The following is a 56292-nucleotide window of genomic DNA, read 5'->3' as shown; positions in this document are numbered from 1 at the left end:
AGGCAGCTCGACCCTTCTCTTTTAGGTAATAAAGAAACTGAGTCAGATCGTCTTCCTTTACTTTTTTCAGGTCGAAAACATGTTTGGATTCCAGGAAGTCAACGTAGAGAAGAAGATCTCTGCGATAAGAGTCTATCGAATTCTTAGCAAGTCCTTTCTCTGTTTGCAGGTAGGTCATAAACTGATTCAACCATGTTTCCATTGCGGTTCTCCTTTATTGGCAGATTAGAATTTGTTAGATGTCTCGCATTCTTTATCTGCATAAGTGCAACATTTTCTAATAGAAGTATTCCACTTCCCTCTTTTATTTTCCTGCATGACCTTCGGATTTTCTCATTCTCCGTACCAATAGAATAATTTGAGCCTTTCAATCGCTCCATATTCTGTTCTGGGATACAGGTGATCTTCCACTTTCATCACCTTCACCGCCCTTCCTTCTGGCTTCCTATAAGGATTGCTTGGTTTTATTACATCCGAGAAAAAGGATATTACACTAAAAAAGATAAACGTCGTTACGACAAAGATGATAATCAGTCTGACTCCTTCAAATAATCTTCGAAAAGATATAAACATAACCCACCGCCCAATTCCTTTCGGACAAGATTGATTCATTTTTATTCCTATTATGGGCGAATTATACATATTAGAAACAAAAAAAGAATCGCTAGGCGATTCCCTTCACATTTCTATTCCGCTTCACCTTGGCAGCGATGACATACCCCATGGAAAGTTAAGCGGTGATCTGTAATTCTAAAGTTAAAGTCTCTTTCTACAATTTCTTCAACCTCATCGAGCAGATCATCTTCAATTTCATCCACTGTACCGCATTGTACGCATATAAGATGGTGATGGTGGTGTGCCTGGTTCTCTGCTCGGAACTCGTATCTCGCTACACCATCTCCAAAATTTATTTTATGAATGACTTTAAGCTCGCTCAATAATTCCAATGTTCGATAGACGGTAGCGAGGCCAATTTCAGGGGCCTTCTCCTTAACAAGCAAATACACATCTTCTGCACTAAGATGATCTTCCTCATTCTCCAATAAAACTTTGACCGTGGCTTCCCGCTGGGGTGTCAGTTTATATCCATGTGAATGCAATTGTTGTTTAATCCGGTCTATTCTTTCTTCCACGTCTATTCCTCCCCACAACTTGAACGCCATTGTCTATTTGTCGTCCTATCCGGCCACAAGTACTCGGTTATCACTTCATCCATTATAGAAGAGGCACGTAAAAGAAGTCAAATATGAAATTTGCTCATGGGCAAGACTCTATCATTTCATAACATGGCTGACAATTTGCTTCATGATCTGGGGAGAAACAAAAGCTTCGAACATGGAACTCACACTCAGTAGAACTCCCATGAATACAATCAACGCCGAGTATCGGAGGAAATGTTGGTAAATAGGCTCCCCTCTCCTTAAAAATCGAGAACGTATCAGCCGAAGAGAAAAGGAGATGCCAGCCGTGCCTACAATAATAATGGCTGGAATCGCGATAAGGTTTTGCGGAAGAACGGACAAACCCGCGAGTACGAGGCCGTTCCAGCTCCATTGGTTCACGAGAAACCCTACGGTAAAGCCGATTACTAATCCTTTGAGAAACACCATAACCAGAATCACTGGAAGCCCAATAATAGATAACCCTAGAATCCACATGAACCCAATGTATTTCAGATGGTCCCCTATGGAATGTTGGAAAGCTATTCGAGGATTCGTATCCGCTCCCTGATGCATTACTTGAAAAAACTCCCCAAGATATCCTGACAGCTCTTGCTTTTGTGTGAGGGACAAGGAGTTTACAATAACAGAGCCAAAGCTTACCCCCATGGTAAAGAGGACAATAATGAATAGGTAGAGAGAAAGGTTTTCCCTAAGATGCAATTGTATAGTTTGTCCAAATTTACTTTGCCGCATCCTATACCTCCCAAAAATCCGCTGTATCTGTTGGTTTATATATTCACTGTATGCGAACGGACAAACAGATATGAATAAACTTAGGAAAGGATTTTTCCGTAGCGGCCTCCTCCGCCAACTTCAAGCACCATTTCTCCTGAACGGTTTTTTAGAATCAGGTTCGCGACTTTTTCTCCTACGACCGATGCCAATTCCTCCTGTTTGGCAACATGCAGGATATTCATTTCCGTCTTGAAGTGGAAAAGCAGCTCCTCCATCTTCTTCGGTCCTAAGCCAGGAATAAATTCCAATGGCACCTGATGAATATAAGCTGGCCGATGAGGGGGATGGACGGGTGTTACACGATCCGCAATTTCGATCAGGCGATTATATACCCCAGTTATGAGTTGAAGATGTCCGCAATAGGGACATCTTCCTTCTGCATGCTCCCGAACCAGCTCTTCACATCTGGCGCACCTCGTCATATGATACTTCCCTAACTTAGGATGCAACCCATAATTGGCAGTGACTTTTCTGCCATCCTCTCGCAACAAAGCCATGAATAATTCCTTGAAGGAGCACTCCTGCATTTGCATTTTTTGGTACTCCCGTGCGATTTTGGGTAAGGAATGAGCATCTGAATTTGTAACGAAAGTCTTATTAGCCAATTCAGATAAACAATCTGCCATTTCCGAATCAGAGCTTAATCCTAGTTCCACTGCTGGAATGCGAGAAGTATCCAACAGCTCCTCCATCGATGAACTACAGTTACCGTATATACTTTTGAAAGGAGTGAAGATATGGGCAGGAATCATGAATCCCTCCCCTAGGGAAACCCGATCTTGCAGCTCTTGTGCCGTTGTATAGGCGCGTTGCGTGCTAAGTTGAATATTTTTAACTCGTTTAGCTAGCCAAGAGGAAAATTCCTTCATGTCTCTGACCGTAGGAAAATAAACGAGGAAGTGGGCGGTTCCACGAGTTTCAAATCGCAGTTCCACCTCACTTCCTAAAATAATCGTGGTGTCTTTATATCTCAGACCTCCTCTTGGCAACTCTTGGACAAGGCCGGCCTGAATCAAATCGGCCATCTCCTCTAGCACCTCTGGGGAGTGCATATCAATAATGCCAACCATATCTAAGCCCTTCCGATCAGCCGCTTCTTCAAGGATCCTAGAAAAGGTCAAAGTCTTGGATGCGGTAATTTTGACAGCCTTCCCCTTATAGGTACGGCCAATATGGATATGGAGGTCTGAAAAGTATTCTCTCATCCCACTTACCTCTTTAATAAAGTATTTTCCCAGTAGTATATGGCAAATATCGTTTTTGCATCAATAATATCGCCACTTTGAATATACTCAAATGCTTGCTCCAGTGTGACTTCCACGAGATCTACAAACTCATCTTGATCTGGCTGTGCATCCCCAGACTCAAGGCCACTAGCCTCATAAATATGAATGATTTCGTTGGCAAATCCTGGCGATGTGTAAAAAGAGCTAACAAACTTCATTTCCTCTGCCCTATAGCCCGTTTCCTCGATAAGTTCTCGCTCCGCACAAACTAATGGCTCTTCTCCCTTTTCTAGCTTTCCTGCAGGTATCTCTAAGATCGTTTTCTCTAAAGGCTTGCGAAATTGCCTAACCATAATCATTCGATTCTCGGGCGTAATCGCGATCACGGCGACAGCTCCTGGATGCCGGACGATCTCGCGTTTTGCCAGCTTTCCGTTAGGCAGCTCCACTTCGTCTACTTGAAGAGTAATCACTTTCCCCTCAAAAATCACATCGCTTTTTACTGTTTTTTCATTAAATTTGCTCATGGTAGATCCTCCTTCAGTTCTAGCTTGTCCTTTCAGTTCATATGCTCATAGAAACCTTGGCGCTGTCATTAATAAAACTCATATCCCCATGTAATAGGAGGAGTCATTTATGAAGATTTATTACCATTCTAATACAATTCGCCTTTCAGGGAAAGTTTGGGAAATTCGTGAGAAACTTAAGGAATGGTCGAAGCTTTCCATAACACTCCAAGAGCTTCTGAATCAGAAAGGACACTAGCTTCTGCGCGTTGAATAAACATGGCAAAATCAGCAGCCAACCCTACCGACTCATAAAACAACGGGTCGTCCTGGAAGGACCTCCCCATCGTAGTAATAGCATAAGGATATTGACTTAAGCACGCCTCTAATCGGTGAATTTTTTCCCTGTTTCCGCGGATCCATCGATGCAAAGAGGCTGAAGTATCGCTCTTCGAGGCAACATCCTCTAGGATCGGTACGTATACAGGAGCCAGCGTATGTTGAAGTACCGTCAAGGTATGGTGACTAATCCCCTGATGCCTTTTGCGTAAGTCCGCTTCTCCCACTCGTGGTATCGACACTGGTAATCCTTTTAAGGTATGGGTTGCATGGAGAATCTCTACTTGTTCCATTCCTGAGAATCCAAGAGGAGTGCCTGTTCCAACTATTCCTGGCCCCATTAAAACCAAGGTGATATCCGCTCGAAGTATATGTTTTGCTGCTAGAAGTCCCGTATAAATATTCACGGCCTCCAAGTCTCCACCAAAAGAATGACCAATGGTAATCGTTCCATCCAGCCAGCCATTTTCATTTAGTCGTTCCACGTGCTTACTAAATGCCATCGGAAGAGAGGCCTTATCTGTCATAATATAAGCGATGCGTAGGGACGGGTCTATTTTCTTAATATATGTAACCACAATAGGCAGCATACTATGTAGACCACCTACTAGAACAGGCATCCCTTCTATTGATTGATGTTGAAGAAACTTTTCGTGATAGGGACTCCCTTGTTCTTCACAAGAACCGGTTGCGAGTTGGTGGGGAGTATATCTTAATTTCATAATATGGTGACTAACCTTGATCGAACTATTTATTTCACTATCTAGGTTATGCATAATAAAGTGATATCCTCCGGTGCCTAACCCTAATGCTACTGCCGTCGTATTTACCACAACACGATGCCCAATTGCTGATACCCCTGTTATCAACGGATAATTGATGGCTTTTTCACGTTTGCCATTAATATCTACGTAAACTTCTTGAATCTCATCTTTACTTCGAATAATATCTGTAACTATTCCATGAGCAGTTTGTATCATAAGACTCCTCCGTCATAAGCCCATATAAATTAGGGAACATTTAATTTAATACTTCTTACATGGAGGTTATGATGACATGGACCAACACATTCACACTAATTTCACATCCACTACGGAAGCAGAACGGGCAAAGGAATATTTAGTAAGCGCGGGATTCAATCAAGTGACCATCGACGGCACCCAAATGAAAGTAATGACGAATGAGGAGAACTGGATTGCCGCCTATGAAATTTTAAACGGCCTAGGAGGGAGCTTTCAGGAAGGTGAATCAATGCCTCCAGGCTTTATGGAGCACTATCAGTTGGAGGGGGACGGTGAGGAAGGGGATCCTGGGCAGGAAGTGGACATGGTAGATGCAGACAGATATATAGATATCAATTTAGGCTACGGCGATTTTGAAATTATTGAACCGTACACTTTACATGATTACAATAAATTGACGCAGGATTAGGTGATCTAAGATTGCGGCATTTCTGGAATATAAGGGCCTCATTACTGCTGTTTGAGGCCCTCATTTTCCCTTATCCCTCTATAGCTGTCTGTACTAGCGCAACAACTAATTCTGCTGCTTTATTTAACTCTTCAATCGGCATTCTCTCGTTGGTGGTGTGAATTTCCTCGTAACCAATGGCCATGTTTACAGTCGGGATGCCAAATCCAGCTACCACATTCGCGTCACTTCCGCCGCCACTAGATAACAAACGAGGGCTACGTCCTACTCTCTTGACCGCCTCCATCGCTTTCTGTGTCACAAGGTGTTCTTCTCCAAATTTAAATCCTGGGTACATCACCTGAACATCTACATCGATTTCCGTGTTGAATTCTTCTGCAGCATCAGCGAAGGCTTTTTTCATCTTTTCTACTTGGGCCTCCATTTTTTCTGGGACGATGCTGCGTGCCTCAGCTAATACATCTACTCTTGGGCAGACGATGTTCGTCGCTTGCCCCCCTTGAATGATCCCGATATTCGCTGTTGTTTCCTCATCAATTCGACCCAATGGCATTCTCATAATCGCTCGGCTAGCTACTTGAATAGCACTGATTCCGCTTTCAGGATTTACCCCTGCATGAGCAGCCTTCCCATGAACAACTGCCTTAATCTTCGCTTGAGTTGGTGCTGCAATAATAATATCTCCCACTTTACCATTGCTGTCCAAGGCAAACCCGTAGTCCGCTTTCAGGAGGGATGAGTCTAACGCTTTTGCTCCAACTAAACCTGACTCTTCCCCAACTGTTATTAATAATTGGATAGTCCCGTGAGTTGTATTCTGCTCTTTCAAGGCACGCAACCCTTCTAGTATCGCTGCAATTCCGGCTTTGTCATCACTCCCGAGAATGGTTGTACCGTCAGATACGACATACCCGTCCTTCACACTTGGCTTAATTCCTTTCCCAGGTGTAACGGTATCCATATGACAAGTGAAGTAGATGGTTGGTCCTTCTACATTCCCTGGCAATGTCGCGACGAGGTTCCCAGCCCCATGACCTGTAATGGATGTAGTATCATCCTCAATAACTTCCAAACCAAGAGCTGTAAGTTTATCTTTAAGTACATCACAAATTTCTCTTTCGTATTTGGTTTCGCTATCAATTTGTACAAGTTCCATGAACTCTTGAAGTAATCTCTCAGGGTTAATCATTATGTATCCTCCTTAGATTATAGAAAAAGCATGTTCTATACTATCCCATTATTATAGCTTTCTACTTCTTGAATTTCCATTACTCGCCATTCCGATGATGCTCATCCTTTCCCGGCTGACAGAGCTCTAACAATACCCCATTTGTTGATTTAGGATGTAAGAAAGCGACTAAATTGCCGTGAGCACCAGGCTTTGGCACTTCGTGAATTAATCGGATTCCCTTTTCTTTAAGGTCTTGTAAACGCTCAACCGAATTATCTACCTGTAACGCAATATGATGAATCCCTTCTCCTTTTTTATCAATAAATTGGGCAATGGGGCTATCCGGGCTTGTCGCTTCTAACAGTTCTAGACGAGTCTCTCCGATTTCTAAGAAGGCCACGCGAACCTTTTCACTTTCCACCGTTTCATACCCAAGCAGCTTTAAGCCGAGCAATTCAGTATAAAATGGAACAGATTCCTCAAGACTTCTAACTGCAATACCAATATGCTCGATCTGCTTTGGCGGTTTAACAGACATAATTACAGCCCCTCTACTATGTTAATTTATATATTTGTTCTAGACTTTCAAGAAAAGTCCTGCTGTTTTCTCTGCCTACTTTTGTTTACAGGCCCCATGTAAACGTACTATAATAGTATTCTAGGATTGGTAATTAAACTAAAAAATAGGTGTTGCTCGCATGCCCAAATCACGTGGGATCCCTGATTTCCTTTTACTTTTCATGACATTAGCCTTAGTCGGATTCGGCATACTCATGGTCTTTAGCGCTAGTTATATACTTGCTTATAACGATCCCAATTATAGCGACAGTCTCTACTTTGTTAAGAAACAAGTCACTTGGGCTGTCCTTGGATCCATCATGATGCTAGTGACCATGAACATCCCTTATACGTTCTATAAAAAAAATTTTCCTATCATCGTTATCCTTTCTTTTTGTTTGCTCTTTCTCGTTTACACCCCACTTGGTGTGGTGATTAACGGGGCACGCAGCTGGGTGAGATTAGGTTCCTTTTCCTTTCAACCAGCGGAATTTGCTAAGCTCGGATTAATTATCTACTTAGCCGGTCTGATTGCAAAAAAAGGGGACAAGTTCCGTACATGGAAGAAAGGTCTCTTCCCGGCCCTTATCGTCAGTGGTACTTTTTTTATTGCGATTGCAGAGCATGACTTTGGTGGTGGCTTTATCCTTTTTGCCAGTGCTTTAGCTGTTATATTTGCAGGGGGCGCGCATTTGAAGCAATTAGCAACCCTCTGTATTCCAGTTGCCGTGGCAGCCCTGCTGTTGGTCATCACAACTCCGTATCGTCTGACTAGGATCACGACCTTCCTAGATCCTTGGAATGACGGCATGAACGGCCTAGGAACCGGATTCCAGCTGATTCAGTCTTTGTACGCGATTGCGCATGGATCTTATTACGGTGTAGGGTTCGGCAAGAGTATTCAAAAATACTTATATTTACCTTATCCCCAAACTGATTTTATCTTTGCCGTAATAGCTGAAGAATTTGGTTTGGTTGGATGCCTTGTGTTTATCTTATTTTTTGTTTTATTCTTATGGCGAATTATTCATATCACATTGAAGTGTCAAGATACTTTTGCTCAGCTTGTTGGAATTGGTGTCGTCAGTATGATTTCGATTCAGACCTTTATTAATATTGGTGGAGTTACCGGGATCATCCCGATTACAGGTGTGACGCTCCCCTTTATTAGTTACGGGGGAACCTCCCTATTAATCTGTATGATTAGTATGGGTATCATTCTGAGCATTTCTAGGGAAATCTCGAAGAAATCAGTAGACAATAAGCCTTCAGCGAAAGGGCTTAGTATAGGAGGTTAATATGATTCCAAAGAAGTATATAAAGATGGTCGTCTATTTAATTATTGTGACCATGTTGCTATCCACCCTCATTATGGGTGTAGGATTTTTTTATTAAAGCTTACGTCTAAGCGTAACGGGTTCCGTTTAGGGCGCAAGCAAGGGCATTACAACTATAATCACATCAAAATTCGCAGTTAAAATCACAAAAACAGGACTTCTCCCAACTGTTATGTTGGAAGAAGTCCTGTTTTAATTTAATCTGCATTATTGCTAACGAATCCCGATAGTGAAAAGCTTGTATTCTGACAGACTCCAATAGAAGCTCTTCTTAGTAAATCTTCGTACCTGGTCCATAGGCTTCTAGTTTCGTCTTCACACTCTGCAGAAATCTTCCACACACCAGTCCATCAAGAATGCGATGGTCCAATGACAAGCATAGATTGACCATATCACGAATCGCGATCATACTCTCATCGATAACGGCAGGTCTCTTTACTATGGATTCCATACTCAAAATGGCCGCTTGAGGCTGATTAATGATAGGAGCAGACAGGACAGATCCGAATGAGCCAGTATTATTGCAAGTAAAGGTACCCCCTGCCATATCCTCTATGGTTAGCTTACCCGCTCGAGTCTTCCGGGCTAATTCATCTATAGCCTTAGCGAGGCCATAAATACTTTTCTGGTCCGCGTCGCGAAGAACTGGAACGTAAAGAGCATCGTCAGTCGCCACAGCTATAGAAATGTTAATGGCCTTCTTGATTATGATTTTATCTCCACCCCACGCAGCGTTCATAATGGGGAACTCTTTTATCGATTCTACCACGGCCTTTATAAAGAAAGGCAAAAAAGTAAGGTTAAAGCCTTCTCTCTTCTTAAAGTCATCCTTGACTTCATTTCGCCATTTCACCAGATTCGTGACATCACATTCTATCATGGTCCATGCATGTGGAGCATCGTGTTTGCTTTGAACCATGCGGGTGGCAATCGTGCGACGGACACCGGTTAAAGGTAGAACCTCGTCACCTTCTCTGAGCATAGCATCAGATGCTTTCTTCGTGATGACAGCAGATTCAACCTGAGGGGATAAAGCCGGTTCGTTAGCAATCGACTTAACGTCAAGGTCTTGTTGGCCTCCTCCTTGATCAATGACCGCTTGCACGTCCTTTCGTGTGATTCTACCTCCAGCTCCCGTTCCTTGAATTCTGCCTAAATCTATATGATGATCCTGAGCTAGCTTCAGAACCGCTGGAGAATACCGTTGCTTCATCGATTCCTCAGAACCAACTCTTGCTGTAGTATGGGGATCAGTCTTCACTTTCTCATCTGTTTTCTCTATAGCTTCTTCTCCGTTTGTGGAAATATAGCATATCAGTGTACCTACCGCTACCGTATCCCCTTCCGGAATGACAATCTGTGTAATAATGCCGCTTAACGTGGACGGGACTTCCGCGTTTACCTTATCGGTATTCACTTCGCAAAGAGCCTCATATTTATTTACCCTATCCCCTACTTTGACTAGCCACTTTGAGATAGTGCCTTCAGTCACACTCTCACCAAGCTGGGGCATTAACACTTGTTCCGCCATACGAACCTCCTTGTGAACGTTAGAATTGAGCCAATTCCTTCATAGCAAGGTACACTTTATCGGGATTTAACATGAAGAATTTTTCCATGGGGGGACTATATGGCATAGCCGGTACATCGGGACCACATAGGCGCTTGATCGGGGCATCCAATTCGAATAAGCATTCTTCAGCAATCACGGCGGATACCTCAGCTCCTACACCTCCCTCTTTGTTATCCTCGTGGATAATAAGCACTTTCCCCGTTTTCCTCGCAGCCTGCACAATGGATTCCTTATCTAACGGATAAAGTGTACGCAAGTCTAAAATATGAGCACTAAACCCATCTGCTTCTAATTTTTCTGCAGCTTGAAGGGCGAAATGAAGCGTTAATCCGTAAGAAATGACCGTAATGTCCTCTCCTTCTCGTTTTACGTCCGCAGTTCCGATGGGAAGCGTATAATCTGTATCTGGTACTTCTCCCTTAATAAGGCGATAGCAACGCTTATGTTCAAAGAAGAGAACGGGGTCTTCATCGCGGATAGCAGCCTTTAGTAACCCCTTTGCATCATAGGGAGTAGAAGGGGCCACGACTTTAAGACCCGGTGTGTTGCAAAACATGGCTTCTACACTTTGCGAGTGATAGAGCGCACCATGTACACCCCCTCCATAAGGTGCACGAATGACTAATGGACAGTTCCAGTCCGAGTTTGAACGATATCGCATTTTCGCTGCTTCACTTACAATTTGATTTACAGCAGGCATGATGAAATCGGCAAACTGAATCTCCGCTACAGGCTTCAATCCGTAGGCAGCTGCACCAATAGCTACCCCTACGATGGCTGACTCAGCCAAAGGTGTATCGATCACACGCTGCTCCCCAAACTCTTCATAGAGTCCTTGTGTAGCACGAAATACCCCTCCCCTAACTCCAACATCTTCCCCCAAAATGAACACTTTTTTATCCCGTTGCATTTCTTCACGCAGGGCCTGCGTCACGGCATCAATATAGGAAATGACTGGCATACCTTCTCCTCCTTTATGCTTAGCACTCCATTCGCTTAGGGGTTGGCGTTAAGCTTTTTCCTTATAGACGTGGTTAAGCGTGCTTTCAGGTGTTGGATAAGGTGCATTTTCTGCGTATTCCGTCCCCTCATCTACTTCCTTCGCCACTCGGTCATGAATGACGTTTTCCATGGCTTCGTCAAGAGCCCCTGTTTCCTTTAAGTATCTATTGAAAAGTAAGAGCGGATCCCTTTCTTTGGCTTTTTCTACTTCATCACGTGAACGATAAGCACGATCATCATCATCGCTGGAATGAGGGACCAACCGATACGTTACAGCTTCAACTAAGGTTGGACCTTCCCCATTTCTAGCTCGATCCACAGCTTGCTTCGTAGCTTTGTAGACCTCTAATGGATCATTTCCGTTTATACTGATACCAGGAAAACCGTAGCCTTTTGCTCGATCTGCAATGCTCTCGCAAGCTACTTGTTTCGATAAGGGAACGGAAATTGCATATTTATTGTTCTCGCAGAAGAAAATAACAGGTAAACGGTGAACCCCAGCAAAATTGGCCCCTTCATGGAAATCACCCTGGTTGCTGGAACCCTCGCCAAAAGAGGTGAATACCACAAGGTCCTTGCCCTCCATCCGGCCGGCGAGAGCCATGCCCACTGCATGGGGAACCTGCGTAGTGACAGGACTTGAACCTGTTAAAATACGATATTTTTTTGAACCAAAGTGTCCCGGCATCTGACGTCCTCCACTATTGGGGTCCTCAAGCTTTGCAAAAGCAGATAACATGAGTTCTCGAGCTGTCATCCCAAATACAGTAACGACACCCATATCCCGATAGTAAGGGCAGATATAATCCTTCGATTTATCAAAGGCAAATGCCGCTCCGACTTGGGCCGCTTCCTGACCTTGACAGGAGATAACGAAAGGGATTTTTCCAGCTCGATTAAGAAGCCACATCCGTTCATCTACTTTTCGAGACAACAACATATAGTAATACATTTGCCTAACTTGCTCGTCAGATAATCCTAACTCATGATGCCTGTTCTTACTCATATTTGATCCTCCTTTAGGCTTGACGAAGTTTTATCGTTACGAGTGAATGGCTTTACCATTGAGAGCCAGTGCAGCTTCTCCCATGATTTCTGACAAGGAAGGATGAGGATGAATGGTATGGCTAATTTCCCAAGGAGTGGCATTTAATACAGTAGCTAGTGCTCCTTCTGCGATTAAATCAGAAACATGGGGACCAATCATATGCACACCAATAAGATCGTCTGTCTTTTCATCTGAGATCAATTTAACAAACCCATCAGATTCCCCATGAACCAGAGCCTTCCCGATTGCTCGAAAGTGGAAAACACCGGTTTTCACGCTTAATCCTTTTACTTTAGCCTCCTCTTCGGTTAGACCAACGTTGGCTACTTCAGGTCGGCTATAGGTTACTTTAGGTACCTTACTATAATCCAAGGAGGAGACATCGAGTCCAGCCATATGCTCTACAGCCTTCATCCCTTCGTGAGAAGCGACATGAGCCAGCTGCAGTCCACCAATAACATCACCTATAGCATAGATATGGTTCTCAGCAGTCTGAAAATATGGATTAACCTGGATATAGCCACCTTCTACTTTTGCGTCTGTGTTGTCTAAACCGATGTTTTCCACATTCGCCATCCGACCGACACAGATCAACAGTTTTTCCGCATGAATTTCTAAGCTACCAGACTTCTTATCAGCCTTGATGGACACGCCATTATCCCCTTTAGTCAGAGATTCCGGTAATACTCTTGCACCTGTGTGGATGGTTATTTTCCTCTTTTTCAGTAATCGGGCCATTTCCTTGCTAATATCCGCATCTTCTAGAGGAAGAATCCGTTCAGCAAACTCTACGATTTGCACCTCAACACCCAAATCATTTAACATGGAGGCCCACTCAATTCCTATCACTCCACCGCCGACAATGATGATAGACTTTGGCAATTGCTCAAGTTGCAACGCCTCATCGCTTGTTAACACGTACTCACCGTCTATATCAAGCCCTGGTAGGGTTCTCGGCCTTGAACCTGTAGCCACTAAGAGATACTTGGGTACGAGAATCTCTGAATCTCCATCCTTCTTCGTTACAGCCACAGCGCCTGCTTGCGGGGAGAAAATGGAAGGACCCATAATTCGCCCTTCCCCATGAAAGACACTAATCTTCCCCTTTTTCATTAGTTGTTGAACACCTCTGTGTAACTGATCCACAATCTTCTGCTTACGCTCCTGCATTTTTCTAAAGTTAGCGGCTAAACCTTCGATCTCTATGCCATATTCATTACTTCGAGTCATAGTATGGTAGACTTCAGCTGAACGGAGGAGTGCTTTACTTGGAATGCATCCCCGATGCAGACAAGTACCACCCAATTTGTCTTTCTCTACTACTGCCACTTTCATACCGAGCTGACTAGCACGAATTGCAGAAACATAGCCACCGGTGCCTCCTCCTAATACAACCAAATCAAATTCATTTGCTGACATCCCCCATACACCTCTCTTATTTTTCAATTACTTCTTCTATACGTTGGACATGGCCTGGGTATTCCAATGCTTGCTCTTCCTCTCTTAAAACCCGAAGCCCTCCTTGCGCAAGCGCTTGCAATTCATTTTCTCCTGGCACGATAGTAACGGGAGCAATCCAACGCACTTGGCTCTCTATCCATTGCATGAGATGACGGCTATACGCAAGGCCACCAGTAAGGATCACGACATCTACATGGCCTTGCAAGACAGTAGCTAAGGCGCCAATTTCCTTAGAGATCTGATACGCCATAGCCTTATAGACCCGTGTTGCTTTAGGATCACCCGAAGCTATTCGAGCCTCGACTACTCTCGCGTCATTCGTACCTAAATACCCGACTAATCCACCTTGGCCTACAAGCCATCTCATTACTTCATCCATTGTGTACTTCCCTGAATAACATACCTTCACGATATCCGAAACAGGCAATGTGCCTGCTCTCTCAGGTGAAAATGGCCCCTCTCCAGCCAAAGCGTTATTAACATCAACGACCCTGCCTCTACGATGAGCACCAATGGAGATCCCGCCACCCAGATGAGCGACAATAGCTTGAAGTTCTTCATAACGCTTTCCTAGGTCGTTTGCAACCTCTCTTGCAACCGCTTTTTGATTTAGGGCATGGAAAATGCTCTTCCTCTGAAAATGAGGGTGACCGGATAACCTAGCTATATCATCCATCTCATCAACCACAACAGGGTCTACAATAAAGCCAGGGATATGAAGGGAATCAGCGATCTCAAAAGCAATGAGCGCTCCTAGGTTGGATGCGTGTTCTCCATATTTCGCAGACTTTAGATCCTCAAGCATGGATGGATTGATCCGATAAGTTCCGCCGGGAACGGGATGCAATACTCCGCCTCGCCCAACGACTCCATTAAGCTTCATGATATTCATTCCCTTCTCGCTGAGCGCATCTAAGATGGCCTGCTTGCGAAAAGAGTATTGGTCCATAATGCGTGGAAATGGGTCTAGAGTTTCCGCATCATGCCTTAGTGTTTCTTCAATGATGCACTTTTCATTGTCGTAAATGCCGATCTTCGTTGAAGTAGAGCCAGGATTTATGACCAGTAGTCGAATGACGTTACGCATCTCCTATTTGTTCACTCCTCTTCCCACGCACAAGAGCTATTAACGAATCGTGCGATTAAGAATGTTTCTTTCGTTTCGAAGGAAGGTGCTGCGCGATCTCTTCACCGATTCCATTCTTTCTTCAGCTAATCGGTCTGCTGCTTTATACGTAGGAATTCCATCACGCTTCGCAATCTCAAATACCCTTAATATATTGTCATAAATCGTCTCTACCTTCTTAAGAGCCCGATCTCTATTGTAGCCCAGCAATTCATCCGCTACGTTGATGAGTCCTCCTGCATTAATAACATAATCAGGAGCATAAATAAGCCCCATCTCTGTAATCATATCCCCGTGCCGATCTTCTTTGAGCTGGTTGTTGGCTGCACCAGCGATAACTTTAGCCTTCAATTGTGGAATCGTTTCGTCATTAATGATCGCTCCAAGGGCACAAGGAGAAAAAATATCACATTCAACGCCATAGATATCCTGAACACCAACAGCCTGAGCGCCGAATTCTTGGACTACCCGATAGACGTTATCCTGGTTTATATCCGTTGCAATTAACTTAGCCCCCTCTTCATGAAGATAGCGACATAAATGGTAGGCAACATTCCCCACACCTTGTACGGCCACGGTCTTTCCTTCAAGGCTGTCAGTGCCGAATGCAACTCTAGCAGCCGCCTTCATTCCGCGATATACACCGAAGGCTGTAACAGGGGAGGGATTGCCGCTGCTTCCAAAAGCAGGGGATACCCCTGTAACATATTCTGTCTCCATGTGAATGAGATCCATATCAGCTACCGTTGTGCCCACATCCTCGGCAGTGATATAGCGCCCATTCAACCCTTGAATAAATCGTCCAAAGGCTCGAAACATCTCTTCGTTTTTATCTTTCCTAGGGTCACCGATAATGACCGTTTTCCCCCCGCCCAAGTTAAGTCCCGATGCTGCCGCTTTATATGTCATCCCTCTTGCAAGGCGCAAAGCATCAATAATTGCTTCCTCTTCCGTCGCATAGGTCCACATTCTGGTACCGCCTAAAGCTGGGCCCAACGTTGTATCATGAATAGCAATAATTGCTTTTAACCCGGAGTTCTTATCTTGGCAAAAAACTAACTGTTCATAGTCGTACTTCTCCATGTACTCAAAAATCATTTATTGCTTCTCCTCCTCATGTATGAATCAATCGTCTCATGATCCCTTGATTGTAAGTGTGATAAGCGGTAACACACGCTAAAGCAATAGAGTACAACCTGGATTCATGCGTGTCGGCACGTGATGTGACAATAATCGGTGCCTTAGCTCCAGCAATCATGCCTCCTACCCTGGCGCCTGCGAAATACACCATAGATTTATATAAAATGTTTCCAGATTCAATATCCGGTACAAGGAGAACATCTGCATTTCCTGCTACATTTCCCGTGATCCCTTTGTGCTTAGCTGCTTCTATGGAAACGGCATTATCGAGGCCAAGTGGACCATCGATATCGATTCCTCTGATCTGACCTCGCTCAGCCATTTTACTCAACAAAGCCGCTTCCACAGTGGCCTGCATATCCATGTTTACGGTCTCCACCGCTGCTACACAGGCTACCTTCGGTCTCATGACCCCTAGTGCCCGACATACTTGAGCACAGTTTTCGATAATTTGTATCTTTTGGTCTAATGTCGGAGCGATATTCATTGCCGCATCAGATAAGAATATAAACCGATCATAACGGGGCATATCAAAGACAGCTACATGGCTAAGCACCTTACCTGACCGCAGCCCTACGTCCTTATCCAATACGGACTTTAAGATATCCCTTGTCGAGACCATCCCTTTCATCACAACATCAGCATCCCCCTTATTGACCGAGGCAACAGCGTCACGACAGGCCCTCATGGGATCTCTCGTATTCACGATCTCTGCGCCTTCTAATGAGATGCATTCCTGTTCTGCAATTTCGCGTATTCGCTCCTTATTCCCAAAGAGCAAAAATTGAGCAATATCTTCTCTCACAGCAGAAGCTACGGATTGCAACACTTCAGCATCCTCAGCAACCGCTACCGAAACTCTTAAGCATGGAGACTCTTTTGCGGCTTGCAAAACATCCGATAAGGTTTTCATTCTCTCACCTTTTATAAATAAAGTAGTAAAACCTAAGGAGTTTATCCATTATTTGATGGTTTGATTCACGATTAGCTTGCGCAAAAGAGAAGCCACCTATGTAATAAGCAAGAGTCATGCCAATCAATCCAAGTGAGGTGGGGGAAAGGAGATAAAGATTCAGAGCCTATTTACCTTGCAATAAAATGCAAATTGCCTGCAATAATTTGCAGGCAATTTTATACATGGTTAATTCAGTTTATACTTTTCCATCTTGTAATAAAGACTGCGAATGGACAAACCTAGTCTTTTGGCTGTTTGAGTTTTATTTCTTCCACTTTCCTCGAAGACTTTGTATATCACATTTTTTTCTACAGCCTCTAAGATCTCGGATAGCTTTCCTGTTTGGTTGGATTGCGTCTGTTCTATTCGTGCACTCCGAGGCGGAGAGGACTCAGCCAGCGGCTTTGTGATTAAGGATGGCAGGTGATGAGGAAGAATACGGGTTTCAGTAAATCTCATATTGATAATCGATCTTCCTACTACATTTTCTAACTCACGCACATTACCCGGCCAATCATAACTTTGTAAAATTTCAAGAGTATCGGCATGCAAGTCTTCCACTGCCCTGCCGTATTCTTGATTGAATTTTCTAATCAGATGAAGAGAGAGAGGAAGGATATCCTCTTTTCGATAACGAAGAGGTGGAATCATAATGGGCATCATATTTAACCGATAATAGAGATCTTCACGAAAATGTCCTTGTTGAATCGCCTTCTCTAAATTCACATGCGTAGCCGCAATGATGCGAACATCAATAGGGATGGACTTGGTTCCCCCTACTCGGATAATTTCCTTCTCCTGTAGGACTCTTAGCAATTTGGCTTGAGTATTTACCGACATCTCCCCGATCTCATCTAAGAAGATGGTTCCTCCACTAGCCTCTTCGAATAAACCTCGTTTTCCACCTTTCTTCGCACCTGTAAACGCCCCTTCCTCGTACCCGAACAGTTCGCTTTCTAATAATTGGTCCGTAATCGCGGCACAATTGACACGAAGGAATTGACTGTATTTCCTGCTGCTCTCGTTGTGTATCGCATGGGCGAATAATTCCTTCCCTGTTCCTGATTCACCTCGTAATAGGACTGTAGCAGGGGTCATCGCCGCTTTTTGAGCTTGATCCACTGCAACGAGCATCGTATCACTAAAACCCATAATATCTTGGAAAGTATATTTAGCCTCTAACGTCCGGATAATTCGTTTCGCTCTCTCTAATTCTTCAGCCAGTTTCTTAAACTCAGTCACATCGTGAATGACCCCTACACTCCCCTTTAGTGTTCCATCCACAACGACAGGCGCTACATTCACAATGACGTCTTTCTTCTTCGGTCCAACCTTCATATGTGCCCCACGTACGGGTTTGCGAGTCTGAAGGACCTTTAAATGCATGCTTTCCCCCTCAGAGATATCTACATCTGCCGGTTTTCCTAAGATGTCCTCTGGACTTAGCCCAGTTAGTCGGGTATATGCAGGATTAATCAGCATCCCATTTCCTAACGCATCAACAACGGAAATGGCATCTTCAGAAGAATTAATAATAGCCTCTAAGAACGTCTGCACCCCTTTTAAATCCGTGATTTCTTCAGCCAACGAAAGTACCTCTGTGATGTCGCGAAACACAGCCACAGCCCCAATAATATTTCCTTGGTTGTCTGAAACCGCTACACGATTCGTAATAATCCGTTTGTTGCTTGTAAGAGCCTGTTCCCGATTCAACTCAGATTCGCCAGTCTGCAACACATGATGCAATCTTGTATTGGGGATCGTATCCTTTGCTTCGGTACCTACTACTTCTTCCCTTTTCACATCCAGAATCCGTTCCGCTGAGCGATTAAATAAGGTAATAACACCTTGCGAGTTTACCGCAACGATGGCATCATGTGTAGAGTTAAGGAATGTATTGAGTTCTTGGCTTTTTTGCTCTAATTGATGAATGAGACGTTCCTTTTGTTCAATTAGAGACATAACAATATTCGCCACAGTACCTGGAATTAAAATCGTACTCAAGGTCTTTTTCCGCTCCAAGTCATGATAAACGGTTGAATTTCCCGTGGCTTCTAGGATAACATCAATTTCTTCGGAAAAAATAAAGGGTTCATAAGAACTCGCATAAGGTATTTGATTTTCCTTAGCAAATTGAATCCCCGGAGCTTCTAAGTTGATGTCTGTTATAGAAACGATAGAGACCCACTCTATCGTTAGTAGCGCTTTCAAAAGAGCCGTTCCTCCTCGTCCGGCACCAACAATAAGGAATCTTTTGGCCATAGGTCCTCCATCTTCCATACAAAGTTATCCTGCTTAACTCTAGCATAGGTGCAGTAGGGATAAATTTCAACCAGGAGGTTAGAGTACTTACTGTTACAATCTGGAAATAGGTAGAAAAGCTTGGCGAAGCCCTTGCATTCTTGTATCATAAGAGAGGATAATTGTTCCGAAGAGGTCGGTGAGTATAGATGTTGTTAGCACAACGATTGTTGGCTGTTTTTGTGATTGTCATTCCTGGTCTTTTGGCTGGCTATGGATGGAATATCATGCGTGATGTTATTTTCTTTAGTTTCACTCCAGAAGGCGGTTCACTCCCTGTACTTAAATTTATTGGCGGACTTGCCTTATTTCTGCTCGGTGTGGCCTTTATTGCCGGTTTTTTTGTGCATCGAGATAAAAAGAAGAAAAAAATCTAAGTTATCTGTAGAAAAACCCGGATTTAAGAGTTTATCCGGGTTTTCTTCTTGTCTTTTGTTCTGCCGAGCATGTCCACCCAATGTAGAACAGGAGTATTTTGTATAAGAATGGTTAAGGAACGCTTCTCAGCATAGATATGAATGAGAATCGCGATGGTGAGAATGATCCATTTTAATGAGTTTGAAGCAAAGAACACGATCCAGCACCCGAGCACCATCCCCAAACTATTAGAGCCTGTATCCCCTAGCATAGATCGAGCTTTGAGATCACCTCGAATTAAAAATAAGCAAGCCATCACGGTAGGCAGCCAGAGAGCTACAGAAAGCGAAAGAGAAGTGAAGCTAAGTAGGAGTAAAAACAAACCAAAAAAACCTTTCAAGGCTCTCCCCGGTCTTAAATCGAGAAGGTTAATCAAGTTGGTCGTAAGAATCAACAAGAAGAAATGAAGTAATAATTCTACAAGAGAATTAGAAAACAAGATACTAACGAGCCCAGCAAGGAAAGACGCAATGACCACCTTCCAAAGACCTGTTGTAAATCTGCCTTCTTTCCACCATAAAGCAAAATGACCACCCAAGCCTTTGGCTTCTAATCCACCGAATTGATCATCTCTCCATCCTGCATAAGCAATCCCCCATATTACCGTGGTTTGTGTGAGCCAGTGTGAAAATAATCCACCGTAAACAGCGCCTGGCCAGGCAAACAGTTGGCTAAAAGGAATAAGCCACCCTACAGCCAAGGGAATCATCACCCCTTGATAGTTTGGCTTATACATCTCTTTATACTGTAGGTAACGCAGCAAATAGGGGTACAACCAAGACATAGCTAACCATAAGCCTATTCCTCCAATGCCAAGCGTCATAGCTATGGAGCCAGCCATTTTTTTCTCAGCATCCTTCCCACATCTATCATTTGTCTGCCACGATGAAAGAATCCAGCAAGATCTCTTCCCGTCTCCCTGTGACTAAAGGGAATGGGAATCTCCAAAACAGAATACCCCGAGCGAAGGACATCAATCGTCATTCCTACTTCAATTCCAAATCGAACATCCCAATGCTCGATGGAGTCTGCCGCCTCCCGCGTTAATGCCCTTTGACCTGATAAAGGAGACAAGGAATGAAAACCTGTCAGCTTATGTATGCCTTGTCTTGCTAATCCCTTGACTAATCCAAATCCAGATTTTTTCAGCGGAGGTGGAAAGACAGCAATCGTCATATCCGCTGAACCCCTCAGAACAGGCCGCAATAAATAACGGGCTAGAACAGCTGTATGACCTAAGTCACTGTCAAGAAATAACACGACTTCACCATGAGAAGCTAGATACCCCTGACGTAAGGCCTCACCTTTTCCACAATTCCCTGCAAGGGAAATCACACGATCAGCAAGTTGTTGGGCACAGTGATTTGTACTATCTGTACTACCATCATCGACAACCACAATTTCAGAAATTTCTTCTACTTGCCTAAGACTTTTAATCGTTTCAGGTAACAGCCGTTCCTCATTATAGGCGGGTATGATGGCACTAATGCTCATGGTGAATCTCCTTATACAAGTGTTGGATGTTTCTTAGCAGTTCCCATTGCTCAGTAGGATTCAGAGTAGAATCATGAAGTGTGATACGCATTTTCGAGTCTATTTGTCCATACCAGCTCGGAAGTTCTCCGTCGATAAAGATAACAGGATACACTTCGCTTGGCATCCTAGTCTCCAACCAGATGATCTCTAAACCAGCCGACTCAAGAAATTCCTCGATATGCTGAGCCGGTTCTTCCTCTGGCTTCCATATTCCAATCTTTTTCCCTTGTAGAACCGACTGATAACCGTTTGTCACCAATGCACTAAATTCCTGATTCGATTGTTCAATCCTAAAACTTAACTCCTGTATCTGCTCTTGCAATTCCTCGTTACTTTTTACTGCTTGGTCATACTTCTCCTCTATACTAAGAAGTAATGTCTGCTGTTTCTCATTAATCCAATTTTGCCCGATGCTCCCCCCCAGAATAATACCTAAACCAAGGGATAAGAATACAGCCGAGATACTGATGATATGATATCGCAAGGTGATCATTTGTCTCCCACCTACATTAGGTAAAATTTTAGCTGCAGCCATAGTAAATGCCAGAACTGACGAACGGCTGGACTAATTAAGCTTGCCGCAACAACAGGGACAGCTGCTGCGGAACTGAGGAAGAAGAAGTTTTTCCACTTTACCCTTCTCTGATAAAGCATGCTGACTCCTTTTGCATCAATCAGCTTCATCCCCATCTTCATTCGAACGAGGACGGTACTCGCCATTCCCTTTCTTCCCTTTTCTAAGAAATCAATCATATTTGAGTGTGCTCCTAAGGCAACGATCCACTCCGCACCGTGTTCATAAGCAAACAACATCGCTACATCTTCACTTGTCCCAGGAGCCGGTAGAACATGGTACGCGACATTTAGCTGTTCAAGTCTTGATCCTGCGGGCGCATAGCCATTTGGGTAAGCATGTACAATGATCTCTGCACCACTGTTGAGAGCATAGTCTGAAACACTATCCATATCCCCGATGATAAGATCCGGCGTCCATCCCTCTTCAAGCAATGCATCTGCACCACCATCCACCCCAATAAGGATTGGGTGGTAGTCTTCAATATAGGATCGTATGGCACGCAGATCCTCTCTATAATGCTTCCCTCGGACCACAATTAAGACATGGCGCTTGGACAGCTTTGTATCAAGGGGTAATCCCGGTAAGGATGAAGTAAAGAAATCCTTCTCCCTTTGAGCATAATCTAGCGTATTTTCTATGAATAAATGGAGTCGACTCTCTAGATTACCATGTGCAAGCTCTAATTTTTCAGCTACTTCCTGCTGAGTGACTTCTCTTGAAACAGCATAAGTAGCGTCCGAAAAAATAATTTTATCATCAATAATCTCGATGGTATCTCCATCATGAAATTTACTTAGATGAACTTCCGTGTCATAAAGAGGAATATGATGATGGAGAAGAATCTTTGCTCCAACACTCATATAACTTCCAGATATGGATGTGGCTGTGTTAATAACGGCTTTGACCTTAGTTGCTACGAGATCTCTTGCCGCAATTTCATCAATATCTTCGTGGCATATGACTGCAATTTGGCCCGGTTTGATTCGCTTTAGAAGATTTTTCGTTTTTCGGTCCACAATGACCGTTCCCCGAACCGTTGCTTTGATTCGCTTGGCAAACAATCTGTACCCCCCTATGAACCAGCTTCCTCCGTCCATTCGTAGACCACAAAGGCACTAAACATGGTTCTTCCATCTTTTTCAAGGACATGTGTTTGCAAGGACACAACATCCAGCTCATTTCCTTTGGCATACATGTTAATCTGATCCGTTAACACGAACTCGTTATCCGCTGTAAAGCTCTTGACCGTTCTCAAATGACTCACTCCCAACGGGACCATATTTTTCATTCTTAACGTTCAAAATCCATATTATTCATACCTCTTAAGTAATTACTGCTTTAGATAACGTTCAAAAAGCCGTTCTTTGCTCATTATCACGTACTTAGGCTCAAGCTTTCGTGTCTGGGAGAGCTTAAACTGACCATGGCAGATACAATACATAGGTATCATATAAGTCTTCTTCCAGGTGCGGTACCAATCGCTTTCAATATCAAAAGAAGAAAAACCTAGTTTCTTAATCCCTCTGTTTAACAAAGTGACACCTAATACTCCTTTTAATTCATTGGCTCTTGGATGCGAGAAAACAAACTGGGCCAATCCAGGCAGAGATTGCTCTACTGCCTGATAAACATAAAGGGCACGTCTAATATCCGAATCAAGATGACACATCTGTTTCATTAATTGATAGTTATATAAATGGATCTTAAGCAAAAGATCTCCGGGTTGAATAACCTCTCCATCATCCATGTAGATGGGCTTTCCGCGGTAGGTAGTTACCCTTACCCTAAATATATTTTCCTGACCTCTATCCACTAGCTGCAAACGATTAAACTGATAATAGATATAATCAATGACTCCCCATAAGGGCAATATCATTGTCTGGAACATATAATCACCTCAGCTATTGCTTTGCAGATAAGTTCGTATATGGATATTATTTTCCCCTGTTTAGTGAGGAAAATGCTCAAGGTAGGCAAAAAAAAGAAGGACACCCCAGTTATGGGTGTCCAACTCGTCCAAGTTATTAATACCTTGCGTAGGCCGTTATGCCTTCTTCTTCACTTAACATTAGCTCAAGCGCTGCACCAAAAGGATCCTTCTTCATTTGATCATGCAACCAGAACCGGATCGCTTCTATCATATTCGCCTCAATGAGGACTTGCTGTCTCTGTAAAGCAAAGACTTCAGCAGAAAAGCCGTATTGCTCATCCCACATTAATTCTACTTCAACGTCTTGAGGATTAACTTGTTTCTTATCCGCTATGTATAAACAAATGGCGTTTACGATATCCTGCTCAGCTAGTTTTATGGTTTCCATTGGCTTGGCTCCTCTTTTGTCTATTTTTTATATTATTATAGTATATCAATAGGAATACAAGCAAAAACCATTTGTGCATACGCTGTTATATTTTGTCGGAAGTTTCAATTTTCTAAAAGAAATAATATGATGTTGTCCATGATATGATGAATATAAAGGTATGAAAACGCTACCAATTAACAGGAGGGATTATTCTTATGACATTAGAAAAGATACTTAATGATTTTATTCAAGTCAAACAAGCGACCCCCTCAAATGTAGATGAGTTATTAGATTTTGCACAACGGAGCTATATACTTGGGCACTTATGCATCTCACAATATCAGAGCATTTATCGTGAATTAAATAAACAAGGAGCTCGAAAACCCGATTATCCTATACTCGCCGAAGCCTAATAGTGTGTATCAAAATGGCGGAAACCCAAAGGTTCCGCCATTCTTCATGAACTTAGTTTCCTGCTATATTTCTAAGGTGTAACAAATTTTTGGGTAAAGTACTCGCCTTCCACTCCTACACCTAAAGTCGTAAAGTCAGCTTGCAGTATATTCTGTCTATGTCCCAAGGAGTTCATCCAACCATGGTGCACTTCAATTGCATCCCTATACCCGGCAGCTATATTTTCACCTGCCATTCGGTATTTTACTCCCTGCTTTTTTAACCGATCGAAGGGACTTAATCCGGTAGTCGCGGAGATGTGATCAAAATACTGGTTACTCAACATATCCTTGCTATGAGCTCGAGCCACCTTGGCGGCTTGCTCATTCCATAACAATGGATGAAGACCCTGACTGCTGCGCGTTACATTAACCAGATCTAGGATCTGTCTCTCCAACCCTTCCCGCGCTTGCCTCTCCTCAGAAGCTGTCAAGATTGGCCCTTCTACCTTGGGAGCCTGCCCTGAATAGCTCCAACTCAATGCATACGTCCTACTTTTAACCACCAAGTCTTTTTCCATAAACCGTATGCCACTAATTTTCTGCTGGTTATGTCTATCTAGGTAAAAAATGACAGCGTGATCCTCAAGCCAGGCCAGTGGTCTCTCCTCGACCTGATTTTCCAGTGTAAATTTAGCACGATCATAGGAAAAGCTTACTTTCGATTCTAATTTCATTTCCTGCACACTCTTGTACTTCCATGATGAGACAGGAGAGTACAGATCAACTACCTTATTTTCCTTCATTCCTACCTGAATATACTTATCCAGTGATTTATTGTAGATCCACCACTCGTACCCAAGCAGGCTAAGATCCTTTCTGTCGGGTTCCCCCAATTTTTGCCTAACTTCTTTCGCATCTAAACCCAAGTGAATTCCGTATATCCCCTGATCTTTACCTGCTTCTTCTGGTTTAGCTAACCATTCGTCAGTTTTCCCTTGACCATTGCTAAGTGACGGTTTTTCACTTTTAATCTCTAGTCTTTCTGCGTGAGCACAAGAAGAAAAAACAACTAAGAGAAAGCAAGATAATAGGATCCACAATATTCTCGACTTCAAAGCTGTCCCTCCTATTTTGGCCGAAAAAAAAGCCTCCAAGCTGAAGTAAGCTTAGAGGCGAAATCTCAACCTAAACTATCCGTTGTAGTTTAGTTATTTATTTAGACGCGTAAGCTGTGTAAAAAGTTTCACCCTAGATGATGAAAATTTTAACCTGTTATTCCTTTCAGCCGACCCGATTCTCAATTCGCAGCTTATCTGCCACCATCGCAATAAATTCTGAATTTGTAGGCTTCGCTTTCGAGTTGCTCACAGTATATCCGAAGAGTGTACCAATAGAATCCATATTTCCTCGCGACCAAGCTACCTCAATGGCATGACGAATTGCTCTTTCTACCCGGCTTGCCGTCGTATTAAACTTCTTGGCAATATCCGGATAAAGAACTTTGGTAATGGAGCCTAAAAGTTCAACATCATTATAAACCATCGTAATCGCTTCTCTTAGGTACATGTAACCCTTAATATGAGCAGGAACGCCAATCTCGTGAATAATGGAGGTAATGTTCTGGTCTAGACTCTTCGTCTTCGTCGCAGCTGTAGGAGTCTTAATAACCGGTTTAATTGTATAGGAATTATTGCTTCCAGCTACTTGTCGGATCCGATTGGCCAGTACGTCCATGTCAAATGGCTTGAGAATATAATAAGATGCTCCAAGTTCAACTGCCTTCTTCGTCACTTCTTCCTGCCCGAACGCCGTTAACATGATAACCTTAGGCTGTTGACCGTTCGATAAGCTGCGAATATGTTCAAGAACTGCCAAGCCATCAAGGTGAGGCATGATGATGTCTAAAATAAGCACATCGGGAATACCGTCTCGCTCGAAGATCTTAAATACCTCGTTACCGTTAAATGCGATACCTGTAACCTCCATGTCTCCTTGACTGTTAATGTATTCCTTTAGCAGCTCTGTGAACTCTCTATTATCATCAGCTAAAACTACGCGAATGGTACCCAACTTCACATCTCTCCTTTATGTTAAAAAGTATCGCTCTCAATCACTAAGTATAGCTTTTCGACAAATGCCCATCGGTTTCCTGCCGTTAATCAAGAAATACATCAATATTTTTATTTATTGTTTCTTTTCGACCAATTTCAACGATTTTCGTCATTTTTCAGGCATGCTCATCCACATTATAATCAATATATTAGTGCCCAGTCCATTGGTTGGCCTTAAACTATCCTATGCATATTTCTGGGCAAAAAAACTCAAGGCGCAAATTAACTTGCCTTGAGTTTCTTTTGCCCATTGATATCAATTCCTGCATCTTGCAACATCCATTCAATAAACAGCCCATAACCTGATGTAGGATCATTGACGAATACGTGGGTAACAGCCCCTACAATGCGTCCTTTCTGGATGATCGGACTACCGCTCATCCCCTGTACAATGCCGCCTGTTTTTTCTAACAGTCGTGGATCCGTAACTTTAATAATCATCCCTTTTGTTGCAGGAAATCGTTGCTGAATAACATTGACAATCTCAATGTTAAATTTTTCAACCTTTTGACCATCAACTACCGTCATGATTTCCGCAGGTCCTTCCTCCACTTGCTCCGTTAGCGCAATCGGTAACGGTTCATTCACTAAATTATTGTCAGGATATTTGTCCATTTCGCCAAATATTCCAAACGGTGTGTTCTTAATAATGTTTCCTAACTTTTGCTTTTCGTTTTGAAAGATCGCAAATTTTTCTCCTGGAGCTCCATTCATTCCCTTTTCTATCGATGTTACACGGGACTGAACTACATGACCGTCGCCCACCACGATCGGTTTCCCTGTATCAATGTCAGAAATAACATGTCCTAAGGCTCCATACTTTTTCGTTTTTGGATCGTAAAAGGTTAGCGTACCTACCCCCGCTGCACTATCTCGGATATACAACCCCATCCTATAGGCGCTATCCTTAGCATCATGCGCAGGTGTAAGCTGAACTTCAATCTTTTCCTCTCCTCTTGCAACCAAGATCGTTAAGGCTTCTTTTTTCTCCCCCGCTTCTTTTACGAGCTTGCCTACCTCTTCAATATCATTAATGTACATGCCGTTGATCTTCAGAATCATATCCCCTACTCTAATCTTTGCTAATTCACCTGGGGAAATTTTCTCTGTACCTGTATCTACCAGATGATGACCGACGACAAGGACACCAGCTGTCTGTAGTTGAACCCCAATAGACTGTCCTCCTGGATACACCTTATATTCATCCAGTACGTTAACTTTTACTGTCTTAATGGGGACATTACCAACTTTTAACTGTAGTTCAGTCTCTCCGCTTTGCTTTGAATTGATGGTGACAGGGGAGCTATAATTAATACTTGCTTCTGTTGTGGAAGCTCCGTTAATATCCACTACATTGGGATTGCTTGCAGCAATGCTACCTGTGACCGGAAGGGAGAGCTTCAGCTGTTGAATTGATCCTTGAAAAAGACGAATTTCATCCGGAAGAGAGGCAAAATCCTGAAAAGGTGTGGAAAAAACAGCACAAATGGATAATACTAATAAAAGAAACCCTAGCCATTTTTTCTTAACTTGCTGCGTCAACGGGTATCACACTCCTACTTTCCCCTACCTACACCTCCATCGTGACTGTATCTATAATCTTGCCCTAGGCCACTTCATTTATAACTTAAAATCAAAGACAAATGAAAAGGAATCCCTGGAAAGTCAGGGATTCCTTAATAGGTATTTCAATTATGGCTTGGTTCCTGGATGTTCTCTTTGCTTTGTTCAGCCAGTTTTAGCATTTCCCTTGCATGGTTGCGAGTGGTTTCTGTTACCTCCACTCCCCCTAATAAGCGGGCTAATTCATTCACACGCTCTGCCTCCGTCAAGTATTCAACACGTGTCATGGTTTCTGTATCGCTGGCTGTCTTGGAGATGTAAAAATGAGCATCGGCCATGCAAGCCATCTGAGGGAGATGAGTAATACACAATACTTGTTTATTACGGGATACAGCAACCAGCTTTTCAGCGATAGCTTGGGCAGCTCGTCCACTGACACCCGTGTCGACCTCATCAAAGATTAAAGCTCCAATCGGTTCAAGATCTGCTAAGATAGCCTTCATTCCTAACATAATCCGCGATAATTCTCCTCCAGAGGCGATCTTGGCTACAGGTCTTAAGGGCTCTCCTGGATTCGGTGATATCATAAATTCCACTTCATCGATCCCGGTCTCTTTGACTCTGACTTTACTTCCGTTTACTTCAATACCCTGTTGATCATCCTGGTAGCGCACTTCAATTGAAAACTTTGCCTTTTCCATATGAAGATCCTTCAATTGTTCTTCAATTTTAAGACTTAAGTGCGCAGCCGCAATCTGTCGCTGAGTAGATAGTTCAACAGCCTCTATAGCAAGGTCTTGGGCAAGGTCTTTTACTCTTCCTTTAAGCGCAACTAACCGTTCCTCACGATTAACAATGGAATCTAATTCATCTTCTATGGAGGCTGCATATTCCAATATTTCTTCTACGCTTTTTCCATATTTACGTTTTAGTCGTTGAATTTCGCCTAGCCTATCCTCGATTTCCTGTAAGCGGAAAGGATCAAAGTCAAGACTATCTCGATAGGAACGTAATGATCTAGCTACTTCCTCTAATTGAAAGAAGGCTGCTTCAAGTTGAACTTGAATTTCATTTAAACTTTCATCGTAGGCTGTAATACTCTCTAGGTTCGATAAGGCTAATCCTACCCAATCTAGAGAGGCATGTTCTCCCGTTAGTGACGAATAGGCATCATCAATTCCCTTATAAAGCTTCTCACCGTTAACTAGGCGAATTTTTCCCTTCATCATTTCTTCATCTTCAAGAGGCTGTAAATTGGCCTCAGTAATTTCCTGAAGTTGAAAGGCAAGCATATCTTGCCTTTGTGCTAAATGTTGTTCGTTTTTTGCGAATTTGATATATTCGGAACGCGCAGTTCTGTAATCCCGATAAACTTGGCCATACTCTTCTTTACTTGAACGTAACTCCTCACCAGCAAATGCATCTAGCCAATTAAGGTGACGGTCAGCATCCATCAGAGACTGATGTTCATGCTGTCCGTGGATGTTCACCAACCAAGGCCCTACCTCTTTAAGAGTAGCTAGAGTAACCAACTGTCCATTAATTCGGCATATGCTCTTCCCCTGAGCTGTGATGTCTCGCTTAAGAATCAGCATTCCATCATCCGGAGGTTCGATCCCTAGTTGAGGAAGCAACTCGAAGAGAGGGTGATCTTGTTCCACCTCGAATAGCGCTTCAATCTCGGCTTTCTTCTCACCATACCTGACATAATCCGCGGAACCGCGCCCCCCCAACAAGAAGCCAATAGCATCAATAAGGATGGACTTTCCTGCACCTGTCTCTCCAGTAAGAATATTGAGACCTGTTTGGAACGGTATTGTTACATGCTTAATGACAGCTAAATTCTTTATTGTTAATTCAACAATCATAAAAAGGCCTCCAAGCCTAGAGCATATCTAAAAATCTTTTCGTTGATTCATCTGCTGCTGCCATATTTCGGCATATTATCAGGATGGTATCATCTCCACATATCGTACCGAGAATATCTTGCCAATCTAAGTTATCTATAAGAGCTCCAATGGCATGAGCGTTTCCTGGCATGGTCTTCATGACTAGTAGATTATCAGCTTGATCTATACTTACAAAACTGTCCATAAGTGTTCTTTTCAGCTTTTGCTGTGGATTGAATCTCTGATCAGCTGGCAGTGAGTATTTATACCGGCCGTCATTGGTAGGTACCTTAACTAAGTGAAGCTCCTTAATATCCCTAGATACAGTGGCTTGGGTAACGTTGTATCCGAGCTCACGCAAAATCTCAACAAGTTCGTCCTGCGTTTCTATATCGTTATTGACAATAATCTCACGAATTTTAATATGTCTTTGACCTTTATTCATGATGGATCCCCCATTAATTTTTTTCTAACAACCTCGAAGAAATTACTCTCATTCCATTTAATTAAGGACGTGACAAATGGAGATCTTCTTAAAACAATTTCATCGCCAATATTCAACTTTCTGCTGATTTGACCATCAATGGTTAAACCCATATCTTCGTGGGTCGAACCAAGTACTACTCGTATTTCCTCATCGACGGAAAGTACCATGGGTCTAGCAGACAAGGAATGGGGAGCAATGGGAGTAAGCAACATAACATTAAGATAGGGTGTTACAATTGGCCCACCGGCGGACAAAGAATAGGCTGTGGACCCTGTTGGAGTAGAAATAATAATACCGTCCCCATTGAAAGTTGTAACATATTTGCCCCCAATATAAACAGTGCACTCAATGATGCGGCTAAATGTTCCCTTGGCAATACAAATATCGTTCAATCCCTGATACTTCTCAATTACTTTTCCTTTTCGAACAAGTGCTGTTTGTATCATCATTCTTTCTTCCAAATAATATTCACCGGTTAACACCTTGTCTATCGCTAGTGAGAGATTCTCAGGCTCCGCTTCGGAAAGAAAACCTAAGTTTCCAAGGTTAATCCCTAAAATTGGAATGTCATACATGCATAATTCCCGGGCAAAACCGAGTAAAGTACCGTCTCCACCTAATACAAATAAAAGATCTACATGGCTATGGAATTCGGATAATGGGATGGCCAAATCCTCTCGCCCTATGAATTCTCCGACGAAAGGCTCAACATAGCATTGTACACCCCTTTGCTCTAATAATCGAATCAGCTCCGATACGAGCTGAAGAGCTCCGCTCTTGTCCTGGTTTACTGCTAATCCTATGGTTTTCACAAGGGTGAAGACCTCCCGTTCCTCTCTTAATTTATCTGCTAAGAGGTTTACTGGTTTCGTAACACCCTTCTATTATACATCTTTTTGTTTAATGGTGCATAAAAATACAGAGGAAACTCATACTTTTTCCTTTCAATTTGAAAGCAAGAAGTCGTTTCACAAGAGGGGTAGATAGGAGGAGAGAGGGTGCTTGCGATTAAGGGTTAAAAGTGAAGTCAAACAAGTAAAGAAGAGGCTGATCTTCAGCCTCTTCTTTTGTTTCTAAAGGGAAGCGTGAGCCATTTGGACCAATTGCCTAATGTCAGCCTCCGTAATGCTCTGCTCCGGTTGATGCTCTTTATTAAACCACTGTAAGTGCATGAGGAATTCAATATTCCCTTCCCCTCCTGTTATTGGAGAGTAATCAAGCCCTTTTACGACATACCCAAGCTGAGAAGCAAATTCGACCATAGTCATTAACACCTGCTCATGCGTCTTCGGTTCTCGTACAATACCGTTCTTCCCAACCAGTTCTCTACCTGCTTCAAACTGAGGCTTCACCAAGGCGACGACGTTTCCGCCTGGCTCAAGAAACGAAGCCAAAACAGGGAGTATGATCTTTAATGAGATAAAGGAAACATCAATGGTGGCAAAGTTAGGTCTGTCCCCTTTAAGCTGGTCAGGCTGTAAATGCCTGAAGTTCGTACGCTCCATCACAATTACGCGAGGATCAGATCTAAGTTTCCAATCCAATTGCCCGTATCCTACATCAATGGCATACACTTGTTTGGCACCATTCTGAAGAGAGCAATCGGTAAATCCACCGGTAGAGGATCCAATGTCTAGTACGACAGCATCATGTAGCGAAAGTTGAAAAGACCTGATGGCCTTCTCTAACTTTAGGCCACCTCGACTAACATAAGGATGAAGCTCCCCTTTTACACGAATGTGGACGGTTTCGTCTACTTTCGTTCCCGGTTTATCACATCGTTCTTCTTGTACAAAGACCAAACCAGCCATGATCGCAGACCTGGCTTTTTCTCGACTAGGGAAAAAACCTTTCTCAACAAGCAAAACGTCAATTCTTTCTTTTTTACTCATTTATGCTCTCTGCCTTTTCCTCGGCCATAAATTAATTGCCTGTTGAGCGATTCGCTCTGGCGTTAAGCCGATTTCTCTGCGCTGCTCAGAGACGCTTCCATGTTCAACATATTCATCGGGTATCCCAACAAGTTCTACAACCATATCATGATAGCCTTCTGATGCATAGAACTCCAGTACAGCTGAACCAAAGCCACCTGCGACGGCTCCTTCTTCCACGGTAATGATATGATAACCTTCCTTTGCAAGATGAAGAAGCAAATCTCGATCAAGAGGCTTAACAAATCGAGCATCCACCACCATAGGCTCAATGCCATCCTCCTTAAGAATCTCAGCTGCTTGTTCAGCAAGTTGCAACATATTGCCGAGAGCTAGAATCGCTACATGAGACCCTTCCTGTACAATCACGGATTTCCCAACTGGAATTTGCTGCAATTCTGCATCCATAGGAATACCGATTCCATTACCTCTTGGATATCTGACAGCAACAGGCCCCTTTTCATATTGTGTAGCTGTATAAATCATATGCTGGAATTCATTTTCATTACTCGGCATCATAATAACCATGTTAGGCAAACTGCGCAAAAATCCAATGTCATACACCCCATGATGGGTTTCTCCGTCTTCACCTACAAACCCAGCACGGTCAATGGCAAAGAAGACATTAAGATTTTGCCTGGCTACATCGTGCACTACCTGGTCGTAACCGCGTTGTAGGAACGTGGAATAAATGGCACAGACAGGTTTAATCCCTTGAGTTGCAAGGCCAGCGGCCATTGTAACAGCATGCTGTTCAGCAATCCCTACATCAAAAAATCGGTCTGGAAAGCGCTCAGCATACTTTGTTAATCCGGATCCACCAGGCATAGCCGGTGTAATAGCTACTACTTTAGGATCTGTCTCTGAGACTTTCATCACCGTATTAGCAAACACAGAAGGGTAAGAAGGAGGGCCTGGCTTTTTCATCATTTCGCCAGATTCAATCTTGTAGGGACTTACACCATGCCAGGTGTGGGAATCTGCCTCAGCAGGTGCATATCCTTTTCCCTTTTTTGTAATCACATGAACCAGAACAGGACCTTCCGTATGAGCCGCCTGATTCAGGCACTCCATAAGCTCTGGTAAGTTATGACCATCTATTGGGCCTAAATAGGTAAAACCGAGCTCTTCAAATAAAACACCAGAGACGAGCATGTATTTCAGGCTGTCTTTCACTCGCTCCGCCGTCTTGGCTAACTTCCCACCTACTGCTGGAATTTTGCGCAATAATGATTCTAACTCTTCTTTAGCCCTACGGTAATGCTGGTCTGTTCTTAGCTTTCCCAAATAATTGTGCATAGCTCCAACATTTGGGGCAATCGACATTTCATTATCATTTAAGATTGTAATCAGATTCTTCTTCTCATGACCAATATGATTAAGAGCCTCAAAAGCCATACCACCGGTAAGAGCTCCGTCTCCAATAATGGCCACAACCTTATTATTTTCCTTCTTTAAATCACGAGCAATAGCCATTCCCATAGCAGCAGACAAGGAAGTACTGCTATGTCCGGTTTCCCAAACATCATGCACACTCTCACTTCTCTTAGGAAAACCAGATAATCCCTTGTATTTTCGAAGGGTATCAAACCGATCAATCCGACCAGTAAGGATCTTGTGAACATAGGATTGGTGTCCGACATCCCAAATGAATTTATCAATAGGACTATTAAAAACATGGTGAAGAGCTAGGGTCAATTCCACAACTCCTAGATTCGACGCAAGATGCCCTCCCGTTTTTGAAAGCTTTTCAATGAGAAACTGTCGAATTTCCTCAGCCAGCTCTTCCATCTGAGGAATAGACAGTTGTTTTAATTTGTCTGGGGAGTTTATTTCTCTTAACAGCAAGGTAACTCCTCACTTTCGTATCATTTATAACTATGATTGCCAATTTATTCAACTCTAATAGTTATTTGGCTCAAACAATAACACTATGTTAACATAAAACATTTCTATCGACATCTTTTTTGTTATCATAAACGAAAAAAGCATTGCCCAGTACAGGACAACGCCTTAAGGCTTATGTAGCAAAATTGGATATCATTTAGAAGAGTGGTCACCCTGTAGGTAAACACTGTGGCTTGAGGTCCAGTAGGTTTTCCCAAGCAGGAACCAGAACGTTGCCGTTCTGGCGGTTTCCCTTTATACCCACCTCAATGCTGTCGCCATACATTGGACTGGATTACCACTTAGTCCACACTTTAATCCCTACAGGACTACGCATAAAGCGAACAGTCTAGGAGATTTCCTCAGCAGCCCTGAACATCCTCCTAGCCTCTTTTGCAGTGCAGGTTTCATACGGCACTGGATTACCGCATCTGGCCAAGGATAACGGCAAACTGAATCCCATACTCCCTCCGGCACCACGCAAGGCAGGCTACGCTGTACATCGACCGCATGCATTGTGTAGCCGACATACAGGTTCATACCCCAAGCCATAGCTGTACGTGCGCTTTTCGCCATACTACGCACTTGGGCCTCCGCGGAATCAGGGTCAACGCCCACATGCCATTGTGGATCGCCCCGAAACCTTAACCCCCAGCACAGACCCACGACTGGGCGTCGTAAGCCTCCACCAGGGACTTCATCGATGTGCCCTTTAGCGGATTTTTAGCCCCGCCTTCAGAGAAAGGGGACCGACTAGAATACTGCACCACTCTTCATCAACTTGGTATTATATCATACACAGAATCGTGTCTCAATGTGCGGGATCCAATGATCTACTTATCTCGTTTAATTATAAAATCAGCCAAAGCATCCAATACTTGCGTCTGCACTCTGGTCTTGCGAAGAGCCTGCTTCGCTTCCGTTACTAGCCGTTCTAGTTCAGCTTGACTTGCTTTTAACCCTATTAAAGCTGGATAAGTAGATTTCTCCTTAGCGATATCGCTTCCTACCGGCTTCCCGATCGTTGCTTCATCCCCATAGACATCAAGGATGTCATCCTGGATCTGAAAAGCGAGTCCAATATTGCGGGCGAACAGCGTTAATTGCTCCATCTGTTCCTCGTCTGCCCCACCTAATCGTGCTCCGCTGCGAACGCAAAATATGAGTAGATCTGCCGTCTTATGATGGTGGATATATTGCAGCTCAGGTAGCTCAAGTTGCTTGCCTTCCCCAAGCAGATCAGCCATCTGACCTCCAACCATTCCTTGCGGTCCAGCATACCTAGAAAGCTCACAGACAATGGACAAAATATGGGTTGGAGCAATCCCCAACTGAGCAAGGGAACAAACCGCTCGAAAAGCTTCTGTTAAAAGACCATCCCCAGCAAGGATGGCTGTTGCCTCACCAAACTTCTTATGATTGGTGGGCTTTCCCCTGCGAAAATCGTCATTATCCATGGCAGGCAGATCATCATGAATAAGGGAATACGTATGAATCATCTCGACTGCACAAGCAGCAGGCAAGCCGATATCTGGACTTTTCCCGAATGCTTCTAGAGTCGCAAGCAACAGGATAGGACGAATTCGCTTTCCTCCAGCATAATAGGAATATTCCATCGATTCCATCAGAGGCTTAGGCACTCCATCAGTTGGCAAAAAAGCAGGCAATGCCTGCTCAATATATCTTTGTTTCTCTATTAAGTATTCTTGAATATTAAAGACAGAGTTCACTTGCGATCCTCCTCGAGCTCAAGAGGCTTGAGCACCATGCCCCCATTTTCCTCTAATAAGGTCTCAATCTTCTGTTCCACTTTATCTAGTTTCTGACTGCACACCTGTGACAATAACATGCCATCTTGAAAGAGATCGATTGCCTTCTCCAGAGGAACTTCGCCAGCCTCCAGCATATCGACAATCTCTTCTAATTGCTTGAGTGCTTCTTCAAAGGTAAGAGCAAGCATTTCATTCTTTTCCATGGTTTTTCCTCTCTTCTAGCGCCCAAACTGAGCAATCTATCGTTCCATCCATTAATTTTACCTTTACCCCATCACCAGGGTCAAGCTGATGTATGGACTTAACTAATTCCTCGTTCTTATAGACCAAGGAATAGCCTCGACCCATAATCTTTAATGGGCTTAGGCCATCTAAGCGAGCCATGGTTAACAGCCAGTCGTTTCTTTTATCGCTAACGGTCTGAGAAGCAAGCTTCACGAGACCCTGTTGAATTCGTCCCAATCTTTCCCTATAATCCTTGAGTTGCTTCCCCGGATTATAGAATTGGAGTCGCCCAGTTGAAACGTTTAACTTTAATCTTCGTTCTCTATTAAATCGATGCATTCCTAAATAGAAGCGATCAACTAGTCGATCTAACTTCTGATTCGCGGATTCTACTTGTTTCTGCGGGTGCTTTAATACCAAGGAACGGTGTGCTCTCTTGAATCTCTCTTCGGATTGGTTCAGACGAGTCAATAACTTTGACTGCAACTTATCCTGCAACCAAGTAAGTCGTTGACGGAGTTCTAAAACATGAGGAACTGCCAGTTCAGCAGCTGCTGTCGGTGTAGCGGCTCGAATATCTGCCACAAAGTCAGCAATCGTGAAATCCGTCTCATGACCCACAGCAGATATGATAGGGATTCTGGAAGCAAAGATGCTTCTTGCTACAATCTCTGTATTGAACGCCCACAGTTCTTCAATAGAGCCCCCTCCACGCCCAACGATTAACACATCGATGGCGTCCTCACTCTTGTTCATCAACTCAATGGCTTTACTTATGGAAGAAGGAGCTTGTTCACCTTGGACTAAAACAGGTACCAGAATAATTCGAGCGATAGGGTAGCGTCTTCTAATCGTCGTAATGATATCTCGAACAGCAGCCCCAGTTGGACTCGTCACAACACCAATTGCACGCGGATAGACAGGTAACCCTTTTTTCCGATCGGGGGCAAAAAGCCCTTCTTCTTGGAGTTTTTGTTTTAACTGTTCGAAAGCTAGATAGAGGCTCCCAATCCCGTCCGGTTGCATTTCTCTCGCAATTAATTGGTATTGTCCACCACTCTCATATACAGAAATAGCTCCCCGAACAAGCACTTTGGTCCCATTCTTAGGTATAAACTTAAGATAACGGTTATTTCCTGCAAACATGACTGCTTTTAGCACCGCATCCTCATCTTTGACCGTAAAATACATATGACCACGGCTATGGTGGGTAAAATTCGAGATTTCTCCACGAATCCAGACATCCTGAAGCTGTGTGTTACCTTCAATAAGATCCTTTAAGTATCGGTTGATCTCAGCAACGGAATAAATATTACGATTCTCCAATACTTTTAGCCCCCTGCTTCTACGCCATCATTTTCTTTTTTGCCGCTTCAACCGTATTCTTCAATAACATGGTTATCGTCATAGGTCCGACTCCACCAGGAACCGGGGTAATAAATCCTGCTATTTCCTTTACTTCATCAAAGCGAACATCACCAACGAGTTTATTCCCTTCTACCCGGTTTACTCCTACATCAATAACAATAGCTCCTGGTGCTACGTGTTCTGCTCCGATCATATGGGCTTTACCGACAGCTACAACAAGAATATCGGCTTGACGAGTAATATCGGCTAAATTCTTCGTTCTGGAATGACAAATGGAAACCGTAGCGTTTTCTTGTAACAATAACATAGAGACGGGTTTCCCTACAATATTACTTCTTCCTACGACCACGGCATGCTTCCCAGATATCGATGTGCCTGTACGCTTAATCAGCTCTACCACACCATGAGGAGTACAAGGAAGGTAGCAATCTGCGCCAATGACCATATTCCCAACATTGATTGGATGGAAACCATCAACATCTTTAGCTGGATGAATAGCTTGAATAACCGCTTCCTCGGAAATATGCTTAGGAAGGGGAAGCTGTACCAAGATGCCATGAATGCTCTCATCTCCGTTTAACTCATCAATCAATTGAAGCAATTCAGATTCCGTAATGGTTTCGTTCTTGCGAATAACGGAAGAATAAATTCCGGCTTCTTCACACGCCTTTGCTTTTGCCTTTACATAAGATTGTGAAGCTGGATCTTCCCCAATAAGAATAACAGCCAAGCCCGGACGGACTCCTTGCTGAGTTAAGCGTTCCACTTCTACCTTTATTTCTTCACGAATATCCTTAGCTACCTGTTTTCCATCTATAATAACTGCTGACATTAGAATTACCCCCACTTTTCATCTGATAGTTATAGTTTAGCTTGTAGGAGTGGGCTTGTAAACAAAATAAGCGAATATAAAACATAAACTTCTATATAATGTTCGTGTTTAAGTGTTGTTGTAACCCAATTTGAGCTACACCAAAAGCATTATCTCCAGAATAAGCTGGATCAGCAAAATACAACGAACACCCTACAGCAGGGTGCTCTAGTCGTTCAATTAAGCGAGATTTAATAAAAGAGTTGGCAGCAACCCCTCCGACGATAAGCACTTCTTTAGGATGACTTTGCTCCGATGCATAACGAATGACTTTCTCCAAACTTTTAGCTATGCACAATTCGGTAGCTCTTGCGATCGCACCTCGATGAATGGAGGGATCTGAAATCAGCTTCATCAGTTGATTTTCAGCACCGGATAAATGGAAGTCATACCCTTTTCCAGTGGAGGGAACTCTAATCTCACTATCTATACTTTGTTTGGCAAGCTCCTCTAGATACGGACCACTAGGAAATGGTAAACCTAAGGCCACCCCTACACGATCAACTAATTGCCCTGCATGTAAATCCAAAGTTCCACCTAGCTTATTAATTTCATAGCCTGTATTGGTTCTATTGCATAGAAGCAATTCGCTTGTGCCGCCTGATAAGTGAAAGGCTAGAAAACGGTCATGTTCCGGCCGCTTCGCAGAGGAATACTCTCCTGCAGCAATATGCATCTCTTGATGACTTGTAGGATAGAGAGGAATTCGAAGAAAAGTCGCGATTCCTTGGGCCCAGCTTTCTCCTACCTTAAATACAGGCATATAGGAACCCTCCACTGGCCGCGGCTGTACACTCACCGCTATAGCCACAACCTCAAACTTTTCCCATTGCATTTGATTAGCTAACTCAGGAAGGCGCTGAATATGCTGGAATACAGCCTCAGACTGCTGCAACCCTCTTTCCCCTGGTTTTACGGTAAGAAGTCTCTTTTCTTCGGAAATCATCCGCCCTTCAAGATCAATCAAACAAAGAGACGTTCGATAATTACTTGTATCGATTCCAAGAATGGCCTTATTCACCTTGCGGAACCTCTTCGGCTGCTCCGTTCTTTTCCTTTACCAGGTTGGCTAGTACGGCATTGATGTATTTAACGGACTCCTCCATTCCAAACGATCTTGATAACTCAATGGCTTCATTGACTGAAACTTTATCTGGTATGTCATCCATGTAATAAATTTCATAGGCAGCCAGTCGAAGAATGGCTCGATCGACAAAGCCCAACCGTTCAAGTGACCAATTCCTAAGATACTTCTTTATGGATTCGTCCAACTCTGTCTGATGGTTAAGGATTCCTTTTACAATAGATTCTAAGTATTCCCTATCTTGCTGTTCTATAGGTTCATCTGATGTAGCCTTCATGGCTTCAGATATATCTATCCCTCTCATATCAACCTGGTACAACACTTGGACTACTTTCTCACGCACTTCACGACGTTTCATCAATTGATCATCACCCTACCGTTAAAAGGATTTTGTATGTATTAGTCTCTCCTAAATTAAAAAAGAAAAAAGGGCAAAAACGCCCTTGTTAGTACTTCGTAAATTTACCAGGAAGAATGCGGTCTAATACATCAGTTAAACTTTCTCTGTTATCGTACTTTCTACCGAAATAAAACCCAGTGCTGACGAAAACCAAAATAACTAATGTATTAAGAAATCCTAGCCAAATGTACAAGATCCCGAGAATTAATCCACTGAGAACACCTATTGTTTTCCCAGGGTGAACTTGCATCAACTGCCAAAGCATAGACACTCCCCCTATTCCACTCGACTTAACCGTGTAGTGGACGACTGCTGGGCTACTTCTGTTATCTTAACATCTACTTGCTTTATCTCTATACCAATGATAGCCTCAACCTGTTCTTTAACACCCTTCTGTACCTCTTCAACAATGGAAGGAACAGGAGTGTCACCATCGATGGACACTTTCATTAAGATGGATGTTCCTGTTTCGTCTGACTTAATTACACTCTTCACTTCCCGTACTCCACGAACTCGACGGGCAGCCTTAAGCGCAACACTCTCAATGGTGGATACTGATATGCTTACGTGACCCCAATCTGTCCGCTGAGCAATGGCTTCGGTATGTGATCTATCCTTCACCCGCCTAAAACCCTGAAGTAAGAATTTCAAGCTGATGAGGAAAAAAATCACGGCTACACCTAGATAGGCATACCTCATATTATCTGCTTCATAAACAGCCAATATATTAGATTGGACCAACTCATAGGGAATCAGATGAAGAGAGGCCGCGATCACCATAACCGAAAGAATGGTCAAAGCAAGACTATAAAGGGATAAGATTAACCGATCAAATAAATTCAATGCAGGAACCTCCCAATCGATACTTAAAGACTCAACAGATAAGACCCCTTGACAAAAGGGGTCTGTCCGTACCTATCTTACACGATGAAGAGGCTCTTCAACCTCCACTTTCTTCTCTGTCTTAAATTCAACATCCACAATGTGTACATTGACTTCTATGACCTTAAGTCCCGTCATATTCTCAATGCCCTGGCGAACGTTCTCCTGGATATTACGAGCAACTTCAGGGATCTTATATCCATATTTAACGATAATATAAACATCCACAGCGGCTTCCTTCTTGCCTACTTCTACTTTCACACCCTTAGCCAGGTTCTTCCTACCTAAGCGCTCAGCAATGTCCCCGACGAATCCGCCGCTCATATGAGCTACTCCATCTACTTCTGCTGCTGCCAGACCTGTAATGACTTCAATCACTTCAGGAGCTATTTCGATCTTGCCTAATTCGGTCTTCTCAAAATCTGCAATCATCTCCATAACTTAAAGCACCTCCTACTAAATTATAACAACTGAGTCGTTGTTTTACAATGCAATCAACGGGTAATATTCCTTATTTAACTAGGAATAGAGGTTGCCCGTACTCTACTAACTGGCCATCTGTAACCAAGATCTTGACGATTTCACCCGTTACCTCAGCCTCAATCTCATTAAACAGCTTCATTGCCTCAACAATACACACGATGCTATCTGGATTAACCTTATCTCCAACTTTTACATAAGAAGGTGAATTCGGGTCAGGCTTGGTATAAAAAGTTCCAACCATAGGCGACACAATCTTCTTAAGGGCTTCGTCAACTACCGGTTCCTGTACAGCTGCCTGCTGAGTTGGAACTTCTGGTTCTCTTACCCTTTCAACCGTTGGCGCAGGCTTAGAAACAACAACTGGAGCTGGAGCTGGTATTACTGGTGCAGCTGCAACAACCTGTTGTTCAGGCAGTACTACACCCTCTCGTCCTTTTTTTATACTGATACGTAATCCTTCATTTTCCATTTCGAATTCTTGCACACTGGATTGGTCAACCAATTTTATGATTTCTCTTATTTCATGCATTTTTAACATGTGATAGCCACTCCTCATTAAACTTAGAAACACAATAAAGTTTTTCCTCAACCAAATATCAAACATTATATCATATTCTTCCTCTAAAGGCACAATCTACCCATTACAAAAAAAAAGAACCCTTGTGGGTCCTGTCGCAGTTGATTTGTGTTTGAAACGTTTATGGTTTATATGTTACCACAATATTATTGGATGGGACTTCTAGATGCTGAGTGACCAATTTCATAATTTCAACTGCATTTTGTCTTTCTAGCTTTTCTGCTTGAACGATGACGTTTACGCGATTCTCTTTAGAAATAATAACAGCCTCATTATATCCTAGTGCCTTAATTAAGCTCTCAACTGTCATTTCCGTATCCTGTTGAGTTACGAGCTTGTCATAATTTGACTTAGCCTGAGTGACAGCTTCTTTGTCTTCTGCGTTGGTCATAATAGACAAGTACTCTTCCATCTTTTGAGATTGCCAAGCGTCACGATTTAACTTCGTCTCAATAAAGTAGTCAGAAGCACTTCCAGGCATAGCTTCAGCAGTACCTTCCATTGACTCCCCAGTCTCAATTTGCTGGCTATCCACCTGTAATTCTTGTGCTTCTGGTGATGGCGAGTTAGAAGCTACGGGGACTTGTTCAATCGGGCCTTGAAGCATGTAGTAAGCAGACAACACAACCATAATGGTCAGCATAGAAAGCAACCAAACCGTCTGTTTTTTTAGTACCATTCTAGTACCTCCCTATCCTTTTTTAGGTAAAATAGATATTTTATGCGGTTCAACATGAAGGACTTTCTGAACAGCATCCGTTATCAATGCTTTCACCTTCATATTCTCCGCTCCCTTCGCTACAACTAGCACCCCTCGCACTCTCGGTTTTAAGGTCTTAAGCACAATCGGCTGTTCACCTTGCTCCGCTTTCACCAAGACCACTCTCTCATCGCGAGAAGAGTCGGTAATATCCCTTGTTGCCTTCTCTTTGTCCACTTCTTTCGTAATCGAATTCCTCGCATTCACATCTTTCTCTATGACGACCTCCTCACTAGAATCTAAATTAACCATCACGGATACTTCCCCTACTCCAATCACCTCTTCTAAAATTCCTTTTAGCTGATTCTCGTAGATTTCTTCGTAATCCGAAATCGAGAGGTCATTAGACTTGACCTTACCAGAAAACACAGCTTGTTCGTTGGTTGCAGCTTCTGGGTCAGTCGAGGGTGCTGATTCTCTCTTTACGCTATCTAACGAAGAAAATATCATGATGGCAGCACCGATTCCACCAAGGATGACTAGTTTCTGGAACGTATTTACACGCTTTTGCCCCTCCTCTCTCTGACCCCATTTCTCCTTCATTTTGGAAAACCATTCCCATTTGCTCATCTTAGCCCTCCTCTTGTTTCCCTTCTACCTTAGCTACAATTTGACTACGATCAATACTCCAAGTTTTTGCGATATCGTTAGCAATTTCATTTAGCAGCTTCTGCTCTGCGGCAGAGAGCCCAGATGAGGTAGAGACCGTGGACGCCTTCTGAGAAGATTCTCCTGCTACACTGATTGTCACAGGCTCGATAGGTTGAATCCTCAGATTCCCGCCATCCTCTTGCCTTGACGCTTTTAAATCTTTGTCCAATATTAATTGTACGGAGGAAATCACAGGATATTCCTGTTGCTTGTACTTTTCTTTAGCCATGTCCACTTTTATAGAGCTCACGCGAATCCCATAGTCTTCTTCTACCTTCGCTTGAATTAAACCCTCCAATTGCGATCGGACAAAGTCTTGGGTCTCTTGCTCATTCTGCTGCATTAATTTCTCGCTGTAGTCCTTAATCTGCTCCCAATCTTCCCCTGTTGAACCCGATGTCAACTTCATAATTCGCATCGCTATTTTATCGCTTGTTAAGTCTTTTTTTATTACCTCTAATACAGGAGAAATGATAGTTAATAGAATAAGCAGTCCCATTACCAGACGAACATAACGTTGCATCCCCGAATTAGGAAGCAGCATGTCCAAAAAAGTAGCGATGAGAACAACTAAGATAATTTTCTGAAGCCATAAACTTAGCGCTTCAATCATGAGTATTCACCTACCGAACCATAATAGATAGATTGGCTGCTGAGATAATGATGGTAACCGCTAGAAAAAACATCAAACAAACGGTGGCTAAGGCGGCAAATACGAACATGAGATTCTTTCCAATCGTAGATAAACAGCTAATGATGGGGCTTGCACCCAAGGGCTGCATAATGGCCGCAGATAGATTGTAAACAAGCGCTAGAGCAAAAATCTTTATCGCCGGGAAAGCGCATATCATAATCAAGATAAATACTCCAGCAACCCCTACCGCATTCTTGACTAATAATGAAGCACCTAACACCGTATCCGTAGCATCAGAAAACATCCGGCCTACAACGGGTACAAAATTACTTGTTACATACTTTGCTGTACGGACGGTAATTCCATCGGCCACAGCGCTCGTAGCGCCTTGAACCGATATAATCCCAAGAAAGATCGTTAGAAAGATACCCAACAGTCCTAAACTAATATTTCGCAGTAAATTCGCCAATTGAGTAACCTTATACTTGTCCGATAATGAACTAACGATACTTAAAACAGAAGATAAAAATAATAGAGGAAAAATAACGGTGGATATAACCGTACCACTCACGTTAACCATAAATATGATTAAAGGGTGAAACATCGCGACAGAAGCAAAATTCCCCATAGCCGCCAACATCGCCAATACCAAAGGCATAAGAGCTAACATAAAGCTCACCATATCGGAAATCGCCTCTCCCGCATAACCGATCGCAATCCGAAAGCTATTAATAGCGAGGATAATCAATACCATATAAGAAATGGCATAAGCCGTCTTGCTGACTGAATTTTGTTCAAACGCACTTTGCATTGTTTCAAGAATCATAGCGAATACCGTGATAATAATGATCGTTCCAAGAAGCTTTCCATTTACCAGCAACTCATGAAAGAAGTAACTTACAATTCCTTCCATCGCCTGTTTGAATGAAAATTCATCCCCTTGACTCATAATCAAGGACACAATACCCGGATGCTCACTGCCAGGTAAATACCCCTTGTAATTTGTCATTAAATCTTTCCAGAACTCTTCAACCTGTGTTAAATCCAACCGTTCCACTTGGGATGCTATGACAGATTCTTGGACATTTGCTTGGCTTAGTTCAACTGAGAAGATAAAGAAGAAAAAGGTCATGAGAACGAGTCGGAAATAGAACTTCATTAATGATCATTCCTTTATGTTGGAAATAAACTAATGACCGTCTCAATGATGACTGTAATGATGGGAACCGCCATGACGAGAATCAACACTTTACCTGCTAATTCAATTTTTGAAGCTATTGCTCCTTGGCCAGCGTCCCTCGTAATCTGCGCTCCAAATTCGGCAATATAGGCTATTCCAATAATTTTTAAGATCGTTTCTAAATAAATCATATTTAAATTTGCTTGAACGGCCATCCGCTCAAGGATTCGTATGACTTCCGAAATCTTGCCAATTAGAAATAAAAAGATAATAATCCCTGTAACCAAGGCAATCATAAAGGCAAATAACGGCTTTTGTTCCTTAACAATTAACGTTAAAACCGTAGCCACTAAACCTAACCCCACCACTTGAATGATGTCCACTGCCTCTCCTCCCTTCTACTTGAATAGGAAGACGCGTTTAATCTCTTGGAAAAGATCGTTAACATAGGTTGCAACCATATAGAGTACAATTACGACGCCTACTAATGTGATCCAGTCAGCCCAATCCCCTTTACCAGCTTGTTTCAAGACGGTATGAATCATGGCCACAATAATGCCTATACCTGCAATCTGAAAAATAGCATTGATATCATACGGCATAGCCTTACGCCCCCTAGTACATCAAAATGACTGCGAGTATCCCACTTAATACGCCTAAGCTCTTACACATTTTCTCGTACTTTTGCTGATCCATTCGAGCTTCCTCTTCTTCTTTTTTCAAGTTCATAACAGCTAATCTGATATGCTTTTGTTGATCTTGTCTATCGCTCTTGCCTAAAACCTTCCCTAAATGAAGGAGGATCTCTTTCTCAGCTTGGCGCATGGTCGTCTTGGGCCATGTTTTTTCCACTCCCATTTCCCAGCAATCCATGGTAGATAAACCATCATACTTCAGTAAATAATCAGCAGATTGCCTGAAGATACTCCCAATTTCTCCTTGTACCCGTTTCCCCACATGCTCAAGCGCCAAAGGAAGCGTAGTAGATCCATAACAGATCTCAGTCTCCAATAATTGAAGGGCGACACTAAGGCGTCTGATTTCCTTCGGTCGCCTCGAATACATCTTAGCAACCTGAAACCCAATCATGGTTGCAGAGAAAAGAATGATGCTGGCACCCAGTAATTTCAGCAAGGCTGTGCCACCCCGTTTAGCAGCTCAAATTTTTCATTATAAATTTTTTCAATAGTACCTACTCCTCGAGATCGTCCAAGAAAGATGTAGCGCTGAAACACACCTTGTCCTATCAAGCGGCTAATTGTTGGACGGCGATTAATATCCGTAAGACTTGAGCCATGAACAGAAGTGATAACGGCCACTCCGGCATTTAAAGCTTCCTGGATAGCCAGGGAGTCCTCGGGACGTCCAATCTCATCTGCAATTATGATATCTGGTGACATGGAGCGTATAAGCATCATAATCCCTTCCGCTTTTGGACATGCATCAAGAATATCTGTTCTAGGGCCTACATCCTTTTGCGGAACTCCCCCTACACAACCAGCGAGCTCTGAACGTTCATCGACAATGGAAACTTTCTTCCCCGACACATACGAATTGCCATAACTCAATACTCGCGCAAGATCTCGCAGTAGAGTCGTCTTTCCACACTGGGGAGGAGATATAATTAGCGAGTTCAGTACCATTTGCTGTTCAAGTAAGTAAGGGATAAGCGGAAGAGCCACCCCTTTCTTTTCTCGTGCGATACGAATATTTAATCCTGAGATATCGCGGATCGTCTTTACTTCCCCTTTTTCAATCAAGGCTTTCCCTACAATACCGATTCTGTGTCCCCCGGTTACTGTGACATAGCCTCTTCTTAGCTCCTCTTCTAGAGCATAGATGGAGTGCTGACTGATGAGATTAATCATCTTTTCTAGTTCTAACAACGGAATTTTCCACCCTTTTGCTGGATAACTCGTCATCGTCCCCTCCCTGCATAAAAAACGGGAAACTTGTCCATAAATGAGCTCAACTGGTTGTTCCTTGCGAATACGAATTTCCTCTAATGACAGAAGAATATCTTCCGGCAGCTTACGGCAGAGCTCTCTCAATTGCTGGGGCATCATCGACAGAAGATAAGGGTCCATTAATATCACTCCTACAGCTGATCACCTGAAAGCTTAAGGGGATCTATAAGTTCGTCCTATTTATTCCTCATCTTATGCAAGAATGGACATCAATTATGACAAGAAAAGAAAAAAGGCATCTCAGCCTGAGATGCCTTCTTTTGCTTACTTATGCTTCATCAATGACGTAGTTCTCAAATTCTTCTGTATCCTCAATGTCGTCATTTACAAGAATCACTTCATGACATTCCGGGCACAGAACTTCGGCAACCATATCATCTTCAAAGATATCTTGATCTACACTTACTAACTCTTGACAATTTGGACATTCGATATCAAAATAGCCCTCATCGTCATCATCGTAAGCTTCATCGAGCTCATCATAAATGCTGTCTACGTATATGACATCATCGTCCTCTTCGTCATCAAAGTAGATAACATCCTCATCATCTTCGTCATCCAATTCATAATAGTCATCGTCGTCATCCTCTTCTTCGAAGAGAATATCCTCAACATCGGACAAGAAATCCTCAACATCATCTAAATCTTCATCTATTGCTTCCACATATTCCTCAACATCAGCCAAGTCCTCGTCAATCGCTTCGATATATTCATCTTGTTCATCTAAGCGATTCTGGAGAGACGACATCTGTATGACCATCTCTTCCATAAGATCCATCATTTCAATAATGATGCGTCCTTCTTTTGTTTCTGTCGTCATACCCAACCCATCAGCCATTCCTTGTAAATAAGCAAGACGATTGTGTAGTTGATCCATTTGAGTCATCCTCCTTCATTTCCGCTCCTGAACTAAAAAACATTCTTAAACGCCTACCAGAAGCCACCCATGAATCGGGCTTGTCGCTCTGGGGGTCTTTTCTAGTATGTCTTAGTTCAATTGGATTTACACTAAACCCACAAGAACCCATACCGATCTTATTTTAAGCTTCGGAGGAAGGAAAAGTAATCATGCCTCATGTTCTAATCAATCGTACTCCTATTTACTATGAGCAATCTGGTCATGGACCAGAACATATTGTATTCATCCACGGATTGGGATTATCTCATACAAATTGGCTAGAGCAAGTACCTTGCTTTCAAGACCGTTCTCGGATTCTTACATATGATTTACGAGGGCATGGACGAAGCGGTATTTCTCCCCAACCTATTGACTACTCCCATTATATTGAGGAACTTGCAAATGATCTTAAGGGATTACTGGATCATCTCAACATTGACAAAACATTCTTGGTCGGATACTCAACCGGTTCGATTATCGCCATGCAATTTATGTATCAATACCCTGAAATGGTCAGGGGCGCAGCTGTCGCAGGAGCTTTTCCAAAGGTTGGAAATGCTTATTTGTATACAAAACTCATTGGGAGCTTTTGTTTAGGAAAAATCCACATGAAGAATTGGCTTTCAAAACAGGTCGCCAGAGCCAACGGTGCTACAAGAGAGCATATTCACCTGTTTGAACACGAAGCTCGAAAGGCCCGTATAAAAGAAACGGACCTTATGATTAAGGGCTGCTTATATTTTGACATTACAAATAAATTGAATAAGATCTGTGCTCCTATTTTGCTTATTTACGGAGGCAACGAAAGGCATATGATGAAGTATCGACATCAACTTCTAACCTCCTTACCACAAGGTGAGGTCTGCTTGATCCCAAAGATTAATCACGCCTGTCCGACCAAAGGAAAAGAGGCCTTTAACAAGCTAATAGAAGATTTTATTGCTGAGCACAGTCCAACAGGTGAGCGTTTAACGGCTCTTAACACCAATGAGAATACAAGTGACACCGAGCAAAATCCAAACAATTTTACTAAAAGAAATTTTGTCAGTAATCCCTATGAGACCGATCGTGGTAGTAGCAATCATAATCAATGGCCCCACTAAAGCGAGGGAACTATTAATAATAAGAGCTTTTTCGACCTGGTTGAATTTGATCATAAGCATCGCGGCAAAAATTTCGATACTTCCTGATAACAACCTAAGCAGGGCCATCCCAATGATGGCCTTCTCTAGCATATGGAACATGTTCATCCTCCCACCTTTTCCTGTAAGGAATTTCCTCCCGATGTAACATACATATGCAGGCCATATCCATTCTAAGACAAGTTCCTATTGTAGGCTATTGTGCATATATTGAAGCAGTCGGACGATAAGGATTTTAAGCGAGGAGATACCATGTCAGAAGAAATCTGTTCACTTGAAGATTTGGATCTACAGGATCCGCTGGGTGTTAGAGAAAGGAGAATGCCTAAGCGGGGCATCACCATGATCATTGACAAGGGCTTGGGAATCGCTCAATTTCAGGACTTACTGGACACTGCCGGAAGTTATATTGATTTTGTAAAGCTTGGTTTTGGTACGACAGCACTTTATCCACCACAAATTCTGCAAGCCAAAATACGCATGGCCCAACAATATAAGGTAGATGTTTATCCAGGTGGTACTTTTTTTGAAGTGGCTTTCCATCACGGGAAAATAAGGAAATATCTCTCCAGTATGCAACAACTAGGATTTACCAAGCTCGAAATTTCTGACGGAACGGTTGATCTCCCCGAGGAAACAAGACGTGAGGCCATCTATCTTGCAAAAGACTTGGGATTAGACGTTATAACAGAATGTGGAAAAAAAGCGGCAGGTTCTCTAATTGAGGTAGAAGGATTAATGAAAACCTTATTGTCTGACCTACAAGCTGGTTCAAGCTTTGTCATTATTGAAGGCAGGGAGTCTGGAGAAAATGTGGGCATCTATGATGAAAAAGGAAAGTTCCATGATGATTTCGTGTCTATTATGAAAGAAATTCGTCCGTTCAATAGTCAAGTCATCTGGGAAGCTCCCAAAAAAAGTCAACAGGTGGAGTTAATTAACTCGTTTGGTCCTAATGTTAACTTGGGTAATATCCCTCCAGATGAAATTTTCTCCTTAGAATCTTTACGAAGAGGTTTGCGTTCTGATACCTTCTTTTGGGATGCAAGGAGGGATCAAGCTTGAAAATCGATGTGGTTTCCCAAGTAGATGAATTAAAGATGGATGAGATTAAGAACCGTACTGTCATTGTGATAGATGTTCTTCGTGCATCCAGTACGGTCGTTACAGCCTTAGCTCATGGGGCTGATGAAGTAATTCCTGTCGAGACCGTAGGCCAGGCCAGACAATTTCAAGGAAGCCGTTATCTATTAGCGGGCGAACGCTATGGCAAGCGAATACTTGGATTTCCATTTTCAAATTCTCCAACGGAGATGTGTACAGCCCCATTATCTGAAAGCTCGCTTGTCTTAACGACAACCAACGGGACACGAGCTATTCAGAAGTCGTTGAAAGCGGACTCTGTTCTGATTGGCTCCTTCTTGAATGGTAAGGCTTGTGCTGAACTTGCTGGAAAATTTCGCAGAGATGTGACGATCCTTTGTGCTGGGTCGCGTCAACACTTCGCCTTAGAAGATGGCTTAGCTGCCGGCTATATTTTATCCCTTCTATTACAACAGTTTCCTGATGCCATAACCAATGATTTAGGGCAAGCCATGTTTGCAGCCTATGAGTACCATAAGGACCATTTGACCAACACCCTACAAGAAACGGCCACAGGAAAGCGACTTTTGCAAGCTGGAAACCTTGCTGATATTCAATTTTGCTCACAAATCGATATCTACCCCTTTGTCCCCTTCCTTAAGGCCGAATCACTGACCATCTTCACTTCGAAAGAAGAGCAAGTAGAGAAATAATCATATCTCTCCTTGTCCTGTCATAAAGTCTAGAGAGACTCGTGGGACAGGGGTAATGTGTGATGACTGGAGAATTGCTGTTAGTTGCTTTAATTATTGTCGGTTTGCTCGGCCGATCCAACATAATAGCTACGGCAGCAAGTCTCTTGCTGATTTTAAAGTTAACTTCCCTTGAAAGGTATTTTCCTGCCGTAGAGCGAAGAGGCCTTGAACTAGGTTTGTTGTTTTTAACTATGGCCGTCTTGGTCCCTTTCGCAAATGAAAAGATCAATTGGAAAGATGTAACGCCTCTTTTTACAACACCTTACGGTATTATGGCCCTTGCGGGTGGAGCTATCGCCACTTATATGAATGGAAAAGGGCTTGATCTCTTAAGGATGGAGCCTCAGATGATTGTTGGACTGGTGGTAGGATCTATATTTGGAATCATCTTCCTAAGGGGTATACCCGTCGGGCCACTTATGGCTGCTGGGATTACTGCTCTCTTTGTGAAAATCGCTGAATTGTTGTTTCTGAAGTAGTGAAAAAAGAAGCCCAGCAAGTGGGCTTCTTTTTCTATGCGCGGGATAAATATTCTCCGGATCTTGTATCAATCGAAAGCTTATCACCTTCATTAATAAAGAAAGGAACTTGTACAACAAGACCTGTTTCCATTACAGCTGGCTTACTTCCACCAGAAGCTGTGTCACCCTTAATGCCTGGTTCTGTTTCCTTTACCGAAAGTTCTACTGTATTTGGAAGTTGAATTCCTAAAATTTCACCTTCGTATTGCATGATGGATACCATCATATTTTCTAGGAGGAATTTTAATTCTCTTTCCAATCTTGTTTCTGGAATATTAACTTGATCATAAGTGGATGTATTCATGAATACATGCTCGTCTCCACTTACATACAAGTATTGCATTTCGGCTGTCTCAATACGGGCTCTAGCTACTTTCTCACCGCCGCGGAATGTAGTTTCTTTAATACCACCGCTGCGAAGGTTTCTTAGCTTTGCTCGTACAAAAGCCGCTCCTTTTCCAGGTTTTACATGCTGAAATTCAATTACTTGCAGAATGTCTCCGTCTACTTCTATTGTAAGACCGGTACGAAAATCGTTAACTGAAATCATCTAACTTCCTCCTGAATACTCTTATAAGATAATAAGCTCTTTCGTTGATTGAGTAATGATCTCACAACCATTCTCCGTGATGAGGATATCATCCTCAATCCGCACTCCACCTAGCTGGGAAAGATAAATACCTGGTTCAACAGTCACTACCATGCCCGGTTTAAGTACAACATCACTTTTAGATGATAACCCAGGACCCTCATGGACTTCAAGTCCTATTCCGTGACCAGTGCTATGCCCGAAGCATTCACCATAACCAGCTTCCGTAATCACTTCTCGAGTTAAGGCATCCGCTTCTTTGCCAGTAAGACCTGGCCTGATTTCAGTAACCCCTCTCAACTGGGCTTTTAAGACTGTCTCATAAATTTCCCTAAGCTTCTCATTAGGCTCACCAACTGCAACGGTTCTCGTCAAGTCTGATATATAACCATTGTAATAAGCTCCAAAATCCATCGTCACAAGTTCCCCGGATTGAATTACTTTATCGCTAGCCACTCCGTGTGGTAAAGCGCCCCTCTGTCCAGAAGCAACAATGATATCAAAGGAAGAGGATTTTGCTCCTAGTTTGCGCATATAAAACTCGATTTCTAGGGCTACATCGCGTTCAGACACACCAGGCTTAATAAATCCAAGAATATGCTTGAAGGTATTGTCTGCCATCTGGCACGCTTGTTTGATTACGGCAATTTCGTCTGCAGATTTGATCATTCGGAGTTCCTCAACAATCCCCTGAGTCCCGATCCAATCCCCGTTGGCTCCGCAAGCTTGTAGTCCCTCATACAAAGCATAAGAGACATACTGCTTTTCGAAACCAATCTTGGATGGTTGAGTGATTTGCAATTGTTTTCCAACCTCTTCAAGCAAAGTTCCTTGATGACGAATCACTTCAAAATCTGGAGCCTGATCAGCCGCTTGGTCTTCATAACGAAAATCAGTGAGCAACAGAGCCTTATCTAAGGTAATGAGCAAGTAACCTGCACTACCGGTAAAGCCACTTAGGTATCTCCGGTTCAATAGACTTGTGATGAGTAGGCTATCTAGCCCTTGCTTCTCCATCTTTTCTCTTAATTGCCATAATCGATTCTTCATCATGTGTGGTCACCTCCGGTTACATGATCGTATAGAGCTGTTAATGCTAATTCATACCCTTTAGTACCCAACCCTACAATCTGTCCAATAACCACAGGTGAAATGACGGAATGGTGACGGAATTCTTCTCTCTTATGAACATTGGAAATATGGACCTCAATAACCGGCATATTAACGGCCGCAATTGCATCTCTTATGGCATAACTATAATGGGTGAAGGCCCCAGGATTAATAATGATACCGTCCAAAGTTTGGAAGGCTTCATGGATTCTATCAATAATTTCTCCTTCATGATTCGATTGGAAAAATCGAAGCCTGCAATCTTGGAGTCCTTCCGCTTGTTTTACTAAGCGCTGCTCTACATCCCCTAACGTCTCGTATCCATAGACACTCGGTTCTCTTCGGCCCAGCATATTCAGATTAGGCCCATTAATAATAAGAAAGGTTGGCATATTGGATAACCTCCTATAAATTGGAGATTCTAGTTCTTTTACTTTGCCAATTTTATCACAAGCCTTACCATTTGAATACTACCTTGCCGCTCCTTCTTTACTTGCAAACTCGGTGGATAGAGAAAATCCAACGAATAATCCCCAGAGGATAAATAAGCATAACTCCGTGGTAAATGTATTCATTCCCAACACATGAATCGGCTTATTAGTGAAACCGATTAATGGATTCAAAACATAATAAAAAAAACCGAAACCTCCTACTCCAAGGCCAATGCCTATCCATGGAGAATAGAACCTAGCTAAGGTAAAAACATAGGCTAGAGCCACTAAAATAGAAAGTACGGTTGCAAACCCAACACCTGTAAACTGGGCTAACGGTCGATCCACCAACTCGGGCTGGAAAAAAGGGGTCACAAATAAGGAAGGTCCTACCTTCGTGAAATTCATAAAGTAGGCAACATAGCCAAGCATCGTCCAAAAGGCGCCCCCAATTCCCCCAATAATCATTGCGGCTTTAATCTTACGCATTTTGACATCTTGCATACTTTCTTCTTTCATAAGTTAAACCCCCGTTAATTAGTCGCTCCTAGTATACCCCTTCGTCCCCAGTAAAAAACAAAAACCAGAATGCAGACATCCATTCTGGTTTTTGAAAAAATGATTATTTGTGCTCGGCTAACCAAGCCGCAACGAGTTCAGCATCGGCACCTTGGAGCATCTTTGGAGGCATGCCACCTTGACCATTATTGATAATACCAAGTATTTGCTCCTCGGACAGTTTAGCCCCAACCTGTTTAAGGGCAGGTCCTGCGCCACCGGACAGATCGGCGCCGTGACAAGCTGCACATCCTTGGTTATATTTCGCCTCAGCAGCTGTTGCATCCACCGTACCACCGCCGCCAGCTGCCGGTTGTTGCTGCTCTGCAGGAGCAGGTGCAGGTGCTGGGGCTGCTTGATCACCGCCTCCACCACCACAGGCTGCTAATGCGGCGATAAGAGTGGTACTTAATGCTATCGAAACAATACGCTTCATTTCTTCACCCCCTCCATCTCTCATATTACTTATCATTACCTCCTTTATTCAAGTACAACCGGTAAATGTTGCTAATTGTTCACATTTTATTTAATTCTGGACTGTAGGTACGTTAAATAGCAAAATCTTACAGAATATCGGGTTTAACCCACTGGAAATCCAAGCCCACGATGATGTAAAATAGAAGAAATACACTATTCTCTCCTTTTTATTTTCGAATGGGGATACAGCTAGGAAAGGAAGATAAACCTTGTCACAACAAAAACCGATAGCCTATGGAGGTCAAGCCGTTGTCGAAGGGGTCATGTTTGGCGGCCGCAAGGTCATCGTGACGGCCATCCGAAGAAATGATGATACCATCGAATATTTTGAAGAGGAAAGAAAAGCAAACCCTGTCTTAAACAAATTTAAGAAAATACCTTTTGTCCGAGGAATTGTCGGGTTAATTGAAGCAAGTGCCAATGGTTCCAAACACCTTAACTTCTCTACGGAGAGATATGACGTCACCCCTGGGGAAGAGCAACTAGAAGAGGATAAGGACTCATCCTGGAATTTAACCATGATCCTTGGGGTAGCCGTAGTCGGTGTTCTCTCGTTTATCTTTGGTAAGCTCATCTTTACCATTGCACCAGCCGTTTTAGCGGATGTCCTGTTTACTCGCTGGGTCACCAACAACATTTTACAGAATCTTATAGAAGGTGTAATTAAGATCCTCCTTTTATTAGCGTATCTATTCGCCATATCCCAAACTCCATTGATAAAGAGATTGTTTCAGTACCATGGCGCAGAACATAAAGTGATTAATACGTATGAGGCAGGAGTGCCACTAACCGTAGATAATGTCCAGGGGTTTTCAAGACTTCACTACCGATGCGGTAGCAGCTTTATTATTTTCACCGTTATCGTAGGTGTCGTTATCTACTCCTTCTTCCAGTATGACACGTTATGGGAAAGGATATATCAGCGAATTCTTCTTCTTCCTGTGGTCATCGGGGTATCCTATGAAGTTTTACAATTCAGCAACAAGCTCCGTGATGTTCCTTTGCTTAGGATCTTAGGATATCCAGGACTTTGGCTGCAGAAGCTGACAACAAAGGAACCGGAAGATAAGCAAGTAGAAGTTGCGATCGCTTCCTTTGAGAAGATGATAGAGATGGACAGAGGAGCAGAATTCAATAAACAAGTCGCTACAACAGGTTAAGTTAGATAAGGAGATACTTTCGTCCCATATAGTGAAAATGAGGTGAGACTCTTTGACCAATAACACCAAGTTGTTTTTCATTGTATTATTCTCATTAGCTGCCATTGGTTTAGTCAAGGTACTTAAAACTAACCCAATGATGCTCTTTATCAGCATAGCCTTTTCGATTGGGATTATCTTTCTCCTGGGTCGCTTCATGGGTGGTGGAAGGCGATCTACCGATAAAGGATACCAAAAGGCACTAAAGACCCAAAAGAAAAAAGGCGGGAAACTAAGCCCTACCGAGATTCAGAAGCTCACTCGATTGAAGAAAACTTCCCGTTCTCGTGAGATCCCTTTCAAGGTCATTGAAGGAAATAAGAAAGGGAAATCGCAGAAGGACAAAGAGAATCAGAGTCACTTTCACTAACTTATTTATAAAAAGCTAAAGGACCTATCGCATCATGATAGGTCCTTTTGTTAATTCGAAGTTTCCTTCGTTTCATCTTT

The 56292-nt window shown here is 42.9% G+C and carries 70 protein-coding genes and 1 pseudogene (2 of these 71 only partly in view); 12 read left to right on the top strand and 59 right to left on the bottom strand.

The window, feature by feature from the left end:
• The 6 genes from xerD to EIZ39_RS06695 all read right to left on the bottom strand — a co-directional run.
• Positions 1-202: the 5' portion of a site-specific tyrosine recombinase XerD gene (xerD, locus tag EIZ39_RS06720; protein WP_129198747.1), read on the bottom strand. Its footprint begins 683 nt before the window's first position; the window shows 202 of its 885 coding nt (coding positions 1-202); it begins with the start codon at positions 200-202; the stop codon falls past the left edge of the window.
• Between the two features lie 131 nt (positions 203-333).
• On the bottom strand, positions 334-573 hold the full coding sequence (locus EIZ39_RS06715) for a DUF4227 family protein (RefSeq protein WP_164984942.1): 240 nt from the start codon (positions 571-573) through the stop codon (positions 334-336).
• 113 nt (positions 574-686) lie between these two features.
• Positions 687-1133, bottom strand: coding sequence for a ferric iron uptake transcriptional regulator (gene fur / locus EIZ39_RS06710; RefSeq protein ID WP_129198743.1), 447 nt, complete (start codon positions 1131-1133; stop codon positions 687-689).
• A 141-nt stretch (positions 1134-1274) separates the two neighbouring features.
• Positions 1275-1916 (bottom strand): stage II sporulation protein M, encoded by a 642-nt coding sequence (spoIIM, locus tag EIZ39_RS06705; RefSeq protein WP_129198741.1) that lies wholly within the window; start codon positions 1914-1916, stop codon positions 1275-1277.
• 80 nt (positions 1917-1996) lie between these two features.
• Positions 1997-3163, bottom strand: coding sequence for an endonuclease Q family protein (locus EIZ39_RS06700; RefSeq protein WP_129198739.1), 1167 nt, complete (start codon positions 3161-3163; stop codon positions 1997-1999).
• Positions 3164-3168: 5 nt separating this feature from the next.
• Positions 3169-3711, bottom strand: coding sequence for an NUDIX domain-containing protein (locus EIZ39_RS06695; protein WP_129198737.1), 543 nt, complete (start codon positions 3709-3711; stop codon positions 3169-3171).
• 109 nt (positions 3712-3820) lie between these two features.
• Between EIZ39_RS06695 and mciZ the strand changes: the two genes are divergently transcribed.
• Complete coding sequence (gene mciZ / locus EIZ39_RS06690) at positions 3821-3949, top strand: Z-ring formation inhibitor MciZ (protein ID WP_129198735.1); 129 nt, start codon at positions 3821-3823, stop codon at positions 3947-3949.
• On the opposite strand, the gene EIZ39_RS06685 is transcribed toward mciZ, so the two are convergent.
• A complete protein-coding gene (locus EIZ39_RS06685) occupies positions 3888-5009 on the bottom strand; it encodes a DUF3866 family protein (protein WP_129198733.1) in 1122 nt (373 codons plus the stop codon). The genes mciZ and EIZ39_RS06685 overlap by 62 nt on opposite strands.
• A 76-nt stretch (positions 5010-5085) precedes the next feature.
• Between EIZ39_RS06685 and EIZ39_RS06680 the strand changes: the two genes are divergently transcribed.
• Positions 5086-5460, top strand: coding sequence for a hypothetical protein (locus EIZ39_RS06680; protein ID WP_129198731.1), 375 nt, complete (start codon positions 5086-5088; stop codon positions 5458-5460).
• 70 nt (positions 5461-5530) lie between these two features.
• On the opposite strand, the gene EIZ39_RS06675 is transcribed toward EIZ39_RS06680, so the two are convergent.
• Positions 5531-6649, bottom strand: coding sequence for a M20/M25/M40 family metallo-hydrolase (locus EIZ39_RS06675; RefSeq protein WP_129198729.1), 1119 nt, complete (start codon positions 6647-6649; stop codon positions 5531-5533).
• Positions 6650-6728: 79 nt separating this feature from the next.
• Positions 6729-7169 carry a methylmalonyl-CoA epimerase gene (gene mce / locus EIZ39_RS06670; RefSeq protein WP_129198727.1) on the bottom strand — a complete coding sequence of 147 codons (441 nt, stop codon included), beginning with the start codon at positions 7167-7169 and terminating at the stop codon, positions 6729-6731.
• Between the two features lie 160 nt (positions 7170-7329).
• On the opposite strand from mce, the gene ftsW reads away from it, so the two are divergent.
• Positions 7330-8487, top strand: coding sequence for a putative lipid II flippase FtsW (gene ftsW / locus EIZ39_RS06665; protein WP_129198725.1), 1158 nt, complete (start codon positions 7330-7332; stop codon positions 8485-8487).
• Position 8488: 1 nt separating this feature from the next.
• Complete coding sequence (gene prli42, locus EIZ39_RS26435) at positions 8489-8584, top strand: stressosome-associated protein Prli42 (RefSeq protein ID WP_164984941.1); 96 nt, start codon at positions 8489-8491, stop codon at positions 8582-8584.
• Between the two features lie 213 nt (positions 8585-8797).
• Here prli42 and EIZ39_RS06660 read toward each other — a convergent pair whose 3' ends face one another.
• From EIZ39_RS06660 to EIZ39_RS06625, 8 genes are all read right to left on the bottom strand, one after another.
• Positions 8798-10057, bottom strand: a complete 1260-nt coding sequence (locus tag EIZ39_RS06660) for a dihydrolipoamide acetyltransferase family protein (protein WP_129198723.1) — start codon at positions 10055-10057, stop codon at positions 8798-8800.
• Positions 10058-10076: 19 nt separating this feature from the next.
• A complete protein-coding gene (locus EIZ39_RS06655; RefSeq protein WP_129198721.1) occupies positions 10077-11060 on the bottom strand; it encodes an alpha-ketoacid dehydrogenase subunit beta in 984 nt (327 codons plus the stop codon).
• Positions 11061-11108: 48 nt separating this feature from the next.
• Positions 11109-12107 (bottom strand): thiamine pyrophosphate-dependent dehydrogenase E1 component subunit alpha, encoded by a 999-nt coding sequence (locus EIZ39_RS06650; protein ID WP_129198719.1) that lies wholly within the window; start codon positions 12105-12107, stop codon positions 11109-11111.
• 36 nt (positions 12108-12143) lie between these two features.
• Complete coding sequence (gene lpdA / locus EIZ39_RS06645) at positions 12144-13568, bottom strand: dihydrolipoyl dehydrogenase (RefSeq protein WP_129198717.1); 1425 nt, start codon at positions 13566-13568, stop codon at positions 12144-12146.
• A gap of 16 nt (positions 13569-13584) precedes the next feature.
• Positions 13585-14697 (bottom strand): butyrate kinase, encoded by a 1113-nt coding sequence (gene buk, locus EIZ39_RS06640; RefSeq protein ID WP_129198715.1) that lies wholly within the window; start codon positions 14695-14697, stop codon positions 13585-13587.
• Positions 14698-14736: 39 nt separating this feature from the next.
• The gene (gene bcd / locus EIZ39_RS06635) at positions 14737-15834 is read right to left on the bottom strand and encodes a branched-chain amino acid dehydrogenase (RefSeq protein WP_129198713.1); all 1098 of its coding nucleotides are present in this window, start codon (positions 15832-15834) and stop codon (positions 14737-14739) included.
• 16 nt (positions 15835-15850) lie between these two features.
• Positions 15851-16789: a phosphate butyryltransferase gene (locus EIZ39_RS06630; RefSeq protein WP_129198711.1), complete on the bottom strand. Its 939-nt coding sequence runs from the start codon at positions 16787-16789 to the stop codon at positions 15851-15853.
• Between the two features lie 228 nt (positions 16790-17017).
• Entirely contained in the window at positions 17018-19093 is a 2076-nt protein-coding gene (locus EIZ39_RS06625; protein ID WP_129198709.1) for a sigma-54 interaction domain-containing protein, read from the bottom strand.
• A gap of 188 nt (positions 19094-19281) precedes the next feature.
• Here EIZ39_RS06625 and EIZ39_RS06620 point away from each other — a divergent pair, with 188 nt between their 5' ends.
• Positions 19282-19509: a DUF2627 family protein gene (locus tag EIZ39_RS06620; RefSeq protein ID WP_129198707.1), complete on the top strand. Its 228-nt coding sequence runs from the start codon at positions 19282-19284 to the stop codon at positions 19507-19509.
• A 23-nt stretch (positions 19510-19532) separates the two neighbouring features.
• Here the strand turns inward: EIZ39_RS06620 and EIZ39_RS06615 are convergent, their stop codons facing one another.
• The 7 genes from EIZ39_RS06615 to EIZ39_RS06585 all read right to left on the bottom strand — a co-directional run bounded on the left by EIZ39_RS06615 (position 19533) and on the right by EIZ39_RS06585 (position 23980).
• On the bottom strand, positions 19533-20390 hold the full coding sequence (locus EIZ39_RS06615) for a hypothetical protein (protein WP_129198705.1): 858 nt from the start codon (positions 20388-20390) through the stop codon (positions 19533-19535).
• The gene (locus EIZ39_RS06610; RefSeq protein WP_129198703.1) at positions 20375-21043 is read right to left on the bottom strand and encodes a glycosyltransferase family 2 protein; all 669 of its coding nucleotides are present in this window, start codon (positions 21041-21043) and stop codon (positions 20375-20377) included. The genes EIZ39_RS06615 and EIZ39_RS06610 overlap by 16 nt, the downstream gene beginning before the upstream one ends.
• Positions 21033-21578 carry a copper transporter gene (locus EIZ39_RS06605; protein ID WP_164984940.1) on the bottom strand — a complete coding sequence of 182 codons (546 nt, stop codon included), beginning with the start codon at positions 21576-21578 and terminating at the stop codon, positions 21033-21035. The genes EIZ39_RS06610 and EIZ39_RS06605 overlap by 11 nt, the downstream gene beginning before the upstream one ends.
• 11 nt (positions 21579-21589) lie before the next feature.
• Positions 21590-22723 carry a putative cytokinetic ring protein SteA gene (gene steA, locus EIZ39_RS06600; RefSeq protein ID WP_240675721.1) on the bottom strand — a complete coding sequence of 378 codons (1134 nt, stop codon included), beginning with the start codon at positions 22721-22723 and terminating at the stop codon, positions 21590-21592.
• 11 nt (positions 22724-22734) lie between these two features.
• Positions 22735-22917: a hypothetical protein gene (locus EIZ39_RS06595; protein ID WP_129198696.1), complete on the bottom strand. Its 183-nt coding sequence runs from the start codon at positions 22915-22917 to the stop codon at positions 22735-22737.
• A 75-nt stretch (positions 22918-22992) separates the two neighbouring features.
• Positions 22993-23550 (bottom strand): YkoP family protein, encoded by a 558-nt coding sequence (locus EIZ39_RS06590; protein WP_129198694.1) that lies wholly within the window; start codon positions 23548-23550, stop codon positions 22993-22995.
• Positions 23551-23686: 136 nt separating this feature from the next.
• On the bottom strand, positions 23687-23980 hold the full coding sequence (locus tag EIZ39_RS06585) for a YxcD family protein (protein WP_129198692.1): 294 nt from the start codon (positions 23978-23980) through the stop codon (positions 23687-23689).
• Between the two features lie 197 nt (positions 23981-24177).
• Here EIZ39_RS06585 and yppF point away from each other — a divergent pair, with 197 nt between their 5' ends.
• The gene (gene yppF, locus EIZ39_RS06580; RefSeq protein WP_129198690.1) at positions 24178-24375 is read left to right on the top strand and encodes a YppF family protein; all 198 of its coding nucleotides are present in this window, start codon (positions 24178-24180) and stop codon (positions 24373-24375) included.
• Positions 24376-24446: 71 nt separating this feature from the next.
• Here yppF and EIZ39_RS06575 read toward each other — a convergent pair whose 3' ends face one another.
• The 28 genes from EIZ39_RS06575 to EIZ39_RS06440 form a co-directional block, all read right to left on the bottom strand.
• A complete protein-coding gene (locus EIZ39_RS06575) occupies positions 24447-25472 on the bottom strand; it encodes a CAP domain-containing protein (RefSeq protein WP_164984939.1) in 1026 nt (341 codons plus the stop codon).
• A 166-nt stretch (positions 25473-25638) separates the two neighbouring features.
• Entirely contained in the window at positions 25639-26427 is a 789-nt protein-coding gene (spo0A, locus tag EIZ39_RS06570) for a sporulation transcription factor Spo0A (RefSeq protein WP_129198686.1), read from the bottom strand.
• A gap of 263 nt (positions 26428-26690) precedes the next feature.
• Positions 26691-28010 carry a SpoIVB peptidase gene (gene spoIVB, locus EIZ39_RS06565; RefSeq protein WP_129198684.1) on the bottom strand — a complete coding sequence of 440 codons (1320 nt, stop codon included), beginning with the start codon at positions 28008-28010 and terminating at the stop codon, positions 26691-26693.
• A gap of 146 nt (positions 28011-28156) precedes the next feature.
• Entirely contained in the window at positions 28157-29899 is a 1743-nt protein-coding gene (gene recN, locus EIZ39_RS06560; protein WP_129198682.1) for a DNA repair protein RecN, read from the bottom strand.
• 16 nt (positions 29900-29915) lie between these two features.
• Positions 29916-30365, bottom strand: coding sequence for a transcriptional regulator AhrC/ArgR (gene ahrC / locus EIZ39_RS06555; RefSeq protein WP_129198680.1), 450 nt, complete (start codon positions 30363-30365; stop codon positions 29916-29918).
• Entirely contained in the window at positions 30362-31219 is an 858-nt protein-coding gene (locus EIZ39_RS06550; protein WP_129198678.1) for an NAD(+)/NADH kinase, read from the bottom strand. Before EIZ39_RS06550 ends, ahrC begins: the two co-directional genes overlap by 4 nt.
• A 261-nt stretch (positions 31220-31480) precedes the next feature.
• A complete protein-coding gene (locus EIZ39_RS06545; protein WP_129198676.1) occupies positions 31481-32299 on the bottom strand; it encodes a TlyA family RNA methyltransferase in 819 nt (272 codons plus the stop codon).
• Positions 32300-34186 carry a 1-deoxy-D-xylulose-5-phosphate synthase gene (dxs, locus tag EIZ39_RS06540; RefSeq protein WP_129198674.1) on the bottom strand — a complete coding sequence of 629 codons (1887 nt, stop codon included), beginning with the start codon at positions 34184-34186 and terminating at the stop codon, positions 32300-32302.
• 360 nt (positions 34187-34546) lie between these two features.
• Positions 34547-34810, bottom strand: a complete 264-nt coding sequence (locus EIZ39_RS06535; protein WP_164984938.1) for a hypothetical protein — start codon at positions 34808-34810, stop codon at positions 34547-34549.
• A 248-nt stretch (positions 34811-35058) separates the two neighbouring features.
• Complete coding sequence (locus EIZ39_RS06530; protein ID WP_129198670.1) at positions 35059-35955, bottom strand: polyprenyl synthetase family protein; 897 nt, start codon at positions 35953-35955, stop codon at positions 35059-35061.
• Complete coding sequence (gene xseB / locus EIZ39_RS06525) at positions 35952-36200, bottom strand: exodeoxyribonuclease VII small subunit (RefSeq protein ID WP_129198668.1); 249 nt, start codon at positions 36198-36200, stop codon at positions 35952-35954. The genes EIZ39_RS06530 and xseB overlap by 4 nt, the downstream gene beginning before the upstream one ends.
• Positions 36187-37548, bottom strand: a complete 1362-nt coding sequence (xseA, locus tag EIZ39_RS06520) for an exodeoxyribonuclease VII large subunit (RefSeq protein ID WP_129198666.1) — start codon at positions 37546-37548, stop codon at positions 36187-36189. Before xseA ends, xseB begins: the two co-directional genes overlap by 14 nt.
• A 19-nt stretch (positions 37549-37567) precedes the next feature.
• Positions 37568-38422: a bifunctional methylenetetrahydrofolate dehydrogenase/methenyltetrahydrofolate cyclohydrolase FolD gene (gene folD / locus EIZ39_RS06515; RefSeq protein ID WP_129198664.1), complete on the bottom strand. Its 855-nt coding sequence runs from the start codon at positions 38420-38422 to the stop codon at positions 37568-37570.
• A 91-nt stretch (positions 38423-38513) separates the two neighbouring features.
• Positions 38514-39482, bottom strand: a complete 969-nt coding sequence (locus EIZ39_RS06510; RefSeq protein ID WP_129198662.1) for a tRNA (adenosine(37)-N6)-threonylcarbamoyltransferase complex transferase subunit TsaD — start codon at positions 39480-39482, stop codon at positions 38514-38516.
• Positions 39475-39903 (bottom strand): transcription antitermination factor NusB, encoded by a 429-nt coding sequence (gene nusB, locus EIZ39_RS06505; RefSeq protein WP_129198660.1) that lies wholly within the window; start codon positions 39901-39903, stop codon positions 39475-39477. The genes EIZ39_RS06510 and nusB overlap by 8 nt, the downstream gene beginning before the upstream one ends.
• Positions 39904-39991: 88 nt before the next feature.
• A complete protein-coding gene (locus EIZ39_RS06500; protein WP_129198658.1) occupies positions 39992-40210 on the bottom strand; it encodes a DUF2273 domain-containing protein in 219 nt (72 codons plus the stop codon).
• An 11-nt stretch (positions 40211-40221) separates the two neighbouring features.
• A complete protein-coding gene (gene amaP, locus EIZ39_RS06495) occupies positions 40222-40788 on the bottom strand; it encodes an alkaline shock response membrane anchor protein AmaP (RefSeq protein WP_164984937.1) in 567 nt (188 codons plus the stop codon).
• 72 nt (positions 40789-40860) lie between these two features.
• Positions 40861-41265, bottom strand: a complete 405-nt coding sequence (locus EIZ39_RS06490) for an Asp23/Gls24 family envelope stress response protein (RefSeq protein ID WP_129198654.1) — start codon at positions 41263-41265, stop codon at positions 40861-40863.
• 73 nt (positions 41266-41338) lie between these two features.
• On the bottom strand, positions 41339-41848 hold the full coding sequence (gene accB, locus EIZ39_RS06485) for an acetyl-CoA carboxylase biotin carboxyl carrier protein (protein WP_129198652.1): 510 nt from the start codon (positions 41846-41848) through the stop codon (positions 41339-41341).
• A 160-nt stretch (positions 41849-42008) separates the two neighbouring features.
• Entirely contained in the window at positions 42009-42566 is a 558-nt protein-coding gene (locus EIZ39_RS06480; protein WP_129198650.1) for a SpoIIIAH-like family protein, read from the bottom strand.
• Between the two features lie 12 nt (positions 42567-42578).
• Positions 42579-43217: a stage III sporulation protein AG gene (gene spoIIIAG, locus EIZ39_RS06475; protein WP_129198648.1), complete on the bottom strand. Its 639-nt coding sequence runs from the start codon at positions 43215-43217 to the stop codon at positions 42579-42581.
• Position 43218: 1 nt separating this feature from the next.
• Positions 43219-43911, bottom strand: a complete 693-nt coding sequence (gene spoIIIAF / locus EIZ39_RS06470) for a stage III sporulation protein AF (RefSeq protein WP_129198646.1) — start codon at positions 43909-43911, stop codon at positions 43219-43221.
• A 10-nt stretch (positions 43912-43921) separates the two neighbouring features.
• On the bottom strand, positions 43922-45091 hold the full coding sequence (gene spoIIIAE, locus EIZ39_RS06465) for a stage III sporulation protein AE (protein ID WP_129198644.1): 1170 nt from the start codon (positions 45089-45091) through the stop codon (positions 43922-43924).
• 14 nt (positions 45092-45105) lie between these two features.
• Complete coding sequence (gene spoIIIAD, locus EIZ39_RS06460) at positions 45106-45495, bottom strand: stage III sporulation protein AD (RefSeq protein ID WP_129198642.1); 390 nt, start codon at positions 45493-45495, stop codon at positions 45106-45108.
• 15 nt (positions 45496-45510) lie between these two features.
• Positions 45511-45714 carry a stage III sporulation protein AC gene (gene spoIIIAC, locus EIZ39_RS06455; protein WP_129198640.1) on the bottom strand — a complete coding sequence of 68 codons (204 nt, stop codon included), beginning with the start codon at positions 45712-45714 and terminating at the stop codon, positions 45511-45513.
• A gap of 13 nt (positions 45715-45727) precedes the next feature.
• Positions 45728-46246: a stage III sporulation protein SpoIIIAB gene (gene spoIIIAB / locus EIZ39_RS06450; protein ID WP_129198638.1), complete on the bottom strand. Its 519-nt coding sequence runs from the start codon at positions 46244-46246 to the stop codon at positions 45728-45730.
• The gene (gene spoIIIAA, locus EIZ39_RS06445; protein ID WP_129198636.1) at positions 46240-47199 is read right to left on the bottom strand and encodes a stage III sporulation protein AA; all 960 of its coding nucleotides are present in this window, start codon (positions 47197-47199) and stop codon (positions 46240-46242) included. The genes spoIIIAB and spoIIIAA overlap by 7 nt, the downstream gene beginning before the upstream one ends.
• 148 nt (positions 47200-47347) lie before the next feature.
• Entirely contained in the window at positions 47348-47956 is a 609-nt protein-coding gene (locus tag EIZ39_RS06440; RefSeq protein WP_129198634.1) for a CD1247 N-terminal domain-containing protein, read from the bottom strand.
• A 191-nt stretch (positions 47957-48147) separates the two neighbouring features.
• Here EIZ39_RS06440 and EIZ39_RS27260 point away from each other — a divergent pair.
• Positions 48148-48852 (top strand): annotated as a pseudogene (locus EIZ39_RS27260) (alpha/beta fold hydrolase); the annotation flags it as partial.
• A 93-nt stretch (positions 48853-48945) separates the two neighbouring features.
• Here the strand turns inward: EIZ39_RS27260 and EIZ39_RS06430 are convergent.
• Complete coding sequence (locus EIZ39_RS06430; RefSeq protein ID WP_129199149.1) at positions 48946-49212, bottom strand: YqhV family protein; 267 nt, start codon at positions 49210-49212, stop codon at positions 48946-48948.
• Positions 49213-49371: 159 nt separating this feature from the next.
• Here EIZ39_RS06430 and comA point away from each other — a divergent pair, with 159 nt between their 5' ends.
• Genes comA through EIZ39_RS06415 form a run of 3 tightly spaced genes read left to right on the top strand, consistent with a single transcriptional unit; the run spans position 49372 to position 51436 of the window.
• On the top strand, positions 49372-50184 hold the full coding sequence (gene comA / locus EIZ39_RS06425; protein ID WP_129198630.1) for a phosphosulfolactate synthase: 813 nt from the start codon (positions 49372-49374) through the stop codon (positions 50182-50184).
• Positions 50181-50915 carry a 2-phosphosulfolactate phosphatase gene (locus EIZ39_RS06420; RefSeq protein WP_129198628.1) on the top strand — a complete coding sequence of 245 codons (735 nt, stop codon included), beginning with the start codon at positions 50181-50183 and terminating at the stop codon, positions 50913-50915. Before comA ends, EIZ39_RS06420 begins: the two co-directional genes overlap by 4 nt.
• A 59-nt stretch (positions 50916-50974) precedes the next feature.
• Positions 50975-51436 carry a DUF441 domain-containing protein gene (locus EIZ39_RS06415; RefSeq protein ID WP_205668518.1) on the top strand — a complete coding sequence of 154 codons (462 nt, stop codon included), beginning with the start codon at positions 50975-50977 and terminating at the stop codon, positions 51434-51436.
• 34 nt (positions 51437-51470) lie between these two features.
• On the opposite strand, the gene efp is transcribed toward EIZ39_RS06415, so the two are convergent.
• The 5 genes from efp to EIZ39_RS27645 all read right to left on the bottom strand — a co-directional run bounded on the left by efp (position 51471) and on the right by EIZ39_RS27645 (position 54602).
• Positions 51471-52028: an elongation factor P gene (efp, locus tag EIZ39_RS06410; protein WP_129198624.1), complete on the bottom strand. Its 558-nt coding sequence runs from the start codon at positions 52026-52028 to the stop codon at positions 51471-51473.
• Positions 52029-52049: 21 nt separating this feature from the next.
• Positions 52050-53120: a M24 family metallopeptidase gene (locus tag EIZ39_RS06405; protein ID WP_129198622.1), complete on the bottom strand. Its 1071-nt coding sequence runs from the start codon at positions 53118-53120 to the stop codon at positions 52050-52052.
• Entirely contained in the window at positions 53117-53569 is a 453-nt protein-coding gene (gene aroQ, locus EIZ39_RS06400; RefSeq protein WP_129198619.1) for a type II 3-dehydroquinate dehydratase, read from the bottom strand. The genes EIZ39_RS06405 and aroQ overlap by 4 nt, the downstream gene beginning before the upstream one ends.
• A 78-nt stretch (positions 53570-53647) precedes the next feature.
• Positions 53648-54127 (bottom strand): YqhR family membrane protein, encoded by a 480-nt coding sequence (locus EIZ39_RS06395; RefSeq protein ID WP_129198617.1) that lies wholly within the window; start codon positions 54125-54127, stop codon positions 53648-53650.
• A gap of 103 nt (positions 54128-54230) precedes the next feature.
• On the bottom strand, positions 54231-54602 hold the full coding sequence (locus EIZ39_RS27645; protein WP_129198615.1) for a c-type cytochrome: 372 nt from the start codon (positions 54600-54602) through the stop codon (positions 54231-54233).
• 250 nt (positions 54603-54852) lie between these two features.
• On the opposite strand from EIZ39_RS27645, the gene EIZ39_RS06385 reads away from it, so the two are divergent.
• Complete coding sequence (locus tag EIZ39_RS06385) at positions 54853-55803, top strand: DUF1385 domain-containing protein (protein WP_483296014.1); 951 nt, start codon at positions 54853-54855, stop codon at positions 55801-55803.
• 52 nt (positions 55804-55855) lie between these two features.
• On the top strand, positions 55856-56212 hold the full coding sequence (locus EIZ39_RS06380) for an SA1362 family protein (RefSeq protein ID WP_129198613.1): 357 nt from the start codon (positions 55856-55858) through the stop codon (positions 56210-56212).
• A gap of 50 nt (positions 56213-56262) precedes the next feature.
• Here EIZ39_RS06380 and mntR read toward each other — a convergent pair whose 3' ends face one another.
• Positions 56263-56292, bottom strand: the 3' portion of a protein-coding gene (mntR, locus tag EIZ39_RS06375) for a transcriptional regulator MntR (protein WP_129198611.1). The gene runs 432 nt beyond the window's last position; only the last 30 of its 462 coding nucleotides appear in the window; its start codon lies beyond the right edge, outside the window; its stop codon occupies positions 56263-56265.

The sequence above is a fragment of the Ammoniphilus sp. CFH 90114 genome, from assembly GCF_004123195.1.
GTDB lineage: Bacteria > Bacillota > Bacilli > Aneurinibacillales > RAOX-1 > YIM-78166.
The sequence above is the reverse complement of the archived record's forward strand: the minus strand, read 5'-3'. Positions and strand labels throughout refer to the sequence as shown.

Bases quoted from the DNA above. Each gene is read 5' to 3' on its own strand.
- EIZ39_RS06715 (WP_164984942.1), bottom strand. From the start codon at position 573: ATGTTTATATCTTTTCGAAGATTATTTGAAGGAGTCAGACTGATTATC.
- spoIIM (WP_129198741.1), bottom strand. From the start codon at position 1,916: ATGCGGCAAAGTAAATTTGGACAAACTATACAATTGCATCTTAGGGAA.
- EIZ39_RS06700 (WP_129198739.1), bottom strand. From the start codon at position 3,163: ATGAGAGAATACTTTTCAGACCTCCATATCCATATTGGCCGTACCTAT.
- EIZ39_RS06695 (WP_129198737.1), bottom strand. From the start codon at position 3,711: ATGAGCAAATTTAATGAAAAAACAGTAAAAAGCGATGTGATTTTTGAG.
- mciZ (WP_129198735.1), top strand. From the start codon at position 3,821: ATGAAGATTTATTACCATTCTAATACAATTCGCCTTTCAGGGAAAGTT.
- EIZ39_RS06685 (WP_129198733.1), bottom strand. From the start codon at position 5,009: ATGATACAAACTGCTCATGGAATAGTTACAGATATTATTCGAAGTAAA.
- EIZ39_RS06680 (WP_129198731.1), top strand. From the start codon at position 5,086: ATGGACCAACACATTCACACTAATTTCACATCCACTACGGAAGCAGAA.
- EIZ39_RS06675 (WP_129198729.1), bottom strand. From the start codon at position 6,649: ATGATTAACCCTGAGAGATTACTTCAAGAGTTCATGGAACTTGTACAA.
- mce (WP_129198727.1), bottom strand. From the start codon at position 7,169: ATGTCTGTTAAACCGCCAAAGCAGATCGAGCATATTGGTATTGCAGTT.
- ftsW (WP_129198725.1), top strand. From the start codon at position 7,330: ATGCCCAAATCACGTGGGATCCCTGATTTCCTTTTACTTTTCATGACA.
- prli42 (WP_164984941.1), top strand. From the start codon at position 8,489: ATGATTCCAAAGAAGTATATAAAGATGGTCGTCTATTTAATTATTGTG.
- EIZ39_RS06660 (WP_129198723.1), bottom strand. From the start codon at position 10,057: ATGGCGGAACAAGTGTTAATGCCCCAGCTTGGTGAGAGTGTGACTGAA.
- EIZ39_RS06655 (WP_129198721.1), bottom strand. From the start codon at position 11,060: ATGCCAGTCATTTCCTATATTGATGCCGTGACGCAGGCCCTGCGTGAA.
- EIZ39_RS06650 (WP_129198719.1), bottom strand. From the start codon at position 12,107: ATGAGTAAGAACAGGCATCATGAGTTAGGATTATCTGACGAGCAAGTT.
- lpdA (WP_129198717.1), bottom strand. From the start codon at position 13,568: ATGTCAGCAAATGAATTTGATTTGGTTGTATTAGGAGGAGGCACCGGT.
- buk (WP_129198715.1), bottom strand. From the start codon at position 14,697: ATGCGTAACGTCATTCGACTACTGGTCATAAATCCTGGCTCTACTTCA.
- bcd (WP_129198713.1), bottom strand. From the start codon at position 15,834: ATGATTTTTGAGTACATGGAGAAGTACGACTATGAACAGTTAGTTTTT.
- EIZ39_RS06630 (WP_129198711.1), bottom strand. From the start codon at position 16,789: ATGAAAACCTTATCGGATGTTTTGCAAGCCGCAAAAGAGTCTCCATGC.
- EIZ39_RS06625 (WP_129198709.1), bottom strand. From the start codon at position 19,093: ATGGCCAAAAGATTCCTTATTGTTGGTGCCGGACGAGGAGGAACGGCT.
- EIZ39_RS06620 (WP_129198707.1), top strand. From the start codon at position 19,282: ATGTTGTTAGCACAACGATTGTTGGCTGTTTTTGTGATTGTCATTCCT.
- EIZ39_RS06615 (WP_129198705.1), bottom strand. From the start codon at position 20,390: ATGGCTGGCTCCATAGCTATGACGCTTGGCATTGGAGGAATAGGCTTA.
- EIZ39_RS06610 (WP_129198703.1), bottom strand. From the start codon at position 21,043: ATGAGCATTAGTGCCATCATACCCGCCTATAATGAGGAACGGCTGTTA.
- EIZ39_RS06605 (WP_164984940.1), bottom strand. From the start codon at position 21,578: ATGATCACCTTGCGATATCATATCATCAGTATCTCGGCTGTATTCTTA.
- EIZ39_RS06590 (WP_129198694.1), bottom strand. From the start codon at position 23,550: ATGTTCCAGACAATGATATTGCCCTTATGGGGAGTCATTGATTATATC.
- EIZ39_RS06585 (WP_129198692.1), bottom strand. From the start codon at position 23,980: ATGGAAACCATAAAACTAGCTGAGCAGGATATCGTAAACGCCATTTGT.
- yppF (WP_129198690.1), top strand. From the start codon at position 24,178: ATGACATTAGAAAAGATACTTAATGATTTTATTCAAGTCAAACAAGCG.
- recN (WP_129198682.1), bottom strand. From the start codon at position 29,899: ATGATTGTTGAATTAACAATAAAGAATTTAGCTGTCATTAAGCATGTA.
- ahrC (WP_129198680.1), bottom strand. From the start codon at position 30,365: ATGAATAAAGGTCAAAGACATATTAAAATTCGTGAGATTATTGTCAAT.
- EIZ39_RS06545 (WP_129198676.1), bottom strand. From the start codon at position 32,299: ATGAGTAAAAAAGAAAGAATTGACGTTTTGCTTGTTGAGAAAGGTTTT.
- xseB (WP_129198668.1), bottom strand. From the start codon at position 36,200: ATGGAAAAGAATGAAATGCTTGCTCTTACCTTTGAAGAAGCACTCAAG.
- folD (WP_129198664.1), bottom strand. From the start codon at position 38,422: ATGTCAGCAGTTATTATAGATGGAAAACAGGTAGCTAAGGATATTCGT.
- nusB (WP_129198660.1), bottom strand. From the start codon at position 39,903: ATGAAACGTCGTGAAGTGCGTGAGAAAGTAGTCCAAGTGTTGTACCAG.
- EIZ39_RS06500 (WP_129198658.1), bottom strand. From the start codon at position 40,210: ATGCTTTGGCAGTTGATGCAAGTTCACCCTGGGAAAACAATAGGTGTT.
- EIZ39_RS06490 (WP_129198654.1), bottom strand. From the start codon at position 41,265: ATGGAGATGATTGCAGATTTTGAGAAGACCGAATTAGGCAAGATCGAA.
- accB (WP_129198652.1), bottom strand. From the start codon at position 41,848: ATGTTAAAAATGCATGAAATAAGAGAAATCATAAAATTGGTTGACCAA.
- EIZ39_RS06480 (WP_129198650.1), bottom strand. From the start codon at position 42,566: ATGGTACTAAAAAAACAGACGGTTTGGTTGCTTTCTATGCTGACCATT.
- spoIIIAG (WP_129198648.1), bottom strand. From the start codon at position 43,217: ATGAGCAAATGGGAATGGTTTTCCAAAATGAAGGAGAAATGGGGTCAG.
- spoIIIAF (WP_129198646.1), bottom strand. From the start codon at position 43,911: ATGATTGAAGCGCTAAGTTTATGGCTTCAGAAAATTATCTTAGTTGTT.
- spoIIIAE (WP_129198644.1), bottom strand. From the start codon at position 45,091: ATGAAGTTCTATTTCCGACTCGTTCTCATGACCTTTTTCTTCTTTATC.
- spoIIIAC (WP_129198640.1), bottom strand. From the start codon at position 45,714: ATGCCGTATGATATCAATGCTATTTTTCAGATTGCAGGTATAGGCATT.
- spoIIIAA (WP_129198636.1), bottom strand. From the start codon at position 47,199: ATGGACCCTTATCTTCTGTCGATGATGCCCCAGCAATTGAGAGAGCTC.
- EIZ39_RS06440 (WP_129198634.1), bottom strand. From the start codon at position 47,956: ATGGATCAACTACACAATCGTCTTGCTTATTTACAAGGAATGGCTGAT.
- EIZ39_RS06430 (WP_129199149.1), bottom strand. From the start codon at position 49,212: ATGCTAGAGAAGGCCATCATTGGGATGGCCCTGCTTAGGTTGTTATCA.
- comA (WP_129198630.1), top strand. From the start codon at position 49,372: ATGTCAGAAGAAATCTGTTCACTTGAAGATTTGGATCTACAGGATCCG.
- efp (WP_129198624.1), bottom strand. From the start codon at position 52,028: ATGATTTCAGTTAACGATTTTCGTACCGGTCTTACAATAGAAGTAGAC.
- EIZ39_RS06405 (WP_129198622.1), bottom strand. From the start codon at position 53,120: ATGATGAAGAATCGATTATGGCAATTAAGAGAAAAGATGGAGAAGCAA.
- aroQ (WP_129198619.1), bottom strand. From the start codon at position 53,569: ATGCCAACCTTTCTTATTATTAATGGGCCTAATCTGAATATGCTGGGC.
- EIZ39_RS06395 (WP_129198617.1), bottom strand. From the start codon at position 54,127: ATGAAAGAAGAAAGTATGCAAGATGTCAAAATGCGTAAGATTAAAGCC.
- EIZ39_RS27645 (WP_129198615.1), bottom strand. From the start codon at position 54,602: ATGAAGCGTATTGTTTCGATAGCATTAAGTACCACTCTTATCGCCGCA.